General features: G+C 62.2%; 66 protein-coding genes and 1 other RNA gene. 60 read left to right on the top strand and 7 right to left on the bottom strand.

Going from position 1 to position 52,405, the window contains the following annotated elements; translation table 11 throughout:
- Window positions 1–38: 38 nt before the first annotated feature.
- Genes HMPREF1022_RS04615 through HMPREF1022_RS04605 form a run of 3 tightly spaced genes read right to left on the bottom strand, consistent with a single transcriptional unit; the run spans window position 39 to window position 3,841 of the window.
- Entirely contained in the window at window positions 39–1,604 is a 1,566-nt protein-coding gene (locus HMPREF1022_RS04615) for a c-type cytochrome (RefSeq protein WP_009302099.1), read from the bottom strand.
- 2 nt (window positions 1,605–1,606) lie between these two features.
- The gene (locus HMPREF1022_RS04610; RefSeq protein WP_008685666.1) at window positions 1,607–2,959 is read right to left on the bottom strand and encodes a cytochrome ubiquinol oxidase subunit I; all 1,353 of its coding nucleotides are present in this window, start codon (window positions 2,957–2,959) and stop codon (window positions 1,607–1,609) included.
- 3 nt (window positions 2,960–2,962) lie between these two features.
- Complete coding sequence (locus HMPREF1022_RS04605) at window positions 2,963–3,841, bottom strand: c-type cytochrome (RefSeq protein WP_008685667.1); 879 nt, start codon at window positions 3,839–3,841, stop codon at window positions 2,963–2,965.
- Window positions 3,842–4,275: 434 nt separating this feature from the next.
- Here HMPREF1022_RS04605 and HMPREF1022_RS04595 point away from each other — a divergent pair, with 434 nt between their 5' ends.
- Window positions 4,276–6,711 (top strand): ABC transporter permease, encoded by a 2,436-nt coding sequence (locus HMPREF1022_RS04595; protein WP_009302098.1) that lies wholly within the window; start codon window positions 4,276–4,278, stop codon window positions 6,709–6,711.
- Window positions 6,712–6,909: 198 nt separating this feature from the next.
- A complete protein-coding gene (locus HMPREF1022_RS04590; RefSeq protein WP_009302097.1) occupies window positions 6,910–7,662 on the top strand; it encodes a 4'-phosphopantetheinyl transferase superfamily protein in 753 nt (250 codons plus the stop codon).
- Here the strand turns inward: HMPREF1022_RS04590 and HMPREF1022_RS04585 are convergent.
- Window positions 7,643–8,392, bottom strand: a complete 750-nt coding sequence (locus HMPREF1022_RS04585) for a helix-turn-helix domain-containing protein (protein WP_009302096.1) — start codon at window positions 8,390–8,392, stop codon at window positions 7,643–7,645. The two genes, HMPREF1022_RS04590 and HMPREF1022_RS04585, sit on opposite strands and share 20 nt — an antisense overlap.
- Window positions 8,393–8,671: 279 nt before the next feature.
- On the opposite strand from HMPREF1022_RS04585, the gene trmD reads away from it, so the two are divergent.
- From trmD to HMPREF1022_RS04535, 10 genes are all read left to right on the top strand, one after another.
- A complete protein-coding gene (gene trmD / locus HMPREF1022_RS04580; RefSeq protein ID WP_009302095.1) occupies window positions 8,672–9,967 on the top strand; it encodes a tRNA (guanosine(37)-N1)-methyltransferase TrmD in 1,296 nt (431 codons plus the stop codon).
- Between the two features lie 74 nt (window positions 9,968–10,041).
- Entirely contained in the window at window positions 10,042–10,389 is a 348-nt protein-coding gene (gene rplS, locus HMPREF1022_RS04575) for a 50S ribosomal protein L19 (protein ID WP_008685677.1), read from the top strand.
- 208 nt (window positions 10,390–10,597) lie between these two features.
- On the top strand, window positions 10,598–11,263 hold the full coding sequence (locus HMPREF1022_RS04570) for a ribonuclease HII (RefSeq protein ID WP_198005332.1): 666 nt from the start codon (window positions 10,598–10,600) through the stop codon (window positions 11,261–11,263).
- Window positions 11,257–11,721, top strand: coding sequence for a YraN family protein (locus tag HMPREF1022_RS04565; RefSeq protein ID WP_009302093.1), 465 nt, complete (start codon window positions 11,257–11,259; stop codon window positions 11,719–11,721). Before HMPREF1022_RS04570 ends, HMPREF1022_RS04565 begins: the two co-directional genes overlap by 7 nt.
- Complete coding sequence (rsmI, locus tag HMPREF1022_RS04560; protein WP_008685682.1) at window positions 11,663–12,508, top strand: 16S rRNA (cytidine(1402)-2'-O)-methyltransferase; 846 nt, start codon at window positions 11,663–11,665, stop codon at window positions 12,506–12,508. Before HMPREF1022_RS04565 ends, rsmI begins: the two co-directional genes overlap by 59 nt.
- A 118-nt stretch (window positions 12,509–12,626) precedes the next feature.
- On the top strand, window positions 12,627–13,376 hold the full coding sequence (locus HMPREF1022_RS04555) for a PTS system mannose/fructose/sorbose family transporter subunit IID (protein ID WP_009302092.1): 750 nt from the start codon (window positions 12,627–12,629) through the stop codon (window positions 13,374–13,376).
- A gap of 222 nt (window positions 13,377–13,598) precedes the next feature.
- Window positions 13,599–13,889, top strand: a complete 291-nt coding sequence (locus HMPREF1022_RS04550; RefSeq protein ID WP_008685685.1) for an HPr family phosphocarrier protein — start codon at window positions 13,599–13,601, stop codon at window positions 13,887–13,889.
- 1 nt (window position 13,890) lies between these two features.
- A complete protein-coding gene (gene ptsP, locus HMPREF1022_RS04545) occupies window positions 13,891–15,660 on the top strand; it encodes a phosphoenolpyruvate--protein phosphotransferase (RefSeq protein ID WP_009302091.1) in 1,770 nt (589 codons plus the stop codon).
- Window positions 15,657–16,112 carry an SsrA-binding protein SmpB gene (smpB, locus tag HMPREF1022_RS04540; RefSeq protein WP_009302090.1) on the top strand — a complete coding sequence of 152 codons (456 nt, stop codon included), beginning with the start codon at window positions 15,657–15,659 and terminating at the stop codon, window positions 16,110–16,112. The genes ptsP and smpB overlap by 4 nt, the downstream gene beginning before the upstream one ends.
- 65 nt (window positions 16,113–16,177) lie before the next feature.
- Entirely contained in the window at window positions 16,178–16,780 is a 603-nt protein-coding gene (locus tag HMPREF1022_RS04535) for a DUF4131 domain-containing protein (protein ID WP_009302089.1), read from the top strand.
- A 172-nt stretch (window positions 16,781–16,952) separates the two neighbouring features.
- Here the strand turns inward: HMPREF1022_RS04535 and HMPREF1022_RS04530 are convergent, their stop codons facing one another.
- Complete coding sequence (locus HMPREF1022_RS04530) at window positions 16,953–17,633, bottom strand: XRE family transcriptional regulator (protein ID WP_035060614.1); 681 nt, start codon at window positions 17,631–17,633, stop codon at window positions 16,953–16,955.
- Between the two features lie 254 nt (window positions 17,634–17,887).
- Here HMPREF1022_RS04530 and HMPREF1022_RS04525 point away from each other — a divergent pair, with 254 nt between their 5' ends.
- The 19 genes from HMPREF1022_RS04525 (at window position 17,888) to HMPREF1022_RS04455 (ending at window position 28,056) form a co-directional block, all read left to right on the top strand.
- Window positions 17,888–18,313 (top strand): hypothetical protein, encoded by a 426-nt coding sequence (locus tag HMPREF1022_RS04525; protein ID WP_009302087.1) that lies wholly within the window; start codon window positions 17,888–17,890, stop codon window positions 18,311–18,313.
- Window positions 18,310–18,558 carry a hypothetical protein gene (locus HMPREF1022_RS17065; protein WP_009302086.1) on the top strand — a complete coding sequence of 83 codons (249 nt, stop codon included), beginning with the start codon at window positions 18,310–18,312 and terminating at the stop codon, window positions 18,556–18,558. Before HMPREF1022_RS04525 ends, HMPREF1022_RS17065 begins: the two co-directional genes overlap by 4 nt.
- A 24-nt stretch (window positions 18,559–18,582) precedes the next feature.
- Window positions 18,583–20,685 (top strand): Mu transposase C-terminal domain-containing protein, encoded by a 2,103-nt coding sequence (locus HMPREF1022_RS04520; protein WP_232221547.1) that lies wholly within the window; start codon window positions 18,583–18,585, stop codon window positions 20,683–20,685.
- Window positions 20,686–20,693: 8 nt separating this feature from the next.
- Window positions 20,694–21,434 (top strand): AAA family ATPase, encoded by a 741-nt coding sequence (locus HMPREF1022_RS04515; RefSeq protein WP_009302084.1) that lies wholly within the window; start codon window positions 20,694–20,696, stop codon window positions 21,432–21,434.
- A 1-nt stretch (window position 21,435) separates the two neighbouring features.
- On the top strand, window positions 21,436–21,975 hold the full coding sequence (locus tag HMPREF1022_RS04510) for a hypothetical protein (protein WP_009302083.1): 540 nt from the start codon (window positions 21,436–21,438) through the stop codon (window positions 21,973–21,975).
- Window positions 21,968–22,282 carry a hypothetical protein gene (locus HMPREF1022_RS17060; RefSeq protein WP_009302082.1) on the top strand — a complete coding sequence of 105 codons (315 nt, stop codon included), beginning with the start codon at window positions 21,968–21,970 and terminating at the stop codon, window positions 22,280–22,282. Before HMPREF1022_RS04510 ends, HMPREF1022_RS17060 begins: the two co-directional genes overlap by 8 nt.
- Window positions 22,276–22,563, top strand: a complete 288-nt coding sequence (locus tag HMPREF1022_RS04505; RefSeq protein WP_009302081.1) for a hypothetical protein — start codon at window positions 22,276–22,278, stop codon at window positions 22,561–22,563. The genes HMPREF1022_RS17060 and HMPREF1022_RS04505 overlap by 7 nt, the downstream gene beginning before the upstream one ends.
- A gap of 15 nt (window positions 22,564–22,578) precedes the next feature.
- Window positions 22,579–23,193 carry a DUF3164 family protein gene (locus HMPREF1022_RS04500; RefSeq protein WP_009302080.1) on the top strand — a complete coding sequence of 205 codons (615 nt, stop codon included), beginning with the start codon at window positions 22,579–22,581 and terminating at the stop codon, window positions 23,191–23,193.
- A 7-nt stretch (window positions 23,194–23,200) separates the two neighbouring features.
- Window positions 23,201–23,269, top strand: an RNA gene (locus HMPREF1022_RS17055) — hammerhead ribozyme type II.
- A 9-nt stretch (window positions 23,270–23,278) separates the two neighbouring features.
- Entirely contained in the window at window positions 23,279–23,485 is a 207-nt protein-coding gene (locus HMPREF1022_RS04495) for a hypothetical protein (RefSeq protein WP_009302079.1), read from the top strand.
- The gene (locus HMPREF1022_RS04490; RefSeq protein WP_009302078.1) at window positions 23,479–24,588 is read left to right on the top strand and encodes a phosphoadenosine phosphosulfate reductase domain-containing protein; all 1,110 of its coding nucleotides are present in this window, start codon (window positions 23,479–23,481) and stop codon (window positions 24,586–24,588) included. Before HMPREF1022_RS04495 ends, HMPREF1022_RS04490 begins: the two co-directional genes overlap by 7 nt.
- A gap of 22 nt (window positions 24,589–24,610) precedes the next feature.
- Window positions 24,611–24,805 carry a hypothetical protein gene (locus HMPREF1022_RS04485; protein WP_009302077.1) on the top strand — a complete coding sequence of 65 codons (195 nt, stop codon included), beginning with the start codon at window positions 24,611–24,613 and terminating at the stop codon, window positions 24,803–24,805.
- Complete coding sequence (locus HMPREF1022_RS04480; RefSeq protein WP_009302076.1) at window positions 24,786–25,202, top strand: regulatory protein GemA; 417 nt, start codon at window positions 24,786–24,788, stop codon at window positions 25,200–25,202. The genes HMPREF1022_RS04485 and HMPREF1022_RS04480 overlap by 20 nt, the downstream gene beginning before the upstream one ends.
- 4 nt (window positions 25,203–25,206) lie before the next feature.
- Complete coding sequence (locus HMPREF1022_RS04475; protein WP_009302075.1) at window positions 25,207–25,716, top strand: Mor transcription activator family protein; 510 nt, start codon at window positions 25,207–25,209, stop codon at window positions 25,714–25,716.
- A gap of 122 nt (window positions 25,717–25,838) precedes the next feature.
- Window positions 25,839–26,474: a pesticin C-terminus-like muramidase gene (locus tag HMPREF1022_RS16490; RefSeq protein WP_009302074.1), complete on the top strand. Its 636-nt coding sequence runs from the start codon at window positions 25,839–25,841 to the stop codon at window positions 26,472–26,474.
- A complete protein-coding gene (locus HMPREF1022_RS04465; protein WP_009302073.1) occupies window positions 26,471–26,857 on the top strand; it encodes a hypothetical protein in 387 nt (128 codons plus the stop codon). The genes HMPREF1022_RS16490 and HMPREF1022_RS04465 overlap by 4 nt, the downstream gene beginning before the upstream one ends.
- Before the next feature lie 4 nt (window positions 26,858–26,861).
- Complete coding sequence (locus HMPREF1022_RS17965) at window positions 26,862–27,029, top strand: hypothetical protein (protein ID WP_156802838.1); 168 nt, start codon at window positions 26,862–26,864, stop codon at window positions 27,027–27,029.
- Window positions 27,026–27,541 (top strand): phage holin family protein, encoded by a 516-nt coding sequence (locus HMPREF1022_RS04460; RefSeq protein ID WP_009302071.1) that lies wholly within the window; start codon window positions 27,026–27,028, stop codon window positions 27,539–27,541. The genes HMPREF1022_RS17965 and HMPREF1022_RS04460 overlap by 4 nt, the downstream gene beginning before the upstream one ends.
- 2 nt (window positions 27,542–27,543) lie before the next feature.
- Window positions 27,544–28,056 (top strand): DUF1804 family protein, encoded by a 513-nt coding sequence (locus HMPREF1022_RS04455; RefSeq protein WP_009302070.1) that lies wholly within the window; start codon window positions 27,544–27,546, stop codon window positions 28,054–28,056.
- Window positions 28,057–28,061: 5 nt separating this feature from the next.
- On the opposite strand, the gene HMPREF1022_RS17050 is transcribed toward HMPREF1022_RS04455, so the two are convergent.
- A complete protein-coding gene (locus HMPREF1022_RS17050) occupies window positions 28,062–28,274 on the bottom strand; it encodes a KTSC domain-containing protein (RefSeq protein WP_009302069.1) in 213 nt (70 codons plus the stop codon).
- Between the two features lie 132 nt (window positions 28,275–28,406).
- Here HMPREF1022_RS17050 and terL point away from each other — a divergent pair, with 132 nt between their 5' ends.
- The 14 genes from terL (at window position 28,407) to HMPREF1022_RS04380 (ending at window position 40,476) form a co-directional block, all read left to right on the top strand.
- Window positions 28,407–30,098 (top strand): phage terminase large subunit, encoded by a 1,692-nt coding sequence (gene terL, locus HMPREF1022_RS04450; protein WP_009302068.1) that lies wholly within the window; start codon window positions 28,407–28,409, stop codon window positions 30,096–30,098.
- Between the two features lie 2 nt (window positions 30,099–30,100).
- Window positions 30,101–31,753 (top strand): DUF935 domain-containing protein, encoded by a 1,653-nt coding sequence (locus HMPREF1022_RS04445; RefSeq protein WP_009302067.1) that lies wholly within the window; start codon window positions 30,101–30,103, stop codon window positions 31,751–31,753.
- On the top strand, window positions 31,746–33,056 hold the full coding sequence (locus HMPREF1022_RS16485) for a phage minor head protein (RefSeq protein WP_009302066.1): 1,311 nt from the start codon (window positions 31,746–31,748) through the stop codon (window positions 33,054–33,056). The genes HMPREF1022_RS04445 and HMPREF1022_RS16485 overlap by 8 nt, the downstream gene beginning before the upstream one ends.
- 118 nt (window positions 33,057–33,174) lie before the next feature.
- Window positions 33,175–33,726: a phage virion morphogenesis protein gene (locus HMPREF1022_RS16480; protein WP_050801247.1), complete on the top strand. Its 552-nt coding sequence runs from the start codon at window positions 33,175–33,177 to the stop codon at window positions 33,724–33,726.
- Window positions 33,727–33,911: 185 nt separating this feature from the next.
- Complete coding sequence (locus HMPREF1022_RS04430) at window positions 33,912–35,075, top strand: phage protease (RefSeq protein ID WP_156802837.1); 1,164 nt, start codon at window positions 33,912–33,914, stop codon at window positions 35,073–35,075.
- Window positions 35,076–36,008 carry a Mu-like prophage major head subunit gpT family protein gene (locus tag HMPREF1022_RS04425; RefSeq protein WP_009302061.1) on the top strand — a complete coding sequence of 311 codons (933 nt, stop codon included), beginning with the start codon at window positions 35,076–35,078 and terminating at the stop codon, window positions 36,006–36,008. It begins immediately after the preceding gene.
- 9 nt (window positions 36,009–36,017) lie between these two features.
- Window positions 36,018–36,269: a hypothetical protein gene (locus tag HMPREF1022_RS04420; RefSeq protein ID WP_009302060.1), complete on the top strand. Its 252-nt coding sequence runs from the start codon at window positions 36,018–36,020 to the stop codon at window positions 36,267–36,269.
- Between the two features lies 1 nt (window position 36,270).
- Window positions 36,271–36,762 (top strand): DUF1320 domain-containing protein, encoded by a 492-nt coding sequence (locus tag HMPREF1022_RS04415; protein WP_009302058.1) that lies wholly within the window; start codon window positions 36,271–36,273, stop codon window positions 36,760–36,762.
- 1 nt (window position 36,763) lies between these two features.
- Window positions 36,764–37,447 (top strand): phage protein Gp37, encoded by a 684-nt coding sequence (locus tag HMPREF1022_RS04410; RefSeq protein ID WP_009302056.1) that lies wholly within the window; start codon window positions 36,764–36,766, stop codon window positions 37,445–37,447.
- Window positions 37,444–37,638 carry a hypothetical protein gene (locus HMPREF1022_RS04405; protein ID WP_009302054.1) on the top strand — a complete coding sequence of 65 codons (195 nt, stop codon included), beginning with the start codon at window positions 37,444–37,446 and terminating at the stop codon, window positions 37,636–37,638. Before HMPREF1022_RS04410 ends, HMPREF1022_RS04405 begins: the two co-directional genes overlap by 4 nt.
- A 2-nt stretch (window positions 37,639–37,640) precedes the next feature.
- Window positions 37,641–39,092, top strand: a complete 1,452-nt coding sequence (locus HMPREF1022_RS04400) for a phage tail sheath subtilisin-like domain-containing protein (protein ID WP_009302052.1) — start codon at window positions 37,641–37,643, stop codon at window positions 39,090–39,092.
- A 12-nt stretch (window positions 39,093–39,104) separates the two neighbouring features.
- The gene (locus HMPREF1022_RS04395; RefSeq protein ID WP_009302051.1) at window positions 39,105–39,458 is read left to right on the top strand and encodes a hypothetical protein; all 354 of its coding nucleotides are present in this window, start codon (window positions 39,105–39,107) and stop codon (window positions 39,456–39,458) included.
- A gap of 206 nt (window positions 39,459–39,664) precedes the next feature.
- Window positions 39,665–39,934: a hypothetical protein gene (locus tag HMPREF1022_RS04385; RefSeq protein ID WP_009302046.1), complete on the top strand. Its 270-nt coding sequence runs from the start codon at window positions 39,665–39,667 to the stop codon at window positions 39,932–39,934.
- 59 nt (window positions 39,935–39,993) lie between these two features.
- Window positions 39,994–40,476, top strand: coding sequence for a thermonuclease family protein (locus tag HMPREF1022_RS04380; RefSeq protein ID WP_198005313.1), 483 nt, complete (start codon window positions 39,994–39,996; stop codon window positions 40,474–40,476).
- 39 nt (window positions 40,477–40,515) lie between these two features.
- Here HMPREF1022_RS04380 and HMPREF1022_RS17960 read toward each other — a convergent pair whose 3' ends face one another.
- Entirely contained in the window at window positions 40,516–41,202 is a 687-nt protein-coding gene (locus HMPREF1022_RS17960; protein WP_009302044.1) for a hypothetical protein, read from the bottom strand.
- A gap of 117 nt (window positions 41,203–41,319) precedes the next feature.
- Here HMPREF1022_RS17960 and HMPREF1022_RS18450 point away from each other — a divergent pair, with 117 nt between their 5' ends.
- From HMPREF1022_RS18450 to HMPREF1022_RS16475, 15 genes are all read left to right on the top strand, one after another.
- Window positions 41,320–41,484: a hypothetical protein gene (locus HMPREF1022_RS18450; RefSeq protein ID WP_009302043.1), complete on the top strand. Its 165-nt coding sequence runs from the start codon at window positions 41,320–41,322 to the stop codon at window positions 41,482–41,484.
- Between the two features lie 52 nt (window positions 41,485–41,536).
- Window positions 41,537–42,181, top strand: coding sequence for a BRO-N domain-containing protein (locus HMPREF1022_RS04375; protein WP_009302042.1), 645 nt, complete (start codon window positions 41,537–41,539; stop codon window positions 42,179–42,181).
- Window positions 42,174–42,383, top strand: coding sequence for a hypothetical protein (locus HMPREF1022_RS04370; protein ID WP_009302041.1), 210 nt, complete (start codon window positions 42,174–42,176; stop codon window positions 42,381–42,383). Before HMPREF1022_RS04375 ends, HMPREF1022_RS04370 begins: the two co-directional genes overlap by 8 nt.
- A gap of 71 nt (window positions 42,384–42,454) precedes the next feature.
- Window positions 42,455–43,114, top strand: a complete 660-nt coding sequence (locus HMPREF1022_RS04365; RefSeq protein WP_009302040.1) for a hypothetical protein — start codon at window positions 42,455–42,457, stop codon at window positions 43,112–43,114.
- A gap of 97 nt (window positions 43,115–43,211) precedes the next feature.
- Entirely contained in the window at window positions 43,212–43,589 is a 378-nt protein-coding gene (locus HMPREF1022_RS04360; RefSeq protein WP_009302039.1) for a hypothetical protein, read from the top strand.
- A gap of 3 nt (window positions 43,590–43,592) precedes the next feature.
- A complete protein-coding gene (locus tag HMPREF1022_RS04355) occupies window positions 43,593–43,925 on the top strand; it encodes a hypothetical protein (RefSeq protein WP_009302038.1) in 333 nt (110 codons plus the stop codon).
- A gap of 14 nt (window positions 43,926–43,939) precedes the next feature.
- On the top strand, window positions 43,940–44,092 hold the full coding sequence (locus HMPREF1022_RS17955; RefSeq protein WP_009302037.1) for a hypothetical protein: 153 nt from the start codon (window positions 43,940–43,942) through the stop codon (window positions 44,090–44,092).
- A complete protein-coding gene (locus tag HMPREF1022_RS04350) occupies window positions 44,089–46,245 on the top strand; it encodes a phage tail tape measure protein (protein WP_009302036.1) in 2,157 nt (718 codons plus the stop codon). Before HMPREF1022_RS17955 ends, HMPREF1022_RS04350 begins: the two co-directional genes overlap by 4 nt.
- Before the next feature lie 8 nt (window positions 46,246–46,253).
- Entirely contained in the window at window positions 46,254–47,591 is a 1,338-nt protein-coding gene (locus HMPREF1022_RS04345; protein ID WP_009302035.1) for a DNA circularization protein, read from the top strand.
- Complete coding sequence (locus tag HMPREF1022_RS04340) at window positions 47,581–48,675, top strand: phage baseplate assembly protein (protein ID WP_009302034.1); 1,095 nt, start codon at window positions 47,581–47,583, stop codon at window positions 48,673–48,675. The genes HMPREF1022_RS04345 and HMPREF1022_RS04340 overlap by 11 nt, the downstream gene beginning before the upstream one ends.
- Window positions 48,675–49,313 (top strand): phage baseplate assembly protein V, encoded by a 639-nt coding sequence (locus HMPREF1022_RS04335; RefSeq protein WP_009302033.1) that lies wholly within the window; start codon window positions 48,675–48,677, stop codon window positions 49,311–49,313. The genes HMPREF1022_RS04340 and HMPREF1022_RS04335 overlap by 1 nt, the downstream gene beginning before the upstream one ends.
- 66 nt (window positions 49,314–49,379) lie before the next feature.
- Entirely contained in the window at window positions 49,380–49,733 is a 354-nt protein-coding gene (locus tag HMPREF1022_RS04330; protein ID WP_009302032.1) for a phage GP46 family protein, read from the top strand.
- Between the two features lie 2 nt (window positions 49,734–49,735).
- Window positions 49,736–50,791: a baseplate J/gp47 family protein gene (locus HMPREF1022_RS04325; RefSeq protein ID WP_009302031.1), complete on the top strand. Its 1,056-nt coding sequence runs from the start codon at window positions 49,736–49,738 to the stop codon at window positions 50,789–50,791.
- Complete coding sequence (locus tag HMPREF1022_RS04320) at window positions 50,792–51,376, top strand: YmfQ family protein (protein WP_009302030.1); 585 nt, start codon at window positions 50,792–50,794, stop codon at window positions 51,374–51,376.
- Entirely contained in the window at window positions 51,369–52,352 is a 984-nt protein-coding gene (locus HMPREF1022_RS16475; protein WP_009302028.1) for a hypothetical protein, read from the top strand. The genes HMPREF1022_RS04320 and HMPREF1022_RS16475 overlap by 8 nt, the downstream gene beginning before the upstream one ends.
- Window positions 52,353–52,405 lie beyond the last annotated feature (53 nt).

Raw genomic sequence — 52,405 nt, 5'->3', positions numbered from 1 at the left:
AGCAAGGGGCGCGATTCGAGCGTCTCTATGGCGTTTTTCTATTTACTGTCGGGAACGATACGGAATGAATTACTGATGGCGACGAGATCCCGGCGCACCTCTTCGGGCAGGGCCCGATAAGGCTGCATGACGGTTCCCGGATAGCCCTCCGTAATGATGGTCAACGCCCGTTCGGGCGTCAGGGAGAAGCGGCGCAGGTCCGGCGGCTCAGGCCGTAACGTGCGGCCGAAGGGAGTGGGCGCGCCGTCCGTGCCGTGGCATACGGAGCAGGTTTCCTCCCAGACCGTCTGGGCCTCCAGGTCAGGCTCATGCGCGGGTTTCGGCGCGGCCGCGAACATGGAAAAACGCGTGGAAAGCGTGTCCAGCACCTTGTCCAGCTTTTCCTTGTCGTACAGCCGGAAATAGGGCATGGCCGAGCCGGGCGTCCCGTCTTTCAGAATGCCGTAGATATACTCCCGGTCCGCCCGGATGGCGGCGAGATCCGCGGCCGGTACCAGCAGGCGGCCGGCAACGGGGCCGTCCCCGTGTCCGGCCGTGCCGTGGCAGGGCTGGCAAGCGCCGTCATAGATGGTTTCGCCGTTGTCATAGACCGTCTCCAGCTTGACCGTAAAGGCCGCCAGAGCCTGCTGCCGGAAGGGAGCCAAGGCTTTGGAGCGCGCCTCGCGCACCGCCACGGCCTGGGCATGGCCCGGCGCCAGAACCCGGTCTTGCAGAAACTGCCGGGCCACCAGCATGGCGACAAAGATCACCGGCAGAAGAACCAGCAGACTGCGCGGCCCCACGGCCGTCGACGGCGCGGCGGCGGGCCGCAGGGCCCAGAGCGCCAGCATGGCGGCCGCCGCCCCCACGGTCACGGCCCAGAGGATGGACCAGTTCAGATCCGCGGCCACGGAGAAAACCAGGGGGAGGCCGATGACCACCTGGGCCAGGGTGGCGCCGAACAGCCAGTTGCGCAGGCGAGGCGCTTTTTCCGGGTGTTTTCTGGTGGAAAAGAAAAGGTGAAAGGCCGCGCCGAAAACCAGCGCCGCCCCCAGGATGTGCAGATAGCGCAACAGCCAGTGCGCCGCGAACGCGCCGTCCGGGCTGAATCCCTCGGCCGCGAAGGCGGGCCAGAGGGCCTGCCGCTCCATCAGCGCCAGGGCTCCGGTGAAAACGGCCGGTACCGTGAGCAGCGCGCCCACGCCCAGAACGCCGCAGATGAACGCCAGCCAGGTATTGACCTCAATCTTGTGCCCGAAGGCGTCGATCAGCAGGAAAGCGACGATCAGCAGCGGAATTATGGCCAGCCAGGCATAGGAAAACAGGCCCGTGGCCGTAAAAAAGGCGTGGGAATAGCGTACCTGGACGATGAGCAAGGGGGCCACGCCCAGCACCACGGCCAGACTCTTGAGGCCCAGGTGGGTGTGCACGATCTGCTTGTTCCAGAGCTGCGCGCCGCCCTCTCCGGTCAGACATTTTTGCAGGAAAAACAACAGGCCGAGCAACGCCGTGCCGAGCATGAGCAGCACGAACAACAGATGCACGCCGAAACTGACGAAAAGCAGCCCGTTCTGCCATGATTCCGGCAGGGGCATTCTGAGAAAAAGATCGTTCCATTGGGTCATGTCTACTTCTCCTTGGGGCTCTGCCCGTGAAGGCGCGAATCTTGGTTGGCCAATGAGTACAGGTAGTTGGCCAGAAGTAGACGTTCCTGCTCGGAGCCGGTGAACGGCGTCATGAACGGCGCCAGATTCTGGGTGATGCCGGTGATGGCGTTGATGCCTTCCAGCGTACGCCCGGCAAGGCGCTCACGGATGCCGTTGATGCCGTCCTCGGTATGGCAGACGCCGCAGTTGGCCGCGAACAGCGCCCGACCGGCCCTGTTTTCCGGGGACAGACCGGCGTCGTTGTTGATCCAGTGCATGCGGGGCAACAGGCCTTCATGCTTGTCGTCCAGGGCCAGATTTTCAGCCATGGGAATCTGGTTGGCGTACATATAGCCCGGCAGCAGATAGGGACCGCGCACGAATTCACGGATGCGCTCGAACTCCATCACCAGGCCCACGCAGAGAATAACGGTGGGGATGCAGAGCAGCCCGCACAAGCGGCGCTGCCGGAACAGCGCGGCCAGGGCCGTGGCCAGAATGCAGAGCGCGGCCAGACCGTTGAACGCGGGCAGCAAATACGGCAACTGGGACAAATAGGAGGTGGCCACCGCGAACTTCCAGTGGGTGAGATAGGTCTGCGGCACCCTGGAAAAATAGACAAAGGCGCACACGGCCGTGACCAGGGCCGCGCCGAGAAAGACCGCGCCCGTCAGGCGCAGGGCCCGGTTGCGGTCCTCACGGGGGCCTTTGTAGCGCCAGGCCGTCCAGCCCAGCAGACACAGCGAGCCCAGGCTCAGGCCGCCGGCCACGCGCAGCAGGAATTGCGGGATAAAGGTGGGGTTGAAATAGGCCTCGCGGAAGGTCTGTCCCCAGGGCCAGCCGTCGGGCGTGAGCATAAAGCCGAGAATGCCCGAAATCAGAAAGGCCGAACTCACGGCCACGGCCACGTAGCCCCAGCCCAGAGCCGCCAGAACGCCCGGCTTGTCCTGGGCCAGCCGGTCCCAGAGATAGTAGTAGATCAGCAGAAGCACCACTTCCGTGGTGAACGCGCCCCATTCAATGAACCAGGGCCAGAAAAAGAGGTGAATCAGCGAGCCGATGCCCTCCGGGGCCAGGGCACCGGTGATGAACCAGATGCCCACGCCGGTGACAGCGCCGATGGAGGTGGTGATGACCACGACCGGGCCGAGCAGGCTGCGGCTGATCTGCGCCCAGAACGCGCCCTTGCCCAGCCAGGTCAATGTCTGGAACAGGACAAGCATGCTCGCCAGGCCGATAGCCAGGCCGTGGCTGATGAACACATGCAGGACGGCGTCAAGAGCGATGGTCATGCCGTCGCCGAGGCCGGGAATATGCAGGATGGGAAAGATCATGGCTCACTTTCCCTCCGGCAGAGGGATGACCCGCTTGATCTTGTCGGGACCGGTGGACACGAATTTGGGCCGGGGTTTCCCGTTGACGAAGGCGGCCACGTCAAGGGCCTGCTCCTGGGTCAGGGACGGCGCGTTTTTGGGCATGAAGCGCCAGGCGAAGACGGAGAACGTGCTGACGCGGTGCATGCCCGCCCCGGCGTTGTAAGAGCCGTCGCCCCAGAGCGGCGGCGCGATGGGCGTGCCCTGGCCGTTGTCGCCGTGGCAGCGGGCGCAGACGTCGGCATAGACCTTGTCGCCGTTGGCCGCGTCGGGCTTGTGGGGATTGCCCAGATCGCTCGGCAGAGCCCAGGGCAGCTTGGCATAAATGGGAATATCCTTGGATATCCACTGCATATAGACCAGAAGAGACTGCATGACCTGGCTGTCAAGGGCCGGTGCCACGCCGTTCATGCTGCGCTGAAAACAGTCCTGCACGCGCATGGCCAGATCCACGGTATAGTCCTGGCGGCTGCGGAAGCGCGGATACGTGGCGCCCACACCCACCAGCGAAATGGTGTTCAGACTTCTGCCGCCGTCAAAGTGGCAGCTGGAACAGGACAAATCATTGTTGACGTATTCCCCGGCGTACTTTTTCGTTTCAGTCATGATCTTGTAGCCGAGCATCACTTCCGCCCGGATGCTTTCCGGCGCGTCCTCAGGGCGCGGCGGATTGAAAAACGGCTGGCCCGACGGCGCGGCAAAGCTCTGTTTCGAGGTTCCCACGTCTTCCGCGGCCAGCCGTTTGGTCACCAGCGTGGAACGGAAAAAGGTCAGCAGCCAGACACCGAACACGAGCAGCAATATTGCCAGGGCAAGGGCAAAAAAAACATTGCGATTTTTCATAGAGACTCCGTATCACGGGAATTATGGCGGATTGCGTGTCCGCCACAGGGGGAAGCGGAAGCCGGAAACGGCTCAAGATGGGAGGAGATCCGGTTGAGGCGATATCCTGTGGCGGCGGTAAAAACACAATTTCAACGCACGTACGCGGATCATGCGTGAAGCGCGCGGCGTTTCAAACTGAAATGCTCTATAGGGGGTACCATAACTCAATCGGAAGTCAACATGGGCCGCGGGCGCGGACAGCGGGGCAGGGGCACGTTTGTTGACTCCCTTTCTTTTTCCTGCCACCATTTATCTTCAAGAGCCGCAAACGGGACCTCCGGCGGCCGCCTTGCGCGGCCGGGCACGCCGAACCGTTCCTCGCGCGGCTTTACGGAAACGATACGGAAACAGGAAGGGGCGTTGCGGACGCCCTTTTTATATATGGAGCGCACATGAACACGACTGACACTTCCGCCGCCTCCACCGGCCCCATCTTTTCCTTCCGCCGCATGGGCGGCCTGGATCAGGTGCTTCTGAGCACGGATGAGGAATGGCGGCAACTGGATCAACTGGACCCCAAACTCTGGATGGCCCTGAGCTGCCCCACGAGCGGCCTGGAATTCGACGCCCGCACCCTGGCCCTGCTGGATACGGACCATGACGGCCGCATCCGCTCGGCGGACATTCTGGAGGCCGTGGCCTGGGTCTGCGAGCGGGTCAAACATCCGGCCCGGCTCACACAACCCAGCACCGGCCTGCCCCTGGACAATCTGCGCGACGACACGCCCCAGGGCGCGGAGCTGCTGGCCGCTGCCCGCCTGGTACAGGAAAAGGGCGGCCGGGCCGAGACCGGGGAAATTTCTCCGGAGCTGGCCGGAGCGGCCCTGGCCGCCGTCGCGGACTATGCTTTCAACGGCGACGGGGTCGTGCCGCCGCTTTCCGTGGACAAAGGGGATGAGCGGACCGCCCGCTTCATCCGCCTGGGTCTCTCGATAGTGGGCGGCAAACGCGACGATTCGGGCCGTCCCGGCCTGAATTCCGAACTGGCCGGAGTTTTTCTGGACCGGCTGCGCGCGGCCCGCGACTGGCGGCAAAGCGTGCATCAGGCAGCCCTGCCCCTGGGCCATGAGACCTCCGCCGCCTGGACCCTGTTGCAGCGCCTGGGTCCCAAGATCGACGACTATTTCAATCGCTGCCGCATGGCGGCCTTTGCCCCGCAGGCCCTGGCGGCCCTCAACGAAGATGACGAACTCACGCCTTCGGACGAGGGCGGCCAAGCCCTGTTTTCACTGGAAGCCCTGGCCCGCCTGCCGCTGGCACGGGTGGCTCCGGATCAGCCCCTGCCCCTGGCGCACGGCGTCAATCCGGCCTGGGATGACGATCTGAGCGCCTTCCGCCAACTGCTGGCCCCGCTGATCCACCCCACCGCGCCCGTTGAAGGCAAGGGCGGCTGCCCGGCTCCGACGTCGGATGCGGCCGATTCCACCGGAACATCCGCCTCGGACGCCCCGGCCGAAAGCCTGAGCGAAAAGAACTGGCGCGCCATTCAGGAGCGCTTCGCGCCCTATGCCGAATTGCTGGCCCAGAAGCCCGGCTATGAGCGCCCGCCGGACGACGCCAAACGCGTGGATTTTCCCGGCCTGCCGCCTCTGGCCCTGGCCGGGGAGGACGATCCCCTGCAACGCGCCTTTTTGCCCACGGCTCCGGAAGAGGCCCTGGACAAACTCTCCGCCGCCGAGCTGGACGCCCTGCTCGACGGCAAGGTGGAGCAGTCCTTTGCCGAGTATGTGCGGCGGGATCTGGCCGCGCCGCGCATGGCCGCGGTGCGCGACCTGGAAAAACTGACCCTCCTGCACATCCATCTCTATACCCTGCTGATGAATTTCGTGTCCTTTGCGGATTTTTACGATCCGGAGCGGCGGGCCATCTTTCTGGCGGGCACGCTCTATCTGGACAGCCGGGCCTGCTTTCTCTGCGTGCCGGTGACGGACCTGGACACCCACGTGCGCCTGGCCTCGCAAAGCCATCTCTGCCTGGTCTACAGCCGATGCCGCCGCACGAACAACAACGGCGAGGAAAAGACCGCCGTCATCGCCGCGGCCCTGACGGCGGGCGGCACCGACGCCCTTATTGAGGGCCGCCACGGCGTGTTCGTGGACAACGCGGGCCGGGACTGGGACACCAGCGTGCTCCGCCTGGTGCGCAATCCCATCAGCCTGCGCGAGGCCATGTGGGCCCCGTACATACGTTTCGGCAACCTGGTGGCCGACCAGTTGCAGAAACTGGTGGCCGCCAAGGACGACGCCCTGAACAAGGCCTCCAGCAAGGCTGTCACCGTCCTGGACAAGGACATCAAGGCCGACGCCTCGGCCGCGGCCTCCGGCACGCCGCCCAAGGCGAGCTTTGACTTCGCCAAGGGGGCGGGCATCTTCGCGGCCTTCAGCGTGGGCATCAGCGTGGTCAGCGCGGCCTTCGCCTACATCGCCAATTCCGTCTTTTCCCTGGGCTGGTGGTGGCCCGTGGCCCTGCTGATCCTTTTTGCCTGCATTTCCGGGCCGTCCATGCTCCTGGCCTGGTTCAAGCTGCGCCGCCGCAGCCTGGGCCCCCTGCTGGACGCCTCGGGCTGGGCCGTCAACAACGGCGCGCCCATCAACATCGTCATGGGCGCGGCCCTCACGGCCGTGGGCCAGCTGCCGCCCGGCGCGCACCGCTCTCTGGACGATCCCTACAGCCTGCACGCGCAATTGCTACGCAAAAAGTATCTGGGTCGGCTGCTGGCGGCGGGCCTGACCGTTCTGGTTCTGCTGGCCGCGGGTCTGGCCTTCTGGCTCTGGAAGGAAGGCGCGCCCGCCTGGCTGGCGCACTGGCTGCCCGCATGGGGAAAATAGCGGGCAAGCAGTGCCTGGTGGATGTCGTCATGAGATGGATTTTCGTGTTATATCAACGGGAAAGTGCCTTTTATGAAGGGAGTATGCTCTTGCCTCAGCCGTTGCAGCCAAACTGCCTGCGGATGAGGGCGGCAGAGCCCTGGTACTCGACCGGAATAAAAGGAGAATTTCAATGCAGAGATAACCGAAAAGGCACTCATGACGACCCCCTCTAAGGCCGTGGTCCTGATTCTGGGCGCTGCCTTGCCCGACGTGCCCCCTGCCGGGCTGCGCGACCTGTGCCTGCGTTGGGAAACGGCGCTGGTCCCTTGGCTCGCGCCGGAACAGATGGCCCATATCCAACGCTTTGCCCCGGACGGCCCGGCGCTGGCCGCGCGGGTCTCCCGCCTGCTGGCGCGCCTGCTGCTGCTGCGCGGCCTTCAAAGCCTGGGCGCGTTACATCCGGATTTGTGTCTGGAAAGGGATATGGCAGGCCGCCCGCTGCTCCCCGGCTGGGGTGTGAGCTTCAGCCACAGCGGCCGGGCCGCCTTCTGCGCTCTGGAGCGCATGCCGGGCGGCCCCTGTGAGCCGGATGCCCGGCTGGATGCGCCCGCCCTGCATCCGGGCCTGGGGCTGGACGCCGAGGCGCTGGACAGCCCGCCCCCGGCGTCGCGGGCCTTTACGGGCCGTGAGACAAAAAAAACGGCCCGCGACGCGTTGCGACGCTGGGCCATCAAAGAAGCCATGCTCAAGGCGCTGGGGCTGGGGCTCAGCCATGACCCGGCCCTGATTTGCAGCGGCCGGGACGGAGGGCGCGCGGGCCCGCTGCGTTTCCACGGACAACATCTGCGCTGGCGGGTTCTGGCCTGCCCAGGCCACTGGCTCTGCCTGGCACGAAACGGCGTGTACGCGACACCGGCGGTCAGTCTGCGCTGGCTGGTCGCCGGACGGATCATAAATGGCCGCTGTTGATCTTGAGTTTGCGCATTTTGGACCACAGCGTGGTGGGCGGCAGGCCCAGGATGGACGCCGCGCCGTTTTTGCCGCTGATGCGCCCGTTGGTATGCTGGATGACGTGACGGATGTACTGCGCGATATGTTCGTCCAGGCTGTGAAAGGCCTGCGTCTGTCCCTGGCTTTCATCCCGCCTGGGGAAGACGCCGGGCGTGCGGGAGCGTGTTCCCGATTCCCGGTCAAAGATGTCCCGCAACGCGGCGCCCACCGGCTTTCTGATCTCTTCGCAAAGATCCACCTGCTCCTGCGTATATTCGCATGCGCCGCTACAGTGCAGGCTGATGAATCGCGACTGATGATAATTAACCCAGTAATCGAGCGGCATATAGATACCCGTGCCGCCCGACGGGTGGAGCATCTTGGTTATTTTTTCATGGGGGGAATCTCCCTCCGTGTGGGTAACCCGGCAGCCTGCCCATGTCCCGGAATTGTCGTTATCCTGCCGGACCGCTGTCACAAATTCATCCGGAATTCGGAAGACCTCAGGTGAGAGCAAGAGGTTTTCATATGGTGAATATATCGCGATTCTTGTCATTGTGCCTGAAAAAAACTTATAAATTCCCAAATAGGTAATAGGCATATGAACAGATAGGAACTCAAAAATAATTTTTAAGACATCCGGCAAGGGCAAATCCTTATAGGAAATATAGAGCAGCTCATGGATCCAGGCATTCTTATCGGTCAACATTTTCCCCATCCTATTCGTAATTATACAGATGAATAGATTTCTTTTAGCCCACACTCAGGTGTTTAATTATATGATATGAAGAATAGCATTTGTCAGCTTACTCGAATTATCGGATCATGTTATTATATAAAATAATTTTTTACTAAAAATACAGATTCCCACGTATAATAACGTAAATCATACAATTTGTGTAATCGTGCCATCACAGAATCTATCGAAATATCCCGATCCGGCCAGCGCGTCTTGCCAGCCGCGTCCTTTTGCGGCACTCTGCCGGCCATGCCGCGCTTTCATCTGGTTTCGCTCTTTCCCGAATTTTTTGATTCGCCTCTGAGTACCGCCCTCATGGGTCGCGCCCGCGAAACCGGCGTGGTGACGTTCAGCTTTCACGACCCGCGCGCCTTCAGCACGGACAAGCACCGCCATGTGGACGACAGGCCCTACGGCGGCGGGCCGGGCATGGTCATGCAGGGCGAGCCCGTGGCCCGGGCCCTGCGTTCCATCGAACGCCCCGGCCGGATGCTGCTCATGACGCCGGGCGGCCGCCCGTTCAACCAGGCCCTGGCGCGCGAACTGGCCCTGGAAGAGGATCTTACCCTGGTCTGCGGCCGCTATGAAGGCCTGGACGCACGCCTGCTGGAACTTTTTCCCCTGGAACCGGTGAGTGTGGGCGAAGCCGTGCTCAACGGCGGGGAAACGGCGGCCCTGGCCGTCGTCGAATCCGTGGCCCGGCTGATGCCGGGTTTCATGGGCAAGGAAGAGTCCGGCGAGGAAGAGAGTTTTTCCCACGGCCTGCTGGAATATCCGCATTATACCCGGCCCGAGACGCTGGAAGGCCTGCCCGTGCCGGAGGTGCTGCTCAGCGGGGACCACGCCCGCATCGCGGCCTGGCGGCGCGCGGCCTCTCTGGCCGCCACCCTGGCGGCGCGCCCGGATATGCTGGACGACGCCCCCCTGGACCGCGAGGACGCCCGAGTCCTGGCCGACCAGCCGCGCGAGAGGCCCGGCCGCAACCTTTCCTTCTGCCTCATGCACTATCCGGTCCTGCTCGGAGAAAAAAATTCCGGCGCTTCCTCTTTGACAAACCTGGACATTCACGATATAGCCCGAATTTCCCGCAGCTATGCCATGGGGCCCTTCTATGCGGTCACGCCGCTGGAGGATCAATTGCGGGTGCTTGAGGATATTTTGCGGCACTGGACCCGAGGTCCCGGCGGCCGGGGCAATCCGGACAGGGCGCGAGCCCTGGAGCTGGTGCGCCCGGCGGTCTCACTGGACGCGGCTGTGGCGCAATTGCGCGAGCATGCCGGCGCGCCTCCCAGGCTGGTGGCCAGTTCCGCCGTCTGGCCCGCGCATAAGCGCGCGCCCGCGCCGCTGACGCCCGGCCGGGTACGCGACTGGTGCCGGGAAGGGCCGGTGCTGCTCTGCCTGGGGACAGCCCAGGGGCTGGCCCCGGAAGTGCTGGAACGCTGCGACGGCCAATTGAGGCCTCTGCGTTTTTTGGGTTACAATCATCTTTCGGTGCGCAGCGCGGCCGCCATCCTGGCCGACAGAATTTTAGGCGACTACTGCTGAAACCACGGGCCGCACACAGCGGGCCGCTTCGCAACGACGCAACAATCCGCCCGCGGGTTTGCAAGGAGTTCACGATGGACATCATCAGGAAAATCGAACAGGAAAACATGCGCATGGATATGCCCGCGTTCCGCTCCGGCGACACGGTCAAAGTGCACCTGCGCATTGTGGAAGGCGAAAAAGAGCGCATCCAGATCTTCCAGGGCAACGTGATCCGCATCAAGCGCGGCACCACCAACGCCAGCTTCACGGTGCGCAAGGTTTCCGACGGCGTGGGCGTGGAACGCATCTTCCCGATCAACTCGCCCTTCATCGACCATGTGGAACTGGTCAGCCAGGGCCGCGTGCGCCGCAGCCGCCTCTACTACCTGCGCGCCCTCAAGGGCAAGGCGGCCCGTATCAAGCCGCGCGGCCGCTTCTGATCGGAATTCGCGCCTTTTTGCCGTCGGCGGCGTCGCATCAGCCCGGTGCCGGTGCACGGGCTGATGGCAACAGCGTAAATGCTCGCTTTAGCCGACAGAATGGATTTTTCGTCCATTCTGTCGGCTAAAGCGTGGTTTTTTGTCTGTGGCCCCTACCGCAACCATCGAAATTGAGGCAGCCGTGAAAGGACACGCCGCGCAGGCCGGCCTGTTTGGCCCGGAAGACATTGCTTTCGGCCGCCGGTCCGAACCCGTGGCCGGTATCGACGAAGCCGGACGCGGTTGTCTGGCCGGGCCGGTGGTGGCCGCCGCCGTCATCCTTCCCGCTGTTTACGAGCTGCCCGGCCTTACGGATTCCAAGGCGTTGAGCGCCAAAGCGCGCGACATCCTGGCCCCGCGCATCAGGGAATGCGCTCTGGCCTGGGGGCTGGGCGTGGTCTGGCCCCGGCGCATCGAGCGCATCAATATTCTGCAGGCCACCTTCGAGGCCATGAGCCGGGCCGTGGGCGTGCTTCGCCTTACGCCCGGCCGCCTGCTCATCGACGGCAACAAGGTTCTGCCCGACGCGGTGCTGACTCTGTTCTGGCGCACCGGGCACACTGCCCCGCCGCCGCTTCAGCAAGCCGTTGTGGGCGGGGACAAGAGCGAAGACGTCATTTCCGCCGCCTCCATCCTGGCTAAAACCTTTCGTGACCGGCTCATGCTGCATCTGGGCCGCCGCTGGCCCGGCTACGGCCTGGAGGAGCACAAGGGCTACGGCACAAAAGCCCACTATGCGGCCTTGCGCCGTCTGGGCCCCTGCCCGCAGCACCGCCTGACGTTCCGGGGGGTGTTGCCCCAGGCCGCCGCTCCGCTGCAGGGCAGCTTGTGCTGAAATGGCTTTTTTCCCGGCAAACCGGCCCGCAAACGCCTCCCGCGCCGGGCAAGGACGCGCCGGACCACATCCGCCTGGGACGGGACGGCGAAAAGGTTGCGGCCGCGCTTTTGCGGCGCGCGGGCTTTGAGCTGCTGGACCGCAACTGGCGGCAGGGCCGCCTGGAGCTGGATATGGTCTGCCGCGAAAGCGGCGTTCTGGTCTTTGTGGAGGTCAAAACCCGGCGGTCGGACGAGCGCGGCGGCCCGGCAGCGGCCGTGACCCCGGCCAAACAGCGTGTCCTCACGCGCGCGGCGCAGGCCTGGCTGGCGGCGCACGACGCCTGGCAAGCACCCTGCCGCTTTGACGTGGTCTGCCTGTTGCGCCACGGCGACACCTTCAGCGCGGAGCATTACCGCCATGCCTTTGACTTCACCCCGTCTCTGGATAGTAGCCACGCCTCTTGGCAACCCTGGTGACCTGTCGCCCAGGGCCCGCGAAATTCTGGAAAACGCGGACCTGATCCTGGCCGAGGATACCCGCCGGGCGGCCCAGCTCTGCCGTCTCTGCGGCATTCAGGGCCGCCGCTTCCTGAGTTTTTACGACCACAACGAGGCCGAGCGCCAGGAAGAAGTGCTGCGCCTGCTGCGCGAAGGCCGCGATCTGGCCCTGATTTCCGACGCGGGCACCCCCCTGCTGGCCGACCCCGGCTACCGCCTGGTGCGGGCCTGCCGCAAGGAAGGTCTGCCGGTTTCCCCGGTGCCGGGGCCCTCCGCCCCGGCCGCCGCCCTGTCCGCGGCCGGTATCGCGCCCCTGCCCCACACTTTTCTGGGTTTTCTGCCCCGCGATACGGCCGGGCGCGAAGCCCTGCTCACGGCCTACGCCCAGGTGCCCGGCTCGTTGATCTTTTTCGAGCGCAAGGACCGCCTCAAGGAAAGCCTGGCTACGGCGGCCCGCATCCTGGGCCCGCGAGATCTGGCCGTCTGCCGTGAATTGACCAAAACTCATGAGGAATTTATACTCAATCGCCTGGAAAATAGTATGGATCTGCCCGACGAACTGCTGGGCGAGATCACGGTTATCATCGGCCCGCCCGAAGTGACGGAACGCACGCCGCGCGAGGAAGTGGAAAGCCTGCTGCGCGCGGAACTGGCGCGTGGCGGCAAGGCCCGTGACGTGGCCCGCCGGGTTCAGAGCGCCGTGCGCGGCTGGAACGGCAAGGAATTGTACGCCCTGATCCCGTCCGCCAGAGCAATTTCACAGTGAAATTGCTCCGGGGAAGCACTGAAAAATCCGTCAGGCGATGAAAAGCCTTGCGCATGGCGGCGACGATTTCAATGGTAAAAGGCCCTGAAGCAGACCAACATTGAAGCTGAGGGATGCCATGCTTCCCCGACGTGTTGTCCTCAATTGCCTTGCGCGTACCTGCTGCATCAACGCGGCCGTCACCGCCAGAGGCATGCAGCAGATCGGCCTTGCCTTTGTGCTGGCTCCGGCCTTCAACCGGCTCTATCCGGAAAGCTCGGCCAGGGCCCGCGCCTTTGCCCGTTACGGCGGGCACAGCAATACCCACGTCTTCATGGTCCCGCTTTATGTGGGCATCGTGCTTGCCCTGGAAGAGCAGATCGCCCGTGGTTCCCTGCCGGAAGGCGCCGTGGGCGTGGTGCGCGAAACCCTGGCGACCACCCTCTCCGCCCTGGGGGATTCTTTTTTCAGCGGCACCCTGCTGCCGCTCTGGGCGCTGGTCAGCGTCTGCCTGCTGCTGGCCGGGCAGATCGGGCTTACTGCCGCCCTGGCAGCGCTGTTTCTGGCGTTGTTGCTGCTCTTCCGGATTCTGGCCTTTTTCGCCGGACTGCGCCACGGCATGTCCGTACTGGCGCGGCTCAAGCGCCTGAACCTCATCAACTGGGTGGACCGTCTCAAAATGCTCAACGCGGTCGTGGTGGCCCTGGTGGTCTGGCAACTCCCACTCCCCCACAAGGCCCCCTTTCCCTGGCTGCATTACGGATCGGGCACGGCCGCCATACTGGGCGCGGCCTGGCTGGTAGGGCGAATGCGCCTGCCGCGCATCCTGCTCTGGGCGCTCGTTCTGGGCGCGCTCATTCTCATGGACGAGGGGCTCATCAGCATGTAAGATGATCCCGCCCGAAAGAAAACGGGCTTGCGCCCCTTTTCGTCGAAACGACGGGAGACAGGAGCATTTCAAGTGTCACCCGCTGTAAATTGTTGAAAAGCTCCGGCGGCAGCGAAAACTGACGCAAAGCAAGGCGGGAGCGCATATCCGCCGCAGATTGCGGGCAGCGTATGTTTTGAAATTATCCCCGATTTCAGAACACCCCCGCTCCAAGGTATACGCATGGAAGACGTCATCGAAGAAACCCCGCGCGGGCTCGCCCTGCGGCTCACGCTCAATCTGCGCGGCGGCCTGCACGCCCGGCCCGCCGCCCGCCTGGCCCAGGAAGCCCAGCGTTACGCGGCCGACATCCAGCTCATCGGCGAAACGGGCGAGGTTGACGCCAAAAGCATGCTGGACATCCTTTCCCTGGCGCCGCCGGCCAATGCGGAACTGATCCTCCTGGCCAAAGGCGACGACGCCCGTGAAGCGCTTCACGGCCTGGCCCGTTTTTTAACCACCCTGCAGGAATGACATGGCCCGCGCGGTTTTATTCGGCACCCCGGTTTCCCCGGGCATAGCCATCGGCTCCATCCGTTTCATGCACGACACGCGCCCGAGCGACAAGCGCCGCATCGGCCCGGACGAAATCGCAACAGAGCAGGAAGCCCTGCGCAGTGCCGCGGCCAGCGTGCGCGCCGCTCTGGAAACGACCATGCGCGGCGTGCCCGAGGAGCTGGCCGAATACCGGGACGTCATCGCGGCCCAGATGGAACTGGCCCGCGACCCCAAGCTGCTGGACGCCGCTCTGGCGCGCATCGAGCACAAGCAGATCTGCGCCTCCTGGGCACTGGACCATACGGTGGAAGAACTCTGCACCCTGTTCCGGGGCATGGACGATCCCTATCTGCGCGACCGCGCCCAGGACATCCGGGCCGTGGGTCTGCGCCTGCGCGAATGTCTGGCCGGCGCGAAGCCCCGGCGCGGCGGCAACGGCCCCAGCCTGCTGGCTGCGGAGGATCTCTCGCCCGCCGACGTCATGGAACTTGATCTGAACGGCGTGCTGGGCATTCTGACCGCCGAGGGGGGGCCCACCTCACACACGGCCATCCTGTCGCGCGGCCTGCACATTCCGGCCCTGGTCGGCGTGACCGGCCTGCTGGACACGGCGCATGAGGACGACAGGATTATTGTGGACGGCCTGGGCGGCTGCGTGCTCTTTGGTCCCGACGAGGGGGATCTGGCCCTCTACACGGCCCGCCGTGACGAATACACGGCCTGGGAAAGCCATACCCGGCTCACGGCCCACTGGCCCGCCGAGATGTGCGACGGCGTGCGCGTGGACGTGCAGGCCAATCTGGAAAGTCCGGAAGAGTTGGATTCCCTGGCCGAGTGCGGAGCCGACGGCGTGGGCCTGTACCGCACGGAATTCGCCTATCTCAGGGGCGATCTGCCCACGGAAGAGGAGTTGTTCAAGGAATACGCCGCCGTGACGGCCAAAGCCGCGCCGAGCCGGGTGGTCTTCCGCACGCTGGACGCGGGCGCGGACAAGATGCTGCGTTCCCAGGCGGCCCTCAAGGAACCCAATCCGGCGCTGGGCCTGCGGGGCATCCGCTTCTGCCTGCGGCATCAGGGCATTTTCCGCACCCAGCTGCGGGCCCTGCTGCGGGCCGGGGTGACAGGCAACGTGGCTTTGCTGCTGCCCATGATTTCCGGCCTGGCCGAAGTGCAGGGCGTGCGCCGCATTTTGCAGGAACTGCGCCAGGAATTGCAGGCCCAGAACCTGGCCCACGCGCCGGACCTGCCCCTGGGCATCATGGTGGAAACCCCGGCGGCGGTGCTGGTCTGCGACGCCCTGGCCCGGGAATGCGATTTTTTCAGCATCGGCACCAACGATCTGATCCACTACCTGATGGCCATTGACCGCAACAACCGCCATGTGAGCTATCTGCACGAGCCCCTGCACCCGGCGGTAGTGCGCTCGCTCAAGCGGGTCATAGACGCGGCCCACCGCGAGGGCATCGGCGTTTCGGTCTGCGGTGAACTGGCCTCGGACCCCTGCGGCCTGGCCCTGTTGCTGGGCATGGGCGTGGATGCGGTGTCCGCAGCGCCGCGTTTTGTGCCGGGTATGAAACATATGATCCGCCAGCTCAATGCCGAAACCTGCGTGGAGCTGGCCCACAGCGTTCTGATGAGCACCGACGTCATGGCCTCCAAGCGTATGGTGCGTGAAAAGCTCCACCAGTCTCTGGGACCGGAGCTGGCCTTCCACACCACAAGCCTTTCGAGCCACAGTCAGCCATGAGCCAGAAAACACCGCCTTCCACCATTGCCGTCAACAAAAAGGCCCGTCATCTCTACGAACTTTCCGAGTTTCTGGAGGCCGGCATCGCTCTGACCGGCCCGGAAGTCAAAAGCATCCGCGCCGGTAAGGTAAACTTCATCGACAGCTATGTTGAATTCAAACGCGGCGAAGCATGGCTGCTCTCTTTGCATGTGGCCCCCTACGCCAACGCCGGCTACGCCCCGCAGGAGCCGGACCGGCCGCGCCGCCTGCTGCTGCACGCCCGTGAGATCGCCAAGCTGGCGGGCCTGGTGGCCCAGAAGGGCCTGACCGTGGTGCCGGTGCGCGTCTATCTCAAACGCGGCAAGGTCAAGCTGGAAATCGCCCTGGGCCGGGGCAAGAAGTTGCACGACCACCGTGATACGCTCAAACGGCGTGCGGAAGAACGGGATCTGGCCCGCGAACTGGCCTAGGCTCAGCCCTCAACGCCCGCTGTTTCAACAAAACGTAATCCACCCGCGAAAGGCCGAGGAGCGCCATGCGCCACCCGCCCCTGCAAGCGCCACTGCTCTGGCAAGTCTATCTCGGCTTCTGGATCGCGGGCGTGGCGGCGGCGGTTTGGCTCTTGCCCGCCCTGTGTTGCGCCCTGCTGCTGGCCCTGGCGGACAAACGCCTTTGGCGCGGTGCCCGGCTGACCCTGGCCGCGACTCTGGTTCTGGGCGGTCTGGCCGTGGCCCGCTGGCAGCTTGCGCCGCCGGACCCGTCAGCCGACGCGTCTCCCGCCCGGCTGGCGGCGGATGCGGACAAAGCCCCGGCGCGGTTCTGCGGCCGGGTGCGGGACGTACAGGACCTGCCGGATCAACGCCTGCGCCTGTTGCTGGAGCGGGTCCATCCCGCCGGAAGTTCCACCACCGCTGTTCTGCCGGGCCTTGTGGCCTGGACCTGGGAAGCCCCCCTTTTCCGCCCCCTGGCCGGACAGGAAATCTGTCTGAACCGCCGCCCGCGTCCCATGCATGGCTTTGCCGACGTGGGCCTCGCCGACCGGGAAATATGGTGGGCCGCGCGAAACGTATATTGGCGGCTCTGGAGCCGGGGTGAACGCGGCGAACCAAAAGCCTCCGGCCGGGGCACGCTGGACTAGGGTAGCGATAGAAATGGCACTACCGAAATGAGGGGCAATTTCCCGGCGCGCTCGCTTGGGCCGTAGGTTTGTGGCGGATGCAGAGCAAAAACAAAAACGCGCGAAAATATCAGCTTCTTTGCTGCTTTTCGCGCGTTTTTTGCGTTTGAATTGACACTAATATATTCGGCTTCTAGCGGTATTCTCTCCCGCTCCAGATGACCTTACCAATGACGCGGAACTGTTCGGCCATATCCCCTTGTGCATCGAGAGAAATTGGCGGGTAACGCTCTTCATTGACGCTTTTTAGAATCACCTTGCCCGGAATCATATCTATCCTTTTCAAATAAATAGCTTCCTCAAAGCCCACAGCAAATATTTTGCCGGGGATGATATCTTTTTTACTTTGGTCAATGAGCACAACGTCATTGTCCATTATCTCCGGTTGCATACTATCACCAGCGACACGCATCAGCACCATAGCATTAGGATTGCCCTTACGCAGCAAAAAATCCATGCGAAAGGCATAACTACGTTCACTCGTCGCCCCCACTTCAAGACTCCCTTGGCCTGCGGATATGCGAGCTTCGACTAGCGGGATGAGTTTTAGCTCAACATCGCACTGAGGGGATATCGTTTCATCTGGTAGGCCGGGGGAGTTTCCATCTATAGTCATTGGCTCCCGTCCGAAAAGCAACCAATCTGTGTTTAACCGAAAGCGTTCACACAGCGCTTTTATTAAAACTAATTTTGGTTCACTTTTGCCGGTTTCATAGTTGCTCAAGGTCATTTGGGGGATGCCCAACGAGGCGGCAAAAGCCGCCTGTGACGTTTCGCCACGCAAGAATTTAATCCGCTCGCCAAGGGTATTCATAGTAAAAGTTCCCTGCCCAAACCTTTACCTTTAACTTTTACCGGACAATATTCGCATATGGCTGAAATTATTTTCAAACCATATTTTTAGAGCAATATAAAGTTTTACCCTAAAAAATAGTTGACATTGAACCGTATTAAGTTAAAAGAAATTCGTGGGCGGTTGGTTTTCCAAACTAAAATCAAATTAACGGCCCACAAACAAAAGGTCAACGTCCACGATTTGACAGGATTTGGACAAGCAAAGGAAGCCTTATGCGCCAAGCCTCCCTCTTTGACCACTGCGCGCCGCTTACCAGCGCCATGCCCGCCATCAAGGCGGCCATGCGCGCAGTAGCGGGCGCGCCGGAGGGAGAAGGCCGCAAGGCGCTGCCGGACAAGATCAACGCGGTGGCCAGCGCCAGCGGGGTGAAGCTAACCACGGGCAACACCAGAAGTATCAGTAAAGATACTCTGGACAAATGGTTGTCACCCTCGGATGAAAGCCATCCTCCGTCCCTCCTTGCCGTGCTGGCTTTTTGTCTGGCCACGGAGAGCCCGGCACCTCTACGCGCCATGCTCCGCCCTCTTGGGCTCGACATTATGACGGAAGAGGATCGCAAGCTCTGCGAATATGCCCGCACGCTGATTGAACAAAAGAAAATGAGAAAACGGCTCCGCAAATTGGAGGATGAACTGTGAGTCTGACATTTGCCCAAAAAATGGCCCTTGGAGCTGAGCGCGCCAAATATCGCCGCCGTCTGCAAGAAGTGTTGGACGCCCAAGGGCTGACGGGTGCGGCTCTGGCGCGTGATCTAGGTGTTTCCAGCGAGGCCATTTACCGAACTTTGTCAGGGAAAATCCATAGTCCCAAAGTGCTGGATTGGCTACGCGAGCATGGCGCGGCGGAAGAATATCTTTGCGATCCCCGTACGACGGACAGATAGGAACAAACGATGGGCGACGTTCATATGACATACACGACACAAAAAATTGCCAGTTTTTTGGGCGTTGCCATCAAGAGTGTTCTTACTCGCGCCAAACGCGAAGGCTGGCAATCCGTCCAGCGTCTCGGACGCGGCGGCGGCAAGTTGTGGCTCGTGTCCAGCATGCCCAAGGAAACCCGCAAACTCATAACCTCCGGCCTGTTGCGGCAACAATACGCCACACAAGAGGCGGACAGTCGCGCCGTAGTTGGCACCATTAATAACACCACGCTTGGCACTGCTCCGGCTCCGGTCCAGCCCATCAACTACACGCCCGCCCCTAGCGCAACACCGCTATTTCCAGGCGCGTCAGACCGTGAGCGCGCGGTGGCCACGGCCCGTCTGGCCTTTGTGCGCGAGATTGAGCGCATGTCCGGCATCCTGGGTAAAGAAGGGGCCATTCGTCATCTGGCGGACTCCTCGCGCCTGGGCAGCCTCCCCTCCATACTCATGGAGCAAATTTCCATGGCCACGGCCTGCAAGCGCGGCGGCGTGCTGACCCGGCGCACCCTCTATCGCTGGATGGCGGATTACGCCGAGCGTGGCGAAGCCGGGCTGCTGCCCAGCCAGAGCAAAACGGCCCCGGTGCCCGCATGGTTTGACGATTTTTTGCGACATTATCAGAAACCGCAGCATCCATCCGTAGCATTGGCCTACAGCGAATTTAGCAGGGAGCTGGCAGCACGCGGGGAGGGCAATCCGCCCTCCATCCACGCAGTGCGCCGCCTGCTGGCCAAGATGAGCGCACCGGAACGCGAGGCGGGCCGCGCCACAGGTAACGCCCTGTTGAAATTGCGCCCCTATCAGCGCCGCGACACCTCCGAACTCTGGCCCGGTGACGTGTACACGGCGGACGGTACCACCTTTGACGCCGAGGTGCTGCACCCCGACAACGGCCAACCCTTTAAGCCGGAGGTAACGGCGGTACTGGATGTGGCCACACGGCGCTGTGTCGGCCTCTCCATCGCCTTGGCTGAAAGCCGTTTTACGGTGTTGGACTCCCTGCGCATGGCCTGTTGCTTCGGCGGCATCCCGGCGCTGTTCTACAGCGACGGCGGCCCCGGCTACCTCAATCGTCTGATGCTGGATGACCGCACGGGCATGTTTCAACGGTTGGGTATCGAACCCTGCCGCGCCATCCCCGGACGCCCACAGGGCAAGGGCCTCATGGAGCGCGGCGTCAAGACATTGTGGGTACGCGCCGCCCAAGGGCTGGAAAGCTACACGGGCGCGCTGATGGATGGCGATGCCGCCCACCGAAATTTCAAACGCAGCCGCGCGGCCCTTGCGAAGGGTAAGCGCGCCGTGCTGCCCACCTGGGATGAGTTCAAGAGGCATGTGCTGGCGCGGGTGGAAGAATACAATTCCTCGCCGCACAAGGGACTGCCGCGCTACCGCGACAGCCTGGGCCGTATGCGCCACTACTCGCCGGACGAATTTTGGCGCTCTTTCGAGGCGCGCGGCTTTGCTCCGGTGCGTGTGCCGGAAGGCATGGAGAGCGAGCTGTTTATGCCGGGCGAGCGCCGCAAGTGCCGCAACGGCTGGGTACTTTTCCAGAATGGCAACTATTTTGCGCCGGAGCTGGCCGACTACCACGATGCCTTTGTGGAGGTCCGATACGACATTTGGGACAGCTCCCGCGTGTGGTGCTGGACCCTGGACGGGCGGCGCATCTGCGAGGCCGCACTGGAAGGCAATACCCGGCCCTATTTCCAGCCCAGCCAGATTGCAGCCGCCCGCGAAAAACGCGCCAAAGAGCAGGTGCGGCGCATAGACGCCAAGCTCCAGCGCGTGGCCCCCGGCGCTGAGATCATCCTGCCGGAACGGGACACCTCTCCGGCCCTGGACGTGGCGGACAGCACACGGCCCTGCATAGACCTGACCTCGGCCCCGGCTGCCGCCCCTGTTGAGGCGGAACCGGAAGAACAGCGCCCGGCGCTTTTTGTCAGCCAGTTTGAACGGTTCCGCTGGCTGCGGCGTCACCCTGAGCAGCAGACAGAGGCCGATGCGGCATTCATCAAAATCTACCGCAAGGGCGAGGAATACGCGGACATGCGTGAACTACTGGAAATTGAAGGTATCGACTAGGAGGGATCATGAAAAAAGCCTTTGTGAAAACAGAGAATTACGCCCGCTTTGCTGCGGGAGTCAAAGCCGTGGAGCAGCGCGGCGCGGCTGAGGCGGGCATGATGCTGGTGCATGGCCAGCCGGGATACGGGAAAAGCCACATTGTATCCCGTTGGGCGGAAGACGCCGGGGCAATCTTTCTGCGCGCCAATGTGGACATGACGCCCAAGTATTTTTTGACCGAGCTGTGCCGGGCGCTGAACATCGACTCTCGCGGGACGGCCCAGCAGCTTTTTGACCGAGCCCTGCGCGTGCTGGTTGATCGTCAGTGCCCGCTCATTGTGGACGAGGCGGAGTTTACCTTGCGGGATAATGCCGCCGTGCTGGAAAAGGTACGCGACTTCTCGGATCGGGCAGAGGTGACGGTGGTGCTGATCGGCATGGAGCAGATACAGCGCAATATCAATCGGTTCAAGCAGATCAGCAGCCGCATCGCCCAGGTAGTGGAGTTCACGCCATGCACGGCTGCGGACGTGGCCTTGGCCTGCAAACAGCTTTGCGAATACGAGCTGACCCCGGCGCTGTCCGCCGAAGTGCTGCGGCTCTCCGCCGGGCGCATGCGGGAAGTGCTGAACATCCTGGCCGGGATCGAGCGGCTGGCCAAAGATAACGGCCTCCAAGGCGCGCTGGACGTGGCGCATTTTGAAGGCGTGGCACTGGCCCATGACTGGCAGAGCCGCACGGCGAAAAAAGTACGCAAGGCGGCGTGACATGGATGCCGTGCGTAACATTATGGAGCGGCTTGCATCCGAGGGGCCGCAGTACACCCGGAAACTGGCCTCCAGCATAGGCGTGTCCAGCGAATATGTCCGCAAGCTGTGCTGCTGCCTGCGCCACCACAAACTTATTCACAGTGAGGGCGGCATGCACGGCCTCACTGAGGCAGGCCGGGCGCGACTGGCGGAAGGATTTCTGCCCTGCCAGCGCAAAGGCCGGGCGGCGACCAGCGAGGGGCGCACCCTGCGGCAACGGGCGTGGAATGTGATGCGGATGCGGGATCATTTCAGCGTGGACGATCTGCTGACCACGCTGTGCGACGGCGAGGAAAAAGGGGCGGAAGAAAATCTGCGCAACTACTGCCGGGCGCTGTACCGGGCCGGGATGCTCGGTATGACCGGGCGCACCAAAGCCTATTATCTGCGGCCAGAGTCAAATCATGGGGCACTGGCCCCGGCCTACAACCGGGCGGAGAAGTGCGTCACGGACCGTAACACGGGTGAAATCATCGTCTTGGGGGCATCTCATGAATAGCACTGCCGCCGCCCTGCTTGAAAGTGCCGTAGCTGGCAGCAGCGTTACGGCTGTAGCCCGTCGCCTGGGCGTGGCTCGATCCAGCCTGAGCCTTGTGATCAACGGCAAATATCCCGGCGGCACGGGCCGCATGGAACAGCGCATCATGGAAATTCTGGGGCAACCCTGCCCCGTCTATGGCGGGGCGCGCGGCCCGGAGGCCTGCGCCTCGCGCCGGGCCGCTCCCATGCCGACCTCTAACCCCTATGCGCTCCGCCAGTGGCGTGAGTGCCAACAGTGTAACCTTTGGAGTGGAAAAAAATGCTGAGTCAAGACTTGGAATCCTGCGCCGTGAGCATCGGCGTGCTGGGCGGAAAAGTGGGAGAAGAAGAGTGGGCGTATCTGCGCATGCTGCGCACCAACCTGATGGCCCACGCTGTCCAGGCGCGGCGCATGGAGTTGGGGCTGTCCGTGGCCTGCGCCGCTGCTGGTCTGGCCGAGCCTTCGCAGACAGCGCCGAATCCCGCCCCCGACAAGGGGGGGCGCTGTCGGGTGGTCCCGTTCCCTGGCCCTTTCCAGAGCTGCGGCAAAGACGACAAGGCCGAGTAGGCAGGAGGTGCAACGATGAGCCAGACACAAATCCCCGAAGGCTACATGGAAGACGCACGCGGCTGCTTTGTGCCCGTGGCGCAAATCAAAGAAATCGACCTCGCCCGCGACGAACTGGTCAAGGAAAAGGTGGAGAAGGTCAAGGCCATGCAGGCGCAGCTCCGCGCCCTGAAAAACGAGCTGATGGGCGACGTGGCGGCCTTTGTGGAGATATCCGCCGAACGTTACGGGGCCAAGGTGGGCGGCGACAAGGGCAACGTGACGCTACTTTCTTTCGACGGGCGCTACAAGATTAAGCGCCAATACAGCGAAACGCTGGGCTTTGACGAAGGCCTGCGCGCGGCGAAGGCCCTTATTGACGGATGCCTGGAGGAATGGAGCCGCGAGAGCCCCACACCCTTGCGGGCCATCGTCGAACAGGCGTTCAACGTCAACCAGGAAGGCCGCATCAACACTAACGCGCTCCTAGCCCTGCGCCGCCACAAAATCGAGGATGAGCGCTGGCAGCGGGCCATGCAGGCCATTGGCGACAGCCTGCAAGTGCTGGACAGCAAGGCATATGTGCGCGCCTACGAGCGCGGCAAGGACGGCAAATACGCCGCCATCCCGCTGGATATGGCGGCGCTGTAGCGATGTTAACCACGAAACCGCCCCGCGTGGGGCGGTCGCCGGGGCGTGGTGGCTCCGGCCTGACGAGCAGCCAAGGGAGGCAATGATGCCCAGCAATACGCAACGCTTTATTCTGCGCCGCACCCAGGCGGACGCATGGCTGATCCGCGACAACAAGGACGGCAGCGTAGTCTGTTTTGTCCACAAGGGCCGCCGCGCTCCGGAGAAAACTCAGGCCATGGTCAAAGTCATGTTGGATGCCCTCAATGCGGCGGCACAGCTCCAGAGAACTAAGGAAAATACACAATGCTGACACAATGCTCGCTTCTGCCTCCACGTCCCGTTGCGCTACCTCAGCAGCTTTTGGACGCGCACGGGCACGCTCCCGCGCCGCTTAGTGGTTTTGAGCGCCGAGTGGCACAGGCTACGCAAAGCGGACTCATCGCAGCCCGCCAGAAGGAGCTGGCGCGCAAGCAGGCCCTTCCGCTGGAGGAAAAAATTAATCTTTCCCGCTCCGTCATCCGTGACTGGTATGAAGCATGGGATGGCCAAGTCAGCATCAGCTACTCCGGCGGCAAGGATTCGTCCCTTCTGCTTTGGTTGGTTCGCAGCCTTTTTCCAGAGGTCCCCGCCGTTTTCTGCCACACCGGCCTGGAATATCCCGAAGTAGTGCGACAAGTGCTTGATACGCCAAACCATGTTATTTTGAGACCTGAAATGCGTTTTGCCGCCGTAGTGGAGCGGCATGGATGGCCCATCGCCAGCAAAAGAATTGCGCGGGGCGTCCATGTCGTCCGCCATCCCACCGGCAAAAACGAGAACGTCAGGCGTCTATATCTTGAAGGCATCAACCGCTTCGGAAAAAAAGTTGAAGGCTTCAAGGTGCCGTTGCGCTGGCGCTTCCTTTTCGACGCCCCCTTCGAGTGCTCTGACAAATGCTGCGAAGTGATGAAGAAAAACACCGCAGCCCGCTATGAGCGCGAGAGTGGTCGTAAACCTTTCGTCGGTACGCTGGCTAGCGACAGCAAGGCGCGACAGCGCGCCTATCTGCTGGAGGGCGGTTGCAACGCCTTCGACATGAAGCGCCCACGTTCGGCCCCGCTGTCGTTTTGGACGGAAGCGGACGTACTACGCTGTATCGCACAAAACGGCATTCGTATCCCCTCCGTGTATGGAAGCATTGTCCGGGGGGAGGACGGATCGCCCAAAACTACAGGCGTGAACCGCACGGGCTGTGTATTTTGCTGCTTCGGCCTGCATCTTGATGAGAGAGGGCGCAACCGCTTTGAGCGTTTGGCCGAAAGCCACCCCAAGTTACATCGCTTTGTCATGGAACGGTTGGGTCTACGGGGCGTGCTTGCTTACTGCCGCCAAGCTGCTCCGCTTGGATTATCTCAGACCTTCCGATGGAAATAAGTTCCTTTCAAGGACAAGGGTAATGAGCAAACAAACCACCATCATCTGCGACGGCTGCGGGCGCGCCGTGACGGGCGTGGGCTATTCCACGCTGCTGACCCGCCTGAAAAGCAAGGGCTGGGTCAGCCTCAACGGGAAAGAGCATTACTGCAAGAAGTGCGCGCTGTTGGCGGCGCGGAAACGTAAGGAGAGCCACCATGTCGGGAAAGCAGCCTGATCCTTTCCGTAAAGGCTTGATCGCCAGCGTCAAGATTGCCCAGAAGGACATGGCCCTGGACGACGCCACCTACCGCGATCTGCTGCAATCCGTCACCGGGTACGACAGCGCCGCCAAGTGTACCGTGCCCCAGCTCAAGGCCATGCTGGCGGAGTTCCGGGCCAAGGGGTGGACGCCGCGCCCGCGCCGTCCCAAGGCCGTGCCCCCGGAGTTGCGCCCACTGCACGGCAAGATAGCCGCCCTATGCGTCGCCGTGGGCCGCCCCATCGCATACGCGGACGCCATCATCCGGCGGCAGAGCAAAAATAGCGCTGAACTTGGCACCGCCGACCGCGCACAGTTGACTGCTTGTGTGGCAGCCCTGGTCCGCCAGCAGGCCCGCGAAACAGGAGGATAGTATTATGTATCAACCCGAAGAAAGCGTAGCCCGCCACCTTGAGGCCATGCATGTGAGCTCGCCGGAGCCGTGCGGTCTGGACGTGCTGGAATTCGCTCTGCTGCCGCGACAGGGACAGGAGCTTGCCCGCCTGCTGGGCCTGCCCGCCACGCTCAAGCTGGTGGAAAACTACGGCGGCCTGACTCTGCGCATCCCCTACGGTGAAACGCCCCTGGGCCGGGCCATGCTGGCGGACATCGCCAAGCGCGTGGATCATGACACTGCGCGGGCACTGGCCCGCAAATATGCCGCCACGGAATTGTATATCCCAAACTGCAAATTGGCCCTGGTCAAGGTGAGGGACGCGGCCATCCTGCGCGACCGCGCAGAACTGGCGGAGCAGGGTTTATCCGAGCGCCAGCTTGTGCAGGTGCTGGCCCTGCGTTACCGCCTTTGCGACCGCTATATCTGGCGCATCCTCAAAAAACCGTCGCCAGCCGACCCCCCGGCACAGCGGCAAGGGAGCCTCCTGTAACCCCCGTCCCGTCCTCTGGACGACCGCTGAACTCATCCAGCCTTTCCTGAGCCCGTGCTGCCACTACAGTGGCAGTGCGGGCTTTGCTGTGAATGGTCCGCACACTTTTCAAAGGAGCGACCATGAACGGCATCCATCTTGACAAAATACGGGAAGTATTAAACCGGCCCGGCTTTGAGGGGCCGCAGCAGTTGCGCGGTTATATCCCGTGCGACCGGACCACGGGCGGCACGGCCAACTATTACGGGGGCCAGAACCCTGAGCGCTATGTGCCCATGGGCATCAGCGGCGTGACCATCGGCACGGGCGTGGACCTTGGCCAGACGGACGCCGCCACACTCGGCGGCATGGGCGTGAACTCCGGCACGGTCAATCAGCTTCGCCCCTATCTGGGCCAGCGGAAGGCCGCCGCCGTGGCCGTGCTGCACCGCCTGCCCCTGACCCTCAGACAAGACGTGGCCGACGATCTGGACGCGGCCATGCTCAATCACCACGTTGCCAAAATTTCCGGCTACTATGACCGGGCTGTGGGCGTGCCGGGCATGTTTTCTCGGCTGCCTTGGCAGGCCCAGGCCGTGATCGTCAGCATTCAGTACCAACGCGGGGTCAACAGCCCGCGCAAATATCCCAATACCTGGAAAGCGTTTGTCACTCAGGACTGGGCCGACGCGGCGGACCGCCTCAAGAACATCAGTCTGTGGAGCGGCTACCAACGCCGCCGTCGCCTCGAAGGCAAGCTGCTGGAGGAGCTGCTGTGACCCGTTGGGCTATCGCCGCTCTGGGCGTGCTGACCTGCGCCGCGCTGTTGGCCTCGCTAGTCGCCAACTGGTGGCTCTGGGGCTGCTGGCGGGAAGCTGACGCCGAACTCTCCAGCGCCCGCGCGAGCCTCGCCGCCTATGAAACCGCGCGCAGTGCGGCGGACACGGCACTGCTCAAACTCGATACGGCCCGTCTCGCCGCCAAGGAAAAGGAAAAAAACAATGCCCAACTTCTGCGCAATCTTGAGCAAGACGCTCCCGGCCTTGGGGATGGCGCTTATTTTGAGCGCCTTGCCCGCATGCTCGAAGAGTATGCCGCCCCCGTTGTCGGTCCGCCCTCCGGCGGTGCTGCTCCAGAACTGTCCGCCGCCCCCGGTCAATAGTGCCGTGCTCCCCGCCATCGCCCAGGCGGATGTTTCCAACACTCGAAAGCGTGAGGCCGGGCTGGAATATGTGCGCTATGTCCAGAATGTGGAGGCCGCTTTTCGCGACTGCAATGACAAACAACAGGCCCTGCGCGATTTTTACACCGGGCTTACGGAGATCTCCAAATGACGGACATCAACTGGCCGGAGGCCTTTGCCTACTACAGCGCTCGTCTTGCCGACATGTGGCCGGGCAAGGTGGCGGTGGGTACGGCCCTTTCCTCGCTCTGCCTGCTGCTGGGTATGGATGAAGTGCTCTTCTACGTGCTGCTGGCCACGCTTACAGGCGAAATGCTGACGCGCATCGCCGTGCATTGCAAACGCAACAAGAGCCTGTGCCGTGGCCTGCAACACGGGCTTGCCCGCTATATCTGCTACGGTCTCTTTTTGCTTATGGCCGTGGCCGTGCAGATGGCTTTCCAGCGGGCCGTGGGGGTGGGCCTGCCCATTGTGGACATATTCATGGCCTACCTGATCCTTACGGACTGCGCCAGCGTCATCGGCCATCTGTATGTTTTGGGCATACCCGTGCCGGGCATACTCAAGACGCTGGTGGTGGGCGGCCGCCGTCGTATTGAACACGCTGTGAGAGAGGCCGTGCATGACGATGAGGTCGGTACACAGCATAGGGAGCGCCCCTAACCATGGCCCATAACGCCCAGACCCGCGCGACGGCACGCGCCGCATATATCTATGATAATCTGCCGCTGACGCAGGTGTCCACGGCGCACGGTATCTCCCTGGCCACGCTGCGGAGTTGGAAAAAGAGCGCGGCGGCCCAGGGCGATGACTGGGATAAGCTGCGCGCGGCCAATATGTTGGCCGGGCAAGGTATGGAGGCCATTGCCCGCCAGACTTTGAGCGACTACGTCACCCAGCACAAGACGCTCATGGGCGAGATCATCACCGCATCGGATATGACCGCCCAACAGAAGGTGGCGTCCCTGGCTTCGCTGGCGGACAGTTTCAACAAAATGGTGGCCGCCAGCCGCCGCGTACTGCCGGAAAGCAACGAGCTGGCCGTGGCCCTGCGCGTGATCCAGCTCCTGACGGAATTCGTGCGGCAGAAGTTCCCGCAGCACGCCACGGCCCTGCTGGAAGTGCTGGAACCCTTTGCCGACGAGGTGGCGGAAAAGCTGGGAAGCGGGCGTGGCTGATTCGGTTAACGGAGCTGACGGTATCTATATCTGTCTTTAATATGAGCGCCAAAGCAGCGTCCCTTGGAAAATGACGCCATCAACGCCAGATACACGCCTGCCGGGACGCCATAGTATTGATAAATGCTGCGGCTCGTGAACTCGACTTCCAGCACGGCGGATTCGTCATCATAGCCAATGGAGCGAATATTTGATGAGCGAACACTTTTACGTTCCATCTGATCCCCCTCACGATAAGGGGGAGTTGATGAAAATCTTTTCTGCCTATGGATTCAGGGACAAAGAAGGTCATTCCCTGTTGCTGTGCCATGAATTTTTATCGCTTGTAAACAATTATTGCGGCATCTTCCATGAAGCAGCTGAACACGAAAAAATTTCTTGAAGAGCTGGCGGCCCTGGCCGCCGGGCTGCGTCGCACCATAGAGGCCGACTGCGCCGCCTTTCCGGTGGATGCGGCGGCCAGCGCAGAACGCCGCCGGAAAGCACAGCACGATTTCCCCTTTTTTCGGCGCACCTACTTTCCGCATTATACACGGCGCAAGGACGGCACCCCCACGGGGGACAGCCGTCTGCATCTCTGGCTGGATGATGCGCTGCCCGCTGCCGTGAACAGCCCGGAGGGCGTCAAGCTGGCCTGCGCGGCCCCGCGCGGCGAGGCAAAAACCACCTTTGTGGACGTGTTTTTCCTGCTCTGGTGCGTAGTCACGGGCCGCAAGCGGTATATCCTGATCATTGCCGACGCCTTTGAGCAGGCGGCGTCCTTTCTGGAGGCCGTCAAGGTGGAACTGGAGAGCAATCCCCGCTTGACGGCGGACTATCCGGCCCACTGCGGCGAGGGGCGCGTCTGGAACGTGGGCACGGTGATCACGGCCCTGAACGTCAAAATACAGGCTTTCGGCGCGGGCAAACGCATGCGCGGCCTGCGCCACGGCCCGCACCGCCCTGATCTGGCTCTGCTGGATGACCTGGAGAACGATGACAACGTGCGTAGCCCCGAGCAACGGGACAAGCTGGAGAACTGGCTGTTGCGCACCGTGCTTTCCCTTGGCCCGGCTGACGACAGTATGGACGTGGTCTATATCGGCACCATCCTGCATTACGACTCCGTACTGGCCCGAACGCTCAAAAAACCGCAGTGGCGGGGCAAGACCTTCCGGGCCGTGGAAAGGATGCCTGACCGCCTGGATCTGTGGGAGCTATGGGAACGCATCTATAAGGTACCGCCGGACGGCCCGGACAAGGCCCGCTCCTTTTATGACGGAAACCGGGAAAAGATGAACGCGGGGGCGGTGGTCAGTTGGCCCACGTTCCGGCCCCTGTACACGCTGATGTGCAAGCGGGCCGAAAACCGCGCGGCCTTTGACGCCGAGCAGCAAAATGATCCGCTTGTGGGCGACGCCGCGCCCTTCGCCGGGGTCATGGTCTACTGGACGGAACTGCCCTCCGGCCTGCTGTACTTCGGGGCCTGCGATCCCAGTCTGGGCAAGGCCGGGGCCGGGCGCGATCCGTCGGCCCTGCTGGTGGGCGGCCTGGACCGGGAAAATATGCGCCTCTACGAGGTTGAGGCGGACATCCGCAAGCGCCACCCTGACCGCATTATCCAGGATCTGATTGCACTGCAACGGCGCTGGCGCTGCCTGATGTGGGCCGTGGAGACCGTGCAGTTCCAGGAATTTTTTGCGGATGTGCTGGTGCGCGAGGCCGTGCGCCAGGGACTCCCTTTGCCCGTGTCGCCACTGAAGAACAGCACGGACAAGCTGCTGCGCATTGAGAGCCTGCACCCCTATTTCTGCCAGGGGCGTATTTTGCTCAACCCTGACAGTCATGTCCTCATCGACCAGTTGCGCCATTTCCCCATGGCGGACCACGACGACGGCCCGGACGCGTTGGAAATGCTCTGGCGCACGGCCACTCAGGGTTTTGTCAGCCTCCAGGATGCATTCATCCGAGTGCCGCGCGCGCCCGGCATATTGGGCGGCGTTCTTGGCACTGATGATGACGATGATTTTAACGGCCCCTCTGGGGGCCAGAGATGGAATTGACCATGATGATACGCCGTCCCCGCTACAACCGGAACGCCCGTCCGCGTCCGGAAGTCATCAAGGGCCAGCTGCAGAGCCAGGACAGCGACCTGAACACCTCGCTGCTCTATCTGGAACAAATGCCGAATCTGACCCACGGTCTTACGCCCAACCGCCTGCGCCGCATCCTGGCCGACGCCGACGCGGGCAATATCGCGGAACAACATGCGCTCTTTGCCGACATGGAAGATCGCTGCGATCACCTTGCGGCGGAGATGGGCAAAAGGAAGCGGGCGCTGCTGCCCCTGGAATGGGATGTGATCCCCGCCTCGAAAGACGCCAAGGCAAGGGACGTGGCCGCCAAGGTCCGGGAATTTGTGGACATGCTGCCCAGCGTTGAGGACATGCTCACGGACATGGCCGACGCCATCGGCCACGGCTTCGCGGCTCTGGAAATCCAGTGGGACTACAGCGAGGGCCTGCATATCCCTGCGGCGCTGACCTTCCGCCCGCAGTCCTGGTTCCAGACCTTGGTTACCGACCGCAACGCCCTGCGCCTGCGCGACGGCAGCGCTGACGGTGTGGAGCTGTGGCCCTGCGGCTGGCTGGTGCATACCCACAAAAGCAAATCGGGCTGGCTGCCTCGCGCGGGCCTGTTCCGCGTGCTGGCCTGGACCTATCTGATCCGCGCCTATGCCGCCAGCTCCGAAATCCAGTATGTCCAGATACATGGTCTGCCCTTGCGCCTGGGCAAGTACCCGCCGGGCAGCAGCAAAGAGGATAAGTCCGCGCTGCTCAACGCCCTGCGCTGCCTGGGACAGGATGCGGCGGGCATCATTCCCAGCGGCATGGAAGTGCTTTTCAAATCCCCCAGCGCCACGGTGCGGAACATCCCCGGCGAGTTGGTGACGCGCTGCGAACAGGGCATGAGCAAGGCCATTCTGGGGGGTACGCTGACCTCCCAGGCGGACGGCAAAACCAGCACCAACGCCCTGGGCATTATACACAACGAGGTGCGGCGCGACATTCTGGCGGCGGACGCCAGACAACTGGCCTCTACGCTGAGCGAACAGCTTTTACGGCCGCTGGCGCTGCTCAATCTGGGCGTGACTGAGCGCGCGCTCCTGCCATACTGGCAGTTTGACACCCAGGAAGCGGCGGATCTGCAATTATACGCCGACGCCCTGCCCAAGCTGGCCCCGTACATGCGGATCAGCAGGCAGTTTGTGCACGAGCGGCTTAAACTGCCCCAGGCCAGCGGCCAAAATGACGTTTTTCAGGCAGCAGCGGCAGCGCCGGATGGCGGCGACGGAGATGATAGGGGGAAAACAGATAAGGCCGCCAGGGACGGCGGCCAGCCGCGCAACGGGAGCGCAGCCGCAACCGCACTTGCGGCAAGCGGCAGCCCGTCCCCCCCAGGACGTTGGGGCGGGCGTCAGTCTGCGGAAGATGCGGCCCAGGCCGCCCTGGACAGAATGGACGCTGACGCGGCCCTGGCCGACGCCGCCGAAGCCCTGCTGGCTCCGCTCATGGCCGAGCTGGAGGCGGGACTGGCCCCGGCGGAACTGCAAGCCCGCCTGGGCGAACTCTACCCGCAGATGGACGAGGCGCAACTGGCGGACGTGCTGGCCCGCGCCATGTTCGTGGCCGAGGTCTGGGGGCGTACCCATGGCTGACAAAGGCACGGGCGTGGACCTTTCCTACGTCTGTCGGCTCCCGCCGCGTGAGGCCATTCACTACTTTGAAAGCAGGGGCCTCAAAATATCATTCCGCTGGCAGGATGTCTGGCGTGAACAGCACGCCCGCGCTTTCACCGTGGCGGGTGTCACCAAACAGGATTTGCTGGACGATATTCGCGCCGCCACAGCCACGGCTATAGCCGAAGGGCAAAGCAAGGCACAGTTTCGCCAAGCCTTGGAAGACACCGTCAAACGCAAGGGCTGGTGGGGCAAGGGGGAGATCGCCAACCCCGAAACCGGAGAAATACGCAAGGGGGAGTGCGGCAGCGTGGCCCGCCTCAATCTGATCTATCGCCAGAACACGCAAAGCGCATACAACGCCGGACGCTACAAGCAGCAGACGGAAAGTGCCAAAGCCGCCCCGTACTGGCGTTACATGGCTGTCATGGATGCGCGGACCCGCCCCAGCCACGCGGCGCTGCACGGGCGCGTGTATCGCTGGGATGATCCCATCTGGCAGAGCCATTATCCGCCCAACGGCTGGGGGTGCCGTTGTCGGGTGGAAACGCTTTCCGAACGCGGCTTCCGGCGCGGCGGGCATATCCTGGAATCCAGCAAGGGGCTGGAGGCGGAAAAACGGGTGCCGGTCCGCAATCCGCTCACCGGAGAAATGGAGCAGCGCACGGTCAAGGGCTACCGCATCGGCGGGACGCAAGGTGATGTTTTTTATCCGGACGTGGGCTTTGACTACAATCCCGGCCAAGCCTTTCTGCGCGACCTCAAGGCAAATATGCCGGAGCCCCCGCAGAAGGCCGTCACAAATTGGCGTGATCTGGGCCTGCCCCGCCTGCGCGACGTGCCTGCGGGTTTGCGCCAGTCCACGCCACCTCTTTTGCCCATGGCCCCCAGCCGGGAAGCCGCCGAGGCGCAGCTTGCCAAGGCCCTCGGCTTTACCGGCAAGGAACGCCTGCGCGTAATCTCCACGCCCATGGGGCGGCGCACCATCTGGCGCGACAGTCTGCCCCATATCGTGGCCAAGGAAGCGGACTCGCGGGAGCGGTATGCCAACTATGTCTTGCCCACGCTGGAGCAGCCCTGTGAGGTATGGCTCAAGGAGCACGCGGACGGCAAATTGCGGGAGAACTATATAGGACTGTTCAGCGAAGGGCGAAATGCGCTGCTGGCGGTGGTTCGCATCAACCGTGACGGGTCACTGCTTTGGAACGTGATGCAGCGCGCGCCCCAAGATATGGACCGGCTGCGGGAAGGATGGCTGGTGTATACAAAAACAAGGAGCTGATACGGGGTCTCACGCTGGCGGAGTCAAACGGCCTCCCCAACGTACCTAACGGCGGGTATCGCTCCGTCAAGCACCCGCTTTCGCGCCCGTATCAGCTCTTGTTGCAAAGATGATAGCCATGCTGAAAATTGAAGTCAATCTTGATACATCCGAGGCCAAAGCCGCGCTGGACCGTCTGAACCATGCCATGCGCGACACCACGCCGCTGATGATGGAACTGGCCCAGATCATGAGCGAGTCCACGGACCGAGCCTTTGAAAATGAGGCTGATCCTGTTACGGGGGCGAAGTGGCCCAAACTCAATCCGGATTACAAAGCCCGACTGGCGGAAACCGGCTACACCGGCTCCATGCTTCAGCGCGATGGCACTCTGAAAACAAATATCCATCAGGAATACGGCCACGGTTACGCCCGCGTGGGCACAAATGTCACATATGCCGCGATCCATCAGTTCGGCGGCATTACCCGCGCCCACTGGATACGCCCCAAGGACAAAAAGGCCCTGGCCTGGCGCAAGGGCGGCAAGTCATACGTGCGCCGCGCCGTGTTCCATCCCGGCAGCGAAATCCCGCGCCGCCGCTTTCTGGGTGTTGGACCGCAAGACAAACAGGATATGGAAGAAACTATTGCCGCCTACGCCAGAGAAGCCCTCATGGGGAAAAGACGCTGACGTGCCGCCTGGGCCTCGTTTTTTCTCCTTTTCATGCCCATGCCCGCGCCGGAGTGTTTCTGCAAAATCTAACGCCCCTCTAACGGCCTTCATCCGCGTCTGTACGCGGACACGCAACAGTGGATCGGCCGGGCGCTGAACTCCTCCAGCCTTTCTTGCGCTCCGAGCCCTGGTACACCAGGGCCATGGACGCCATCCAAGACACCTCCCTCCTTACCCGCGCGGCTCTCCTGGCCGCGCTCACTCCTGCCCAGCCCGGCGGCGATGCGTCTGTCGCCGCCGGGCGCATCCAGCTGTTCCCGGCGGGGGCTTTTGCGGCCCGTGACGGACGGCCCGGCAATCTCAAGGGTGTCTCCGCCAAAGAGTGGCGCTTGACGCCCGAGGACGCCGAAGCCCTGCTGGCCCGCTGGCGGCAGCGCGCCACTCCGGTGGTGATCGACTACGAGCACCAGACCCATCTCAGCCGCCAGAACGGCCAACCCGCCCCGGCTGCGGGCTGGATCACCGCTCTGGAGGCGACGCCGGAAGGGCTTTTTGCCTCCGTGGAATGGACGGATAAGGCCCGCGCCCATATCCGCGCGGGCGAGTATCGCTTCATCAGCCCCACATTTTCTTTCGACCGGCATAGCGGCGCGGTGCTTGAGCTGCATTCCGCCGCACTGACAAATAACCCGGCCCTGGACGGCATGTCCGCAGCCCAGGCCAAAACCCACACCCAAGAGGACAAGCATATGGACAAGCTGCTCGCTTTGCTCCGCACGCTGCTGGGCCTGCCGGATACGGCGGACGAGGCGCAATGCGCCGAAGCCCTGTCGCTGCTGTCGGCATCCGTAAGCGGGGAAACCACGCAAACGGCTGCCGCTTCCCGGCATCTGCCCCAGCAAAACCTGATCGCCCTGCTGCAAAGCAAGGATGCCGCCCTGACCACGGCTCAGGCCGAACTGGCCTGCGCCAAGGCCGCGCCTCCTGATCCCGGCAAGTATGTGGCCATGACCACGTTCCAGGCTGTGCAGCAGGAGGCCGCGCAGCTGCGCGCCAAACTGGCGGATATGGAGGGGGCCGCCGCGGTGGCCGCGCTGTCCGGCGAAATTGAGGCCGCGCTCAAGGACGGACGCCTTGCGGCCAGCGCAAAGCCCTGGGCCGATGGACTTGCCAAGAGCAATCCCGACATTCTGCGCGAATTCCTTAAATCCACGCCCCCGGTGGCGGCGCTCAAGGGTACCCAGACCGGCGGCAAAGAGCCGGACAGTACGCCCGGCACGGCCAGCCTGACCGCCGAAGAGGAATACGCCCGCGCCCAGTTGGGCCTGACGGCGGAAGAATACGCCAAACACAAGGAGGCCGTCTAAATGGCTGTCGTCACCAACAATCTGATCGCCGCCCTGCGCCCCGGTTTTTCGGCGGCCTTTGAAAAGGGCAAGGCCAAGGCCCCCGGCCAGTGGCAGCAGATCGCCACGCTGATGCCCAGCGCCAACGCCTCCACCACTTACGGCTGGCTGGGACAGTTCCCCAAGCTGCGGGAGTGGATCGGCCAGCGCAGCGTCAAGTCCATGCAGGAGCATGGTTACAGCCTGACCAACAAGCTCTATGAGAGCACGGTGGGCGTCAAGCGCACGGACATCGAAGACGACAACCTGGGCATCTACACGCCCCTGTTCCAGGAAATGGGCTATGCGGCGGCCACGCATCCCGACGAGCTGGTGTTCAGCCTGCTGGGCAAGGGCCTCGGCACGCTCTGTTATGACGGGCAGAACTTCTTTGACACGGACCACCCGGTCTATCCGGAAGTGGACGGCACGGGCGACGCTGTCACCGTCAGCAATCTGCTGGACGCCGCCGCCAGCCCGGAAAGCAAGACGCCCTGGTATCTGCTGGACGTGTCCCGCCCGCTCAAGCCCCTGATCTTCCAGGAGCGCACCAGGCCGGAGCTGGCCTCTCAGGTTGATCCCCGCTCCGACAATGTCTTCATGAGCGACGAATACCGCTACGGCGTGCGCTACCGCTGCAACGTGGGCTTTGGCTTTTGGCAGCAGGGCGTCTGTGTGCGCGACGATCTGACCAGCGCCAACTTCGAAAAGGCTTTGGCCATGATCCAGTCCTTCCACACGGACGGCGGGCGTCCCCTTGGTCTGGGGCGTGGCGGCAAAAGCGGCACCCTGCTGGTGGTGCCCACATCGCTGTACAGCGCGGCCAAGCGCGTGGTGGGCATGGAGCTGATCAACGGCGGCGAGTCGAACCCCACGTATGACGAGGCTACCATCATCAATTGCGCGTGGCTGTAGGAGAAAAAGATGGACGTGCATGTAAAGGTCAAACCGCCCCTGGCGCGCCGTTGCCGCTGCGGCATGTGCTTTGACGCCGCCGGACAGATCATTGCGGTGGATAAAAAGGAGCTGGCGGCCCTGCGCTCTGACCCGTGGCTTGTGGTGACTGACAAAGACGTCTCGGAGGCCGAGGCCAAAAAGGACGATGCCAAAGAGGCGGCAAAAAAGAACGCCAAAGCCAGTAAACCCGCCCAACAGGCGGATGAGGACGCCGGATAACATGCCTGACACCAGCCTGCCCCCGGTTGCCGACATCCCCGCCGCGCCGTCTTACGGCGACCTGCAAACCCTGCTGCGGCGGTTCGGGCTTAACGAGCTTTTGCAGCTCGCTCCCGGCGACAGCGAACAGGGCCTGGACGAAGCCCTGCTGCTGGATGCCCTGCACCGCGCCAGCCGCGAGGCGGACAGCTATCTGGCCACACGTTACCCCGTGCCGCTGAACCCGGCGGAAAACAGCGGGGAAACCGTCTGGCCCGAACCGCTGGCCAGCTTTGTGGGCGACATGGCCCGCTACCACCTGACCGGCGGCGACGCCCAGGAAAGCGAGGCCATTGCCCGACGCTACCAGGAAGCTCTGGACTGGCTCAAGGCCGTTGCAAAGGGGCTGGCTGACCTGCCTCCGCCGCCCGATGGCGGCGGAGGCGAGGATGACGGCGAAGGCATCGGCGACGTGAGCTTTGTGCAAAGCCACCGTCCCGTTTTGTGGAGGTGATATGTTTTACCGAATCGACGGCATTGAAAGCGGCATGATCGAATGCCTCACGGCGGCAAAGCCGGATTATCTGCGTTTTGTCGGCTCTTACGGCGGCGAACTCATGGGCGACTGGCAGGCGGTGATCCGCGCGCTGCCCGCCGTGTGGGTGACCTTTCAGAGTATGACCGAACCCAAGCCCTGCAACACGGCCCAAACCCGCTTTGAGGCCCGCGTGCAGTTTGCCACGGTTGTGGCCAGTCGCAGCGTGCGCAACGAGGCCACGGCCCGCAAGGGCGGCCCGTCGGGCACGCCGTATGTGGGCACCTATCAGATGCTTGAGGATGTGGGGAACCTCATCTGCATGCGGGATTTCGGCTTGGACGGCGTGGACTATCTGCGCCCTGGCCGCATCCGCACGCTGTTTACAGCTAAAATAGCAGCCCAGGCTCTTTCCGTGCTGGCCCAGGACTGGACCTCGCGCGTGCAGTTCACGTTACGGGAGCCGGGGCAGAGGCCCATTGCTTCGGAAGGGGAGCCCCCGGAAAACGGCTATCTGCCGCCATCCGCCGAGCCCTTGCCGGAGCTGCGTCGTCTCGGCCTGCACTACTGGCTCAAGCCCCCGCAAGACCCGGACGCGGATGATCCGCTGCTGACCGACATCCTCCCCCGCGTCCGCATCAACCTCCACGAGGAGCAAAAATGAAAACCCTGACCGTCATCGCCCGCCAGGGCGTCGCCGTGCCCATGCTGACCGTGCGCGCCATGATTACCGACGCCACGCCCAAGGATGTGCCGGATGTGCCCTATTACCGCCGCCGCTTGGCGGACGGCGATCTGCTGCTGTGGGAAAGCCCGGCCCCCGCCGCCAAAAGCAAAAAGGGCTCCAAGGAGTAACTATGGCTTCCACAAATATTTCGTTTGAAAAAATCCCGGCCAGCATCCGCAAGCCCGGCAAATACTTTGAATACAACACCCGCAATGCCGTGCGCACCCTGGCCACCAACGGCCAGAGCATGCTGGTCATCGCCCAGCGCCTGGAGGACAGCACGGCCCCTTTGGAGCCCGTGCGCGTCTATGACGACGCCACCGCCGGAGAGCTCTTTGGTTATGGCTCCCAGGCCCACCTGATGACTCGCGCGGCCATCAAGGCATATCCCTATGTGGACTTGTCCGTGCTGCCCGTGCCCCCGCACAGCGCCGGACTGGCGGCCACGGGTACGCTGACGCTTACGGGCGAGGCCACGGGCGTGGGCGTGTTGACCCTCACCGTAGGCACGGCCCAGATCAGTGTGGCCGTCGCCTACAAGGACGCCGCCGCCGACACCCTGGCCGAGCTGAACAAGGCCCTGGAAGCGGAGCAGGATTTGCCCGTCACTGCGGCCGTCACCACGGCGGAAGTGACGGAAGCGACCCCCAGCCCCGTGCCCACCCTGACCATTACGGCCAAAAACAAGGGCACGCTGGGCAATGCCGTTTCCCTGGCCGCATCCTGCACCGTGCCGGGCTACACCGCCGCCGTGGTCAAAATGGGCAACGGCCAACAGGACCCGGAGCTGGAGGACGCCCTGGCCGCCGTGTTCGGTGCGGATTATACGCTCTACTGTCTGCCCTGGGCCGGGGAAAGCCAGTTGCGCACCCTGCGCGATCACCTGGAGGCCGTCAGCGGCCCGCTGGAGCAGCGCCGGGCCACGGCATGGCTGGCCACGCCCTCCACATTGGCCACAGCCGCCACGCTGGCGGGCAGCGTCAATTCCGAGCGCATCAGTCTTGCCTGCCTGCCGGGCAGCGCCAGCCCGCCGGAGGAAATTGCCGCCGCCTACTGCGCCGTGGCCGCCAGTGAGGAAGATCCGGCCCGGCCCCTGAACACCCTGGAACTGACCGGCATTGCCGCGCCGCCGGACACGGCCCGCTTGTCCCGCACCGAGCAGGAAGTGGCCCTGAAAAGCGGCGTCACCCCTCTGGAAGTGGGGCCGGGCGGCGTGGTCCAGATAGTGCGCGCTATCTCCACCTATACCAAAAACCCGGCGGGCGTGGCCGATGTGTCCATGCTGGATATGACCACCATCCGCACCATGGACTATGTGGCCAAGGCCGTGCGCGAGCGTATTGAGTTGCGTTTCCCCCGCGAAAAACTCTCCACCCGCACCCCGCCCAAGGTGCGCAGCGAAGTGCTGGACGTGCTGCGCCAACTCGAAGAGCTGGAAATCGTGGAAGAGGTGGCGGCCAATGCCGAGGGCGTGATCTGCGAGCGCGACTTACAGGACGCCAACCGCCTGAACTGCCGTATCCCCACGGACGTGGTCAACGGCCTGCACGTCTTCGCGGGCGTCATTGATTTGTTGCTGTAAAGGAGGGGGAACATGGGTATCAAAGAATGGCTTACTTGTGGCTTGCTGTATGGGGTGCTTTTCTGCTGGCTCGTTTCGCTGGGCTGCGACTACTATCGCGCGAATATGCGCCACAAAGAACGGGAAGCTGAATTCAGCAAGCTCCTTGAGGTATTCCGCCACTCCCGCGAAAGCAGCACGCGGACTATACACGAGTGTCTTGCGGCGCTCGCCATGCAGAAAAGCCTTGTGCTGGTGCAGAGAAATGACGGCAGTTGGCGTTTGTCCGCTCTGGATACCAGCAGCCGCGAAGAGGTGCGGCAATGGCTGGAGCGCACCCGCCAACAGGCGGAAGACGCCGCACAAAAGGAGCCGGATAATGAGTAGGCTGCGGATAAGCCGGGCGTGGATCAGGCGGCATCCGCGCGTGGGGCTGGCGCTGTTGTATGCCATATCCCCGCTGATGTTTGCTCAGGTAGTCCTGGATTGTCTGCACAAAATGAAAGAAGAGGCTCGCAGTTCGTGGGCGGACAACTGGGGCTTGTTCCAAGACGCACGGGATAGCATTTTAAGCTACATCAGGAGAGGTAAAGATGAAACTCGTTAAACTGATGTGCCTTGCGACGGTATTACTCCTGTCCGTATGCCTGACAGGTTGCGAGAGCAATGAAGCAAAAACAGGCCCGAATATATCCATGATTCACTATGATCGTCTTTCCATGTTTTATATTTTCTGCGTCAACGGCTACAGCTATCTGCTCCATGCTGAAAATGGTAAGGGGGGCCTGACCCAAATGTGGGAAATCGGCTCCAGTGGCCCGCTCCCCATGCGGTGCTCGCCGCCGGAAAAGCCCACGCCATGAGCGCTAAGCCCCGCCTAGCGGGGCTTTTCTTTGCCCGCCGCACGGCATATAACATAACCATGCGTTCATTTATTTTCATACTTATTTTGCTATTTACCCCCGCCATCGCCCTGGCCTGGAGCGGCGAAGTGGTCGGCGTCCATGACGGCGACAGCATCACCGTGCGCCGCGCCAGCGGTAAAAGTGCCAAGGTCCGCATCTACGGCGTGGATTGCCCGGAGCTGGGCCAACCCTATGGCGACAAGGCCCGCGCTCTGACCGCCCGCGTGCTGCTGGGCAAGACGGTGCAGGTCATCCCGGCACAAAAAGCTAAGAGTTATAAGCGCGTGGTTGGCGGCATCGTACTGCTGGGCGACATGCTGGTGCTGCAAGACGCCTTGGTCAGTTCCGGACTCGCCTGGGTGGATGACCGCTACTGCAAGCTGGCCGTCTGCGATCTCTGGCGGCTGCACCAGCGCGAGGCCAAGGCCGCCGGGCGCGGTCTGTGGCGGGATAAAAGCCCCGTGCCGCCCTGGACGTGGCGGAGGATGAAGCATAGCTGAGAGAAGCCAGAATTTCTAATTATTCTAACTTCAATTTTCTCAATCAGTATTCCCCTTGTCTTTATTTTGTTGTTTATCTTTTTCCTTTAGCTCTATTGTCCGCAAAATTAAAAATAGAGTAGCAAGAATCACTGTAAGTATAATAACAGGTAATATTGTCTCTAACTTTTTAAAAGGAAAGTTTGTTTTTTCTGTTAAAAAGAATGTTAAAATAGATACTGGTATTGATATTATGGCTACATATATGCTTAAAAAATTCATTTTATCACTTGATATCTTTTCTGTAAATTTACACTTTTCTTTATTATTTTTTTGTGATGTTGCGTTAAGCTTATTGCATAATTCAATTTTTTTCTCTGAAGTTATAAAAGCTGAATCCAAAACTTCTTTTATAATATCAGAAAATAATTCTTCAATTGATAGCATATCACAAGGGGCAATGCCATACTTCTTTGCTGTTGCTTCTATAAGCCTATTAATAATGTTATTTTCTGGTATATTGCCATTAGGAATTCCAGATCTCAAAGCATATAATACCTCATGGTTGGCAGATGTGGCTTTTTGCTCCAATTCTCTCTTTTTACGCCTTGCAATAATTGGTTTTGTTATTATATATACAATAATACTTGTTAAGAGGCCACTTGCAATACTAATTATCCAAGGATTGCTGAGAATCTGCTCCAACCACGATGGCATAGCAACATCACCAATAGTATCTATAGTCATATTCCCCCCTAGCTATAGAGAATATTCTATTAAAAAATGCTATCAGTGCCAACCGCCGCGCAAATTTTTCTTGACAACTTGCAAAAACTTGTTTTTTAGTTTTCGCAAGGAGGTGCAATGGAGCGAAAGCAGGTCGCATTCCCTGTTTCAACCGAAGAGCATGCGAAGATAAAAGCCTTGGCCGCAAAACAGCGGCGTAGTATTAAGCAGCTTTTCCTTGATATGCTTGATAAATTTTATCCCGGCTGGGACAAGGATGAAAAAGAGAACGGCTCCAAGTAGTGCGCCAACACCACTTGAAGCCTAACCCAGACACTACACGGGAGGTAGTGAAATGGCTAAAAATAGCATATCTCAAGTCACGCCCATAATCAATGAAAACGGCCTGAACTTCCTTGAATATCAAGGGAAAATACTCTTTTCTTCCGAGGAAATAGGCCGCCAACTCGGCTACAGTAAGCCGTCCAAGTCCATCAATATTTTGTTCAGCAGAAATCAAAAAGAACTAAGCAGTTACGCAGTTGGCATCAAATTGATGTCAACTGACGGCAAGTGTTATGAAGTGCGCCACTTCACCGAAGAAGGCGTGTACATCATCTCCATGCTTGCCAACACGCCCAAGGCTCGGGAGTTCCGTGCCAAACTGGCCCGGTTGCTGCGTGAAATCCGCGAGCAACGCGTCTTGCAGGCGCACGAAGCCGGGCGGCGGCAAGCACTGGCAGAACTTGCGCCGCAGCAGCAAGCTTTGGCTCAATCCATGTGGTCCCTCGGCCCGGCCAAGAAGCGCCGCCTGCGCTCGGTGGTGCGCTACCGCCGCATGGGCCTGGGCAAGCAGGCCATTGCCAAGCTGCTGGATTGCGACGGCCGCGATGTCTCCCGTCTGCTCAAGGCTGCCGACGCCCTGGGCTGGTTGGCCCCTGCCTCCACTGTCCCCGCTGGCCCGGTGCAGGGCAATTTGCTGGAGGTGGCCCATGCCTGACGCCAATCCCTGCGATCTGCTCACGGCGGCGGCCGCGCGCATCCGCTGGCAGCAGCGCCTGCTTTGCTCTCTGCCTGCCGGGGCGGGCGTGGACATGAACAGCCAGGACGCCAACGGTCTCTACTTCACCTTTGAGGACATCTACCAGAACATAACCGATGCGGTGCAACTTCTGGAATCCCAGGAAAAAGCCGCCGCCTGACCCGCAAGCCCCTTGCCCCGGCAAGGGGCTTTTCGTATCCTAACGGCAAACACATAGAAGGAGCCGCCCCCATGAAACAACTGCTCGCCTGTTTCCTGCTTTTGCTGCTTGCTGTTCCGGCGTTAGCTGAAGACAACATTCCGCTCTTCAAGGACTATTATTACGGTATGCCCAAGGCTGAAGTACAAAAAAAGTCACAAGCTGTGGACTGTAAGCATGAAAACCTTATCGGTGATCTGTGCGTAAAAAAACTTGTGACATTTGGCAAACAAAAATGGGAACAGGTTTTTATGATTGAGGACGGTAAACTTACTTCCGTTATGTTGGCGAAAAGCCTTGATGCGCAATCGCTCATGGCCGCCATTCAAACGGTGGCTGCCAATGACTATGCCCTCCTGAATATGAGTACTGGTTCCAAGCAGCTTGACGTTATTCATATCGCCAGACAGCAGGGTAGCAAGGCCATACCCACAGCCGTCGTCAATTTCGAGAACGAATCACAAAATGCCCCGGAGCTGATCTACGCATTCTATGAAGCCGCTAAATCTCAGCCCATTGCGAAGGATAAGAGCATCGCCAGCTTTGCGGACTTCGCCATGAAGGCTCCCCGTGATCTCCGCAGTGTGGAAGTCCGGCGCGCGGGAAACCTTTTGGGTATCCAATTCCTCGCACCATTCGCGGCGCTTCAGGATATGCAAAAGAAGGCTTCCGAAGCCAAAGAATCCTTTTAGCCAACCGCTGAACTTCGCCAGCCTTTCTTGAGGCCCGTGCCGCCACTACTGTGGCGGTGCGGGCCTTCTTCATCCCATGTCCGCGAAAGGAGACGTTATGGCAATCAAGGAATATGTAGGCGCTGTCGTCCTGGAAGTGGATGGGCGCGAGGTGGAGTGCAGCAGTTTTTCCGTCACCGAGAACACGGGCCGCCAGCCCGTAAAAACCATGAACCGCAAACGCCGTATCGCGGGCTATTCCACGGGCGTGGCCACTTTTGAAATCTCGGCCTCCGTGCCCATTCCCGTGGACGGCGAGGAACTGGACTGGTTCAACGCCTTTGACGTGAAAATGGTCATCTATCCCATTTCCGGCAACGGCAAACGCACGGCCTACACCGGCTGCGTGGTGCAGGAGGTCTCCCCGGCCTATGAGTCCGAGGGCGAGGCCAAGCGGGATATCAAACTTTTCGCCGTTGACCGGGTGGAGGAATAAGCCATGCTGACCGAAAAAGGCTCTTTTTTATATGGAATTGAGGTGGGCGGCGTCTGGCACAAGGACTTTGAAATGCGCCTGCCTACTATGGAAGACGTGGAATGCGCTTTGGAAAGTGCCCAGGCCGACGCCGGGGACGCGCCCAGTCTGGCTCGCATCAGTCGCTACAAATGGGCATCCTGCCTTGTCCGTCTGGGCGATCTGGATGCCCCGGCCATTACCCCGGAACTGTTGGGCAGGCTTGCCAGCACTGAGTATGGCGTCCTCTCCGCCGTCGAGGAATCCCTGTTAAAAAAGCTCGCCGCCGCCAGCGTACAGCCCGCCCCCTCCGCGTAGTGGAGGCCGCGCTGGTGCGGCAGGGCTTCGCGCTGGCGGAAATCCGCGCCATGTCCGTGGATGAGGCCGAAGCCTTTGTGGAAATCCTGTACCCCCAGGTCCAGCGTAGGGGCACGCCCCGCGTGCAAAGCCTGCGCCAGAACTGGCGAAAATGGAAACGCCCATGAGCGATCTGCAAGTACAAGCCGAACTCAAGCTCAAAGACAATCTGAGCAAGCCCGCCGGTACGGCGCTGGACGCCTTGGGTAAAAACGCCAAAAAAGCGGGCGACGCCGTGGATGCCGTGGGGCGGGCGGACTCCGTCAAACGCGTGGCCCGTGACGCCACTGAGGCCGCCCGTGGCATGGACGCCGTGGCCCGTGGCGCGCGGGAGGCGCAATCCGGCTTGCGGGGCGCGGAACGGGGCGCGACGGGCCTTGCCCGCGCCATGCGTGGGGTGGGCAAGGGCCTGCGGGACGCCGTGGGGCTGTTGCAAAAACTGCGTCCCGGCCTGGATAAGGGCTGGCAGACCGCCGCAGCCGTGGGCGCGAGCGGCATGGCCGCCAAAGCGGCTATCCAGCGTCCTGTGGATAAGGAACAACAGTATCTTTACGACGCCACAGTGGCTTTTGGCGAGCGCAAAGACGCGGCGTCTATCAAAGCGGGCAAGGCAGAGCTACGGGGCCTGGATGCCGCCGCAGTCAAGTACGGCGGCGGCACCAATGACAGCGCCATGGCCACGCGCGGCGCGCTCTTTGGTGCAGGCATCGACTTTGAAACAACGAAAAGCATTCTGCCCGGAATTCAACGCACGGCCACTGCTACCAATTCCTCTGGAGCAGACCTTGCTCAAACTGTGGCGGCGGGCCTTAAAGTCCGGCAGTTCTCGAAAGAGGATGCGGAAGAAATTCTGGGAATGATGGCCAACGCAGGTAGCGCGGGCAGTTTTGAAACGAAGGACATGGGACAATACCTGCCCGGCATCTTCGCCAGCGCGCCCGATATGCTGGGTAAAAAGGGCACGGCCTACCATCTGGCGAACCTTGAGCTGATGCGCGACGCATCGGGCAGCAGCGCCGAGGCCGCCACGCTTTACACCAATCTGCAATCATTTCGCAACTCACCGGAAGCATACAAAAACCTCAAAAAGAAAAAGGTCTACCTCGCCGAGGTGTACCAAAAGGCAGCGGCTGGCGGCGAAGACATGAACCTTGCCTTTGTGGATGCCATCCAGAAAGGCGTGGTCGAAAAGGATAAGCTCTACCGCACATTGAACGCCCGCATGGAGAAAGCCCAGGGCGTGGAGCGAGATGCTCTGCAACGCCAACTTTCCGCCCGGCAAAGCCAGCTTTTTGGGCAAATCATCGGGGACACCCAGGCCCGGCGGGCGGCAGTGGCTATGGCCAACGGCGGCGAGCGGCGTAATGAACTGCTGGAAGCCGTGCAAACAGACCCCAGAGCCACAGTCAGCAAGTTCTTTGAAGTGGTAACCTCCTCTACGCAAAGCAAGTTCGATGCCTTGGGTAATGCTTGGGATACGGCCATGGACGGCTTTTTTGCCAATGTAAAAGGCAAACTGGACAGCGCACTAGGGTGGACTGCGGACGCCATGGCCGCAAACCCCACTGCATCAGTTGGCTTGGCCGGAGCGGCAGCAGTGGGCGGCAGCATGGCCGCAGGCGGCGCGGCTTTCAGTTTCTTGGAGTGGCTTCGCGGCGGCAAAGCTATCCCCACGCCCCCAGCAGGTACAGCAGTAGAGGCCGCAGCCGAGGGCGTGGGCGCTGCCGGAGGCTCGGCTGCGGCAGCGGGCGGCAAGGGGGCGGCATTGCTTAAAGGTGCGGCCAAAGCGGGCAGCGTGCTGGCTGTGGCCGGATCAGCCATTGACGCCGTAAGCACGGAACTGGACGACTCCCTGACCCGCGCCCAGAAGAATGAGGCCCACACGGAAACCGCCGGGGGCCTTGCCGGATCGCTGGCTCTCGCCAAGGCCGGAGCCATCGGCGGCGCTGCTCTGGGCTCTTTTCTCGGCCCCATCGGCACGGCTATCGGCGGGGCCATCGGCGGCCTGGGAGGCGGCATTGCCGGATATTTCGGCGGCTCCTGGGTGGGCAAGAAGCTGGGCGGCTGGTTTTTCGGCGACGATGATGAGGCGGCCCCGGCCCCGCAGCCTGAAAATGGCGCTCAGAGTCAGCCCGATATTACCCGGACGGTACTCCAGGCCGCGCAGATCATGCAAAACCAGCCTCTTGCAGCAACGCTCAATATCCAGCTTGAAATGGACGGCGAAGTCATTGCCCGCAAGGTGGAGCAGGTACAGCTCCGCCAAGCCACCCGACGTTAGGAGGCCGCATGTCCTGGTTATCCCTTCTTGATGCCTCGTTCCGTGGCGTTCCCTTCCAGGTCGAATCCGTCAGCGACAAGGGTGAGAAATCCCTGGCCATTCACGAATACCCCTACCGCTCCGGCGCGGAGGTGGAAGACTTGGGCCGCAAGGCGCGCGTCATCCCCCTTAAAGCGGTGTTCTGGGGCGTCAACTACCTTTCGGGCCTGCGTGCCCTGGTCAAGGCCTTTGAGGAAGAGGGCAAAGGCGAGCTGATCCACCCGGTGTTCGGCAGCGTGGAAGTGGCCATCCGCACTTGGGACGTGGGCCACGAGGCTGATCGCCCGGATTACGCCACAGTCAGCTTTGAGGCCGTGGAAGCCTCGCCGGACAATCCCTTTTTCGCTGACCAGAGCACGCGCTCTCTGGCCGAGCGCGCCTCTGACGCCTTGCTGGGCGGCCTTGCCCAGGCGCTGGGCGACAGCGCCGCCAGCCTGCAAACAGCTCTGGGCGAGGTGGCCGGGCAGGCGGCCAGCCTCCAAAACCGCGTTCTGGCGGAGCTGGACGGCCTGCTCATGGTCTATGACAGCGCCCGCAGCGTGGCGCGCACCGCCATGTCCTATCTGGATTTTCCCAGCGCCTTTGTGGCGGATTTGTCCGCCTGTATCCAGTCGGCGGCGTCCACTGTGGGCGGGGTGTCCGGCTTTGCATCCCTGAGCGGATTGTCGGGTCTGCTGCCGCGCCTGGACGTAAGCAGCGGCGAGAATGTCGGCACATACCCCAGCGGGGCCAACAGTTACGGCCCGGCGTGGATCAGCGGCCCGGTCAGCGGCAGCGTGGGCCGGGCGGAGGCTGTGCTGGCCATCCGCCAGCCGCCCACGGCATCCGCGACAGCCCCGATCCCTGAGCCCGGCAGCGCGCAGACGCCCATCGGGCAGGCCACGACTCACGCCATGCTGACGCAAACCCAGGTCTACGCCCAGGCCGCGCGCGACACGCTTGTGGCCGAGCTGGCCGCGCCCACCCTGACCCCGGCGGAGGTGGAAAGCCTCACGGGCAATGCGCGCGACCGTCTGCAAGATTGCCTGCATGCCGTGCGCGCCAGCCTGCCGCAGGCTGTGGTCCACCCGATATCCGAGTGCCTGCGCGACGCCGCCCAGGCCGTGCAACAGCTGGGAGAGGCCGCGCTCAATGCCCGCCCGCCGCTGGTCATGCGTACAGTGGATCAGCCCTGCAACTTCCATTTGCTGGCGCATCGCCTCTATGGCGACTACACGCGCGCCGGGGAGCTGGCCCGCATCAATCCCCAGGTACGCAATCCCAACTTTATAGCCCAGGGCCAGGAGGTGCTTGTCTATGCCCGTTGAGAGTGACCGCGTCAGCGTGGCCATCGAAGGCCATCTGCACCGGGACTGGACGCGCTTGTCTCTTGACAGCGACTTGTTCACCCCGGCGGACGCATGGAGCGTCAGCCTGGGCATCCCCGCCGCGCAACTGCCCGGCTACGTGCGTCCCTGGGCCAAGGTTGAGGTACGCGTGGGGGACAGCCTCGCGCTCACGGGCCGGGTGGATTCCCTGCGCCGCCGCATTGCCCGCGACGGCCTGGAGCTGTCCTTGTCCGGACGCGACGGCGCGGGCATCCTCCTGGACTGCTCGGCCCCGGTATTTACCCAGCGCGAGGTGGCATTGGACGAAGTCTGCGCCACTATGGTCCGCCCCTTGGGCGTGGACAAAATCGACGTACAGCCCGGTGGCGCGGCATTCAAAAAAGTCAGCATCGAACCGGGGATGACCGCCTGGGAAGCCTTGCAACGCGCGGCCGAGGCCAGCGGCCTCTGGCCCTGGTTCGCCCCGGACGGCACCCTCAGAGTGGCCGCGCCGGACTACTCCCGCGTCGTGGACGCGGAACTGATTTGCTCCATCGACAGCAGCGCTGGCACTAAAAATAATGTCATCGCTCTCGATATGGAGGAATCCTGCAATCGCCGTCACAGCGAGGTTACGGTGCTGGGCCAGTCCACAGGCGGGGAGGATGACGAGGCGCAGAACGCCCTACGCGCCACGGTCAAGGACGGTGGGGCATGGTTTTACCGCCCCCTGATCCGCGACGAAGGACATGTGGACAGCGTGGCCATGGCCCGCACCCGCGCCCGCAAGATCATCACGGACGGCGTCTTTGACAGCCTGACCTTCACGGCTGTGGTACATGGGCACCGCACGGACTCAGGCTCGCTCTGGGAGCCGGGCATGCACATTCGTCTGCGTGTGGAAAAACTCTGCGACATATCCCTGCTGCTGGCCCGGCGCACGTTGCTCGGCGGGAGAGAGGGACGCACAACAATGCTGACGCTCAAGCCGTGGGCCGTCTGGCTGCCGGATACGGCCAAAAAGGCTAAAAAACGTAAGAAGAAAAGCGACGGTGATGAAATGGACTTTGATCTGGAGGACTGATGGATATTGCCGCTATGATTGACGAGCGTATCCGCCGCGCGCTGCGCGCCCTGCGCCTGCCGTACCGCGCCCGGCTTTCCGCGCTCGACGGGGGGCCGGGTCTGCAACTGGCCCAGGGCGAAGCCTTGGCCGGGGAACAGGCCCAGGCCGTGGAAGTCTTGCAGCAGTTCGGTTTTTCGTCGGGCATCCCGGCGGACAGCCAGCTCATTGTGCTGCCTCTGGCCGGGCGCAGCAGCGCCAGCGTGGTCATTGCCACGGAGCACGGGGCCTATCGCCTCAAGGTGGGGCCGGGCGAGGCCCGCATGTACAGCCAGGAAGGAGCCTACGTCCATATCAAGGCCGGACGCGTGGTGGACATCGACTGTGACGATCTGCGCATCAAGGCCAAGAACAGCGCCATCATTGAGGCCGGGCAAGGTATTGTCCTGGACACGCCCCTGACCACGGTCACGGGCAACATGACCGCCACCGGCGAAAAAGGCGACAGTGTGGAGATGACGGCCAGCGTCCGGCTCCAGGGCGACATTACCCAAGTGGGCTCCCACACCTCCAGCGGCGACCAGATTGCCGGAGGCAAGAGCCAGATGCACCATACCCATCCCGGCGACAGCGGCGGCACCACCGGCGAGCCGCAGTAGCGTCCCTCAGGAAGTGCTGAACTCCACCAGCCTTTTTTGCGTCCATGACTCCACTATTGTGGAGCCATGGACGCACAGCTTGATCCCCTCTCCGGCGACTACACCGGCCAGCGCATCGGGCATCTTGGCAATGCTGTTTATCTGCGGCTGCAAACGCCTCGCGGCTCCTGGTGGGCTGATCCCTCTTTGGGCAGCCGCTTGCACGAGCTGGCGCGCGAAAAAGACGTGGCGCGCGTGGGGGTGTTGGCCCGCCAGTATGCGGAGCAGGCTTTGCAAACCTTGCTGGACGATGGGCGGGCGCGATCCATCGAAGTGTCGGTGGACCAGCCGCATAATGGCCGCTGCCTCCTGCATGTGGCGGTGGAAGACGCCAGCGGCGCGGCCTACACATTTGAGCATTTTGTGGTTGTGGGAGGCTAACCGTGCCCTATAACATCCCCAGCTTTGATGAAATCCGGCAGCGGCAGCTACGCGACGCGCGCAATCTGGACGCTACGGCCCATACGGAAACGGACAGTGACCTTTACATCCGCGCCAGCGCCACGGCCTCGGCCTCCGAAGGGCTCTATGCCTATCAGGCGTGGCAGGCCCGCCAGCTAATACCCGATACAGCGGACCCCGAATATCTTGAGCAACACTGCGCCTTGCGTGGCATTACCCACAAGCCAGCCACCCGCGCTACGGGCACGTTGATCTTTACGGGCCGAGCCGGGGCCGTGGTCCCGGCTGGCGTACAGGTCAAAGACGCCGATGAGGTGGCGTTCCGCAGCACGGAGGCCGCGACTCTCACCGGAGATGACAACGCCGCCACGGCTGTAGCTGCCTGTGAAGCCATACAGGCCGGGGCATTGCCGAACCGTGACGCCGCTCCCGTGACGCTGATTGCCGCGCCGCCCGGAGTGCAATCACGTGCATTGCTGACCTTGGAGGGCGGCACCAATCCGGAAACGGACGCGGACCTGCTATCCCGTCTGCTGGATTACATGCGTAATCCGCCATCCGGCGGCACGAAGGCCGACTATCGCCGCTGGGCACGGGAGGTGCCCGGTGTGACCGACGCGCAAGTCTATCCCCTGCGGCAGGGGCCGGGCACGGTTGACGTGGTGATAACCGGCGCGGACGGCATCCCCGGCGCGGACGTGGTGCAGGCCTGCCAAGCCCACATAGACACGGAGCGTCCCTTGGGCGCACATGCGACAGTTTATGCGCCCGTGTTGCTGTCTGTGGATATGACCCTTGCGTTGCGCGTCAGCGGCACGGCTACGCTGCAAAGCCTGCGCGGCCCGGTGGCGGACGCTTTGCTGGCTCAATTCTCCGCGCTCCGGCCCGGCGATCCGCTGATCCTGGCCCGTTGCATTGCTGCTGTCTCCGGCCTGGAGGGCGTGGCGGACGTGGCCATCCGCGATCCCACCGCCAATCCGTCCCCGACAGCCCTGCAATGGTGCCGCCCTGGTGAACTGACCCTGGAGGCCCTCTAGATGCCGCACCGTGATCTGCTGGCGGCCTTGCTGCCGCCCGTATCTTACGACGCCAACGCGCCGCGCCAGAACCTTTCGCTGGCCATGGAAGGCCGGGAGCTGGACCGGGTGCAAACGGACGGCGCGGCGGTGCTGGGCGCGTTACGCCCGTGGCTCTGGCAGCAATGGCTGCCGGATTGGGAACGCGTCTACGGCCTGCCCGGCCCCTGCGCAGCAGGCGGGCAGCTCCTACAGGAACGTATTGCCCTGTTGGCAGTGGCTTTCTTGGAGCGTGGCGGCATATCCCGCGCGTGGCTCAAACGCTACGCATCTTTGGCTGGCTATGCCGTGGAGATTCAGGAGTTCCGCGAATTCAAGGCCGGGCGCTCCCGCGCGGGAGACGTTTTGACCAACGGCGGATGGGTTTTTGCCTTTCTGGTTGAGGCCTCGGGCGACGTATCACGTACCTTCCGGTCCGGGCAAAGCGTCGCTGGCGAAGCCCTGCGCACTTGGGGCGATCCCATACTGGAGTGCATCATCAATTGGCGTAAGCCCGCGCATACTATCGGGCTCATCAGTTATCTGGAGGATAATCCCCGTGCATAGGATCGACAGCAGCACCGCTACCCCGGACAATAAATTTACCGAGGGTGATCCCACAATCCCCGTAGCCGCCACCACCGTAACGGCGGACTGGTTGAACAGCGTTCAGGAAGAGCTGGTCAAGGTTGTGACGGAGGCGGGCCTGGAGCTGGACAAACCTGATACATCGCAGCTCTGGCAGGCCATCGTCAAGATTATCGGCGTCAAGGCTCCCATTGCCACCACCAAGGCTCCCGGCCTTGTACAGGTGGGTTCCGGCCTCGACGTTACAGCGGCGGGCCTGTTGTCCGTACTTGTAGCCACAGCAGCCCGTGCGGGTATCATTAAACCTGACGGTACCTCGCTCACCGTGGACAAAAACGGCGTGCTGTCCGTCATTCAAAAGGCGGACGCCACGGTCACGGAACTGGATTTTTTGCGCAAGCTGTCCATCGGCGCGCCTAAGTTCCACCGCTCCACGGTGCTGCCCGATAACCACGCCTGGCCGGACGGATCTTTCGTGGCGTTCGAGGACTGGCCGGAGTTTGGCGAGGTTTATGAGCAGGGCGGCTTTACCGGCCTTGTCATGCCTTGGGACGCCGATACCGAAGAACAGGCGGCCAACCTTGGCAAGTTCAGGCCAAACAGCGCTAACCCCACGGGATTATACCTTCCTCTCCACGGCGGCCAGTTTTTCCGAAATTGGGTGCTCGGAGCGGATGGGACGGCGGGCGCGTGGGGAAGAGATGAAATTCGGGATGCTGAAGGTCACTTCGCTGTGCTCCCTGCGCCGGGTAGTACAGGATACGGTTTTTATGGAGACGGGCTTTGGGGGAAGGATCCCTCGAGGAAGACTGTCGTTGCCTCTGTGGATAGTGTGGTATCGGGCAACTATTTATTGCCCAAGTTTGCTTTTTCCAATGCCGTCCCGACCGGCCCCAAGAACGTACCGGAGCATATTTGGCAGCCGATCATCCTATACCTGGGCCGCCCGGCCTAGATAGATGACCACGGGCTGATGGACGTGGGGCGGCACGTTCTGCGGGCCGGTGG

The sequence above is a fragment of the Desulfovibrio sp. 6_1_46AFAA genome, assembly GCF_000224635.1.
Classification (GTDB): Bacteria; Desulfobacterota; Desulfovibrionia; order Desulfovibrionales; family Desulfovibrionaceae; genus Desulfovibrio; species Desulfovibrio fairfieldensis.
This window is presented reverse-complemented; position numbering and strand designations above follow the sequence as displayed.

What these genes read in the sequence shown, in the direction of transcription:
- HMPREF1022_RS04615 (WP_009302099.1), bottom strand. Translation starts at nt 1,604, where the DNA reads ATGACCCAATGGAACGATCTTTTTCTCAGAATGCCCCTGCCGGAATCA.
- HMPREF1022_RS04610 (WP_008685666.1), bottom strand. Translation starts at nt 2,959, where the DNA reads ATGATCTTTCCCATCCTGCATATTCCCGGCCTCGGCGACGGCATGACC.
- HMPREF1022_RS04605 (WP_008685667.1), bottom strand. Translation starts at nt 3,841, where the DNA reads ATGAAAAATCGCAATGTTTTTTTTGCCCTTGCCCTGGCAATATTGCTG.
- HMPREF1022_RS04595 (WP_009302098.1), top strand. Translation starts at nt 4,276, where the DNA reads ATGAACACGACTGACACTTCCGCCGCCTCCACCGGCCCCATCTTTTCC.
- HMPREF1022_RS04590 (WP_009302097.1), top strand. Translation starts at nt 6,910, where the DNA reads ATGACGACCCCCTCTAAGGCCGTGGTCCTGATTCTGGGCGCTGCCTTG.
- HMPREF1022_RS04585 (WP_009302096.1), bottom strand. Translation starts at nt 8,392, where the DNA reads ATGTTGACCGATAAGAATGCCTGGATCCATGAGCTGCTCTATATTTCC.
- trmD (WP_009302095.1), top strand. Translation starts at nt 8,672, where the DNA reads ATGCCGCGCTTTCATCTGGTTTCGCTCTTTCCCGAATTTTTTGATTCG.
- rplS (WP_008685677.1), top strand. Translation starts at nt 10,042, where the DNA reads ATGGACATCATCAGGAAAATCGAACAGGAAAACATGCGCATGGATATG.
- rsmI (WP_008685682.1), top strand. Translation starts at nt 11,663, where the DNA reads ATGCCTTTGACTTCACCCCGTCTCTGGATAGTAGCCACGCCTCTTGGC.
- HMPREF1022_RS04555 (WP_009302092.1), top strand. Translation starts at nt 12,627, where the DNA reads ATGCTTCCCCGACGTGTTGTCCTCAATTGCCTTGCGCGTACCTGCTGC.
- HMPREF1022_RS04550 (WP_008685685.1), top strand. Translation starts at nt 13,599, where the DNA reads ATGGAAGACGTCATCGAAGAAACCCCGCGCGGGCTCGCCCTGCGGCTC.
- ptsP (WP_009302091.1), top strand. Translation starts at nt 13,891, where the DNA reads ATGGCCCGCGCGGTTTTATTCGGCACCCCGGTTTCCCCGGGCATAGCC.
- smpB (WP_009302090.1), top strand. Translation starts at nt 15,657, where the DNA reads ATGAGCCAGAAAACACCGCCTTCCACCATTGCCGTCAACAAAAAGGCC.
- HMPREF1022_RS04535 (WP_009302089.1), top strand. Translation starts at nt 16,178, where the DNA reads ATGCGCCACCCGCCCCTGCAAGCGCCACTGCTCTGGCAAGTCTATCTC.
- HMPREF1022_RS04530 (WP_035060614.1), bottom strand. Translation starts at nt 17,633, where the DNA reads ATGAATACCCTTGGCGAGCGGATTAAATTCTTGCGTGGCGAAACGTCA.
- HMPREF1022_RS04525 (WP_009302087.1), top strand. Translation starts at nt 17,888, where the DNA reads ATGCGCCAAGCCTCCCTCTTTGACCACTGCGCGCCGCTTACCAGCGCC.
- HMPREF1022_RS04520 (WP_232221547.1), top strand. Translation starts at nt 18,583, where the DNA reads ATGACATACACGACACAAAAAATTGCCAGTTTTTTGGGCGTTGCCATC.
- HMPREF1022_RS04515 (WP_009302084.1), top strand. Translation starts at nt 20,694, where the DNA reads ATGAAAAAAGCCTTTGTGAAAACAGAGAATTACGCCCGCTTTGCTGCG.
- HMPREF1022_RS04510 (WP_009302083.1), top strand. Translation starts at nt 21,436, where the DNA reads ATGGATGCCGTGCGTAACATTATGGAGCGGCTTGCATCCGAGGGGCCG.
- HMPREF1022_RS17060 (WP_009302082.1), top strand. Translation starts at nt 21,968, where the DNA reads ATGAATAGCACTGCCGCCGCCCTGCTTGAAAGTGCCGTAGCTGGCAGC.
- HMPREF1022_RS04505 (WP_009302081.1), top strand. Translation starts at nt 22,276, where the DNA reads ATGCTGAGTCAAGACTTGGAATCCTGCGCCGTGAGCATCGGCGTGCTG.
- HMPREF1022_RS04500 (WP_009302080.1), top strand. Translation starts at nt 22,579, where the DNA reads ATGAGCCAGACACAAATCCCCGAAGGCTACATGGAAGACGCACGCGGC.
- HMPREF1022_RS04495 (WP_009302079.1), top strand. Translation starts at nt 23,279, where the DNA reads ATGCCCAGCAATACGCAACGCTTTATTCTGCGCCGCACCCAGGCGGAC.
- HMPREF1022_RS04490 (WP_009302078.1), top strand. Translation starts at nt 23,479, where the DNA reads ATGCTGACACAATGCTCGCTTCTGCCTCCACGTCCCGTTGCGCTACCT.
- HMPREF1022_RS04485 (WP_009302077.1), top strand. Translation starts at nt 24,611, where the DNA reads ATGAGCAAACAAACCACCATCATCTGCGACGGCTGCGGGCGCGCCGTG.
- HMPREF1022_RS04480 (WP_009302076.1), top strand. Translation starts at nt 24,786, where the DNA reads ATGTCGGGAAAGCAGCCTGATCCTTTCCGTAAAGGCTTGATCGCCAGC.
- HMPREF1022_RS04475 (WP_009302075.1), top strand. Translation starts at nt 25,207, where the DNA reads ATGTATCAACCCGAAGAAAGCGTAGCCCGCCACCTTGAGGCCATGCAT.
- HMPREF1022_RS16490 (WP_009302074.1), top strand. Translation starts at nt 25,839, where the DNA reads ATGAACGGCATCCATCTTGACAAAATACGGGAAGTATTAAACCGGCCC.
- HMPREF1022_RS04460 (WP_009302071.1), top strand. Translation starts at nt 27,026, where the DNA reads ATGACGGACATCAACTGGCCGGAGGCCTTTGCCTACTACAGCGCTCGT.
- HMPREF1022_RS04455 (WP_009302070.1), top strand. Translation starts at nt 27,544, where the DNA reads ATGGCCCATAACGCCCAGACCCGCGCGACGGCACGCGCCGCATATATC.
- HMPREF1022_RS17050 (WP_009302069.1), bottom strand. Translation starts at nt 28,274, where the DNA reads ATGGAACGTAAAAGTGTTCGCTCATCAAATATTCGCTCCATTGGCTAT.
- terL (WP_009302068.1), top strand. Translation starts at nt 28,407, where the DNA reads ATGAAGCAGCTGAACACGAAAAAATTTCTTGAAGAGCTGGCGGCCCTG.
- HMPREF1022_RS04445 (WP_009302067.1), top strand. Translation starts at nt 30,101, where the DNA reads ATGATGATACGCCGTCCCCGCTACAACCGGAACGCCCGTCCGCGTCCG.
- HMPREF1022_RS16485 (WP_009302066.1), top strand. Translation starts at nt 31,746, where the DNA reads ATGGCTGACAAAGGCACGGGCGTGGACCTTTCCTACGTCTGTCGGCTC.
- HMPREF1022_RS16480 (WP_050801247.1), top strand. Translation starts at nt 33,175, where the DNA reads ATGCTGAAAATTGAAGTCAATCTTGATACATCCGAGGCCAAAGCCGCG.
- HMPREF1022_RS04430 (WP_156802837.1), top strand. Translation starts at nt 33,912, where the DNA reads ATGGACGCCATCCAAGACACCTCCCTCCTTACCCGCGCGGCTCTCCTG.
- HMPREF1022_RS04425 (WP_009302061.1), top strand. Translation starts at nt 35,076, where the DNA reads ATGGCTGTCGTCACCAACAATCTGATCGCCGCCCTGCGCCCCGGTTTT.
- HMPREF1022_RS04420 (WP_009302060.1), top strand. Translation starts at nt 36,018, where the DNA reads ATGGACGTGCATGTAAAGGTCAAACCGCCCCTGGCGCGCCGTTGCCGC.
- HMPREF1022_RS04415 (WP_009302058.1), top strand. Translation starts at nt 36,271, where the DNA reads ATGCCTGACACCAGCCTGCCCCCGGTTGCCGACATCCCCGCCGCGCCG.
- HMPREF1022_RS04410 (WP_009302056.1), top strand. Translation starts at nt 36,764, where the DNA reads ATGTTTTACCGAATCGACGGCATTGAAAGCGGCATGATCGAATGCCTC.
- HMPREF1022_RS04405 (WP_009302054.1), top strand. Translation starts at nt 37,444, where the DNA reads ATGAAAACCCTGACCGTCATCGCCCGCCAGGGCGTCGCCGTGCCCATG.
- HMPREF1022_RS04400 (WP_009302052.1), top strand. Translation starts at nt 37,641, where the DNA reads ATGGCTTCCACAAATATTTCGTTTGAAAAAATCCCGGCCAGCATCCGC.
- HMPREF1022_RS04395 (WP_009302051.1), top strand. Translation starts at nt 39,105, where the DNA reads ATGGGTATCAAAGAATGGCTTACTTGTGGCTTGCTGTATGGGGTGCTT.
- HMPREF1022_RS04385 (WP_009302046.1), top strand. Translation starts at nt 39,665, where the DNA reads ATGAAACTCGTTAAACTGATGTGCCTTGCGACGGTATTACTCCTGTCC.
- HMPREF1022_RS04380 (WP_198005313.1), top strand. Translation starts at nt 39,994, where the DNA reads ATGCGTTCATTTATTTTCATACTTATTTTGCTATTTACCCCCGCCATC.
- HMPREF1022_RS17960 (WP_009302044.1), bottom strand. Translation starts at nt 41,202, where the DNA reads ATGACTATAGATACTATTGGTGATGTTGCTATGCCATCGTGGTTGGAG.
- HMPREF1022_RS18450 (WP_009302043.1), top strand. Translation starts at nt 41,320, where the DNA reads ATGGAGCGAAAGCAGGTCGCATTCCCTGTTTCAACCGAAGAGCATGCG.
- HMPREF1022_RS04375 (WP_009302042.1), top strand. Translation starts at nt 41,537, where the DNA reads ATGGCTAAAAATAGCATATCTCAAGTCACGCCCATAATCAATGAAAAC.
- HMPREF1022_RS04370 (WP_009302041.1), top strand. Translation starts at nt 42,174, where the DNA reads ATGCCTGACGCCAATCCCTGCGATCTGCTCACGGCGGCGGCCGCGCGC.
- HMPREF1022_RS04365 (WP_009302040.1), top strand. Translation starts at nt 42,455, where the DNA reads ATGAAACAACTGCTCGCCTGTTTCCTGCTTTTGCTGCTTGCTGTTCCG.
- HMPREF1022_RS04360 (WP_009302039.1), top strand. Translation starts at nt 43,212, where the DNA reads ATGGCAATCAAGGAATATGTAGGCGCTGTCGTCCTGGAAGTGGATGGG.
- HMPREF1022_RS04355 (WP_009302038.1), top strand. Translation starts at nt 43,593, where the DNA reads ATGCTGACCGAAAAAGGCTCTTTTTTATATGGAATTGAGGTGGGCGGC.
- HMPREF1022_RS04350 (WP_009302036.1), top strand. Translation starts at nt 44,089, where the DNA reads ATGAGCGATCTGCAAGTACAAGCCGAACTCAAGCTCAAAGACAATCTG.
- HMPREF1022_RS04345 (WP_009302035.1), top strand. Translation starts at nt 46,254, where the DNA reads ATGTCCTGGTTATCCCTTCTTGATGCCTCGTTCCGTGGCGTTCCCTTC.
- HMPREF1022_RS04340 (WP_009302034.1), top strand. Translation starts at nt 47,581, where the DNA reads ATGCCCGTTGAGAGTGACCGCGTCAGCGTGGCCATCGAAGGCCATCTG.
- HMPREF1022_RS04335 (WP_009302033.1), top strand. Translation starts at nt 48,675, where the DNA reads ATGGATATTGCCGCTATGATTGACGAGCGTATCCGCCGCGCGCTGCGC.
- HMPREF1022_RS04330 (WP_009302032.1), top strand. Translation starts at nt 49,380, where the DNA reads ATGGACGCACAGCTTGATCCCCTCTCCGGCGACTACACCGGCCAGCGC.
- HMPREF1022_RS04320 (WP_009302030.1), top strand. Translation starts at nt 50,792, where the DNA reads ATGCCGCACCGTGATCTGCTGGCGGCCTTGCTGCCGCCCGTATCTTAC.